We start from the raw sequence: 57,671 nt of genomic DNA on the forward strand, positions 1-57,671 counted from the left end.
GCCGATGGCGAAAGGGTTTGTGGAGTTGTTGACGCGTAAGGCCGCTCAATAACCTGTGGCGAGGGAGCAAGCTCCCTCGCCACAGGGGGGTCAGTTTTGGGGCGAAGTATTTGCTTCATTCACGCTGTAAGTACGCAACCCCGCCAGAATATCCCGATCCAGCATGCTCACCCAGCGGTTGTAGTTGCGATGGATCTTACCGTCCTTGTAGCCCAGGTCGCGGCTGTCGCGGTAGGTGATGGCGTAGCTGTTGCGGGTGTAGCGGATGTCGATGGCGGCGTAGAACTGGCCGCGCACGGTGATCTCGGCCTGCACCAGTTGTGGGCTCAGGCGTTGTACCGTCCACTCGCGTTTTTGCAGGGCGGCGACGATCACTTGCTTCATTTTTTCTTCGCTGACCTGGCTTGTGGCCGGTAACTCATGCTGGGTGTTGAGCACGGGTTTGCTGGTGCAGCCAGCCGTGGTCAGCAGGGCCAGGGTGATCAGGGCAGCGCGTAGCAGGGAAGACATTCCGTTTTCTCCAATCGATTAAAAAGTCAGGCCCAGCGACGGAAGATCAACGAGGTGTTGACCCCGCCGAAGGCAAAGTTGTTGTTCATCACGTAGTCGTTGTGCATCTGGCGAAAGCCACCTTGCAGGTAGTCCAGCTCGCCGCATTGCGGGTCGACCGCGTCCAGGTTGAAGGTGTGCACGTACTGGTCGCGGTTCATCATCTCGATGCTGAACCACGATTCCAACGCCCCGCACGCGCCCAAGGTGTGCCCCAGGAAACTTTTCTGCGAACTGATCGGCATACGGCTGCCAAACAGGCTGCTGGTGGCCAGGGTTTCGGCGATGTCGCCCTGATCGGTAGCCGTGCCATGGCCGTTCACGTAGCCGATGGCGGACGGTTCAAGACCTGCGTCTTCCAGGGCCAGCTCCATGGCGCGGCGCATGGTTTTCTGTTCCGGGCGGGTGGTGTGCTGGCCGTCGGCGTTGCTGCCGAAGCCGACCAGCTCCGCATGAATATGCGCGCCTCGCGCGAGTGCGTGTTCCAACTCTTCGAGCACCAACATGCCGCCACCTTCACCGATCACTAGGCCGTCGCGGCCGCTGTCGTAGGGACGAGGGCTGGTTTGCGGCGCATCGTTTTTCAGGCTGGTGGCGTACAGCGCATCGAACACCATGGCTTCGGTGGGGCACAGTTCTTCTGCGCCGCCCGCAAGCATCAACGGCAGGCGCCCGAACTTGATTGCCTCATAGGCGTAGCCGATGCCCTGGCTGCCGCTGGTGCAGGCGCTGGAGGTAGGAATCAGCCGGCCCGTGAGGCCAAAGAAGATGCTGATATTTGCCGCCGTGGTGTGCGGCATCATGCGCACATAGGAGTTGGCATTGAGCCCCTCGGCCACCGAGTTGAGCAGCATATTGCCGAACGCCTTGATCTCATCGGTGCTGCCGGTGGACGAGCCACAGGCCACGCCCATGCGCCCGTCCTTGATCGACTCGTCACCCAGCAAGCCGGCGTCCCGCAACGCCTGCTCCGCCGCCCACACCGCCAGGCGCGAGACGCGGCCCATGCTGCGCAGTTGTTTGCGCGTCCAGTGAGCGGGCACGACGAAATCGTCGATAGGGCCGGCCAGGCGGGTGTTCAGTTCGGTGAAACGGTCCCACTCATCCATGCGCCGAATGCCGCTGCGGTTGGCGCGAAAGTTCGCGGCGATGGTGTCCCAGTCGCTGCCCAGGGAGGTCACGCCGGCCATGCCGGTGACGACAACGCGCTTCATCAGCACAGGCCCCCGTTCACGGCCAGCACCTGGCGCGTGATGTAGCCGGCTTCGGCCGACATCAGGAAGTTCACGGCGCCAGCGACTTCTTCCGGCGTGCCCATGCGTTGGGCCGGGATCATTTTCATCAGTTCTTCTACCGGCACGTTTTCATCCAGCATCGCGGTGTCGATCAGGCCCGGCGCCACGCAGTTGACGGTGATCTTGCGCTTGCCCAATTCAATGGCCAGCGCCTTGGTCGCACCGATCAAGCCGGCTTTGGAGGCGCTGTAGTTGACCTGGCCGCGGTTGCCGATCAGCCCGGACACCGAGGTGATACACACGATACGCCCGGCGGCGCGGCGCCGAATCATCGGCATCATCACCGGGTGCAGCACGTTGTAGAAGCCATCCAGGTTGGTGCGCATCACCACATCCCAATCGTCTTCCGACAGCGCAGGAAAGGCGCCGTCGCGGGTCAGGCCAGCATTGAGCACCACGCCGTAGTAGGCGCCATGCTGCTCCACATCGGCCTCAAGGATCTCTTTGCACGCAGCGCGATCGGCCACGTCGAACTGCAGCACGCGTGCCTCGCGCCCCAGGGCTTGGACCTCGAGCTGTACCGCGTCGGCTTCGGCACGGCCGCTGCGGCAATGCAGCACGATGTCATGGCCGGCCTGGGCCAGGCGCAGGGCAATGGCGCGGCCGATGCCACGGCTGGAGCCGGTGACCAGTACGGATTCAGTCATGGCGTTTCGTCCTTCGATTCATCTAAATAGTTGGCCGCCTGGGGCGGTCGAAATACGTTCAAGCGCGCGCTGGCCTGGATACCGTCGCCGGTGAGGTGGCATTCGAACACGCCCATGCCGTTGTCGTCTTCCAGGGAGCGCAGGCCGTGGATATTCAGCTCGAGGCCGGCCGGAAAGTGCTCCACGTTGCACTCGAACTTACGTGTGCCCAACAGGAAACCGAGTTCCACGGCCTTGCCTTGCTGGCGTGCATGGCAACCGGCATAGGCGGCGACGCTTTGCGCCATCAGCTCGATGCCGACCCAGGCGGGCAGGCTACCGTCAGCACGGTTGAACAGGCCGCCGGGCTTGACGGTGACGCGGGTGTGGATCTGCTCTTCATCGAACGACAGCACCTGGTCGATCAGGATCATGTCACCCGCATGGGGCAGCAGTTCGGCAAGTGGCCAATCGATCATGGGGCCTCTGCGATTATCAGGCTGACATTGTTACCGCCGAAGGCAAACGAGTTGCTCATCAGGCAGGGTTTTTTCAAGCTGTCGCCGCTGCGCGCCCATTGCAACGCGGGCAGCGCCGGGTCGGGGTGGCCGTCCCATACGTGGGGTGGCAGCAGGCGATGGGTCAGGCTCAGCCAGCAGAACGCGGCTTCCAGTGCCCCGGCAGCGCCGAGGGTGTGGCCGGTCATGGGCTTGGTCGATGAGCAGGCGACGCCGCCTGGAAACAGGCTGGCGACCGCCAGGCTTTCCATGGCGTCGTTGTGTTGGGTTGCGGTGCCGTGCAGGTTCAGGTAGCCGATCTGCTCGGGCGAAAGCTTTGCACTGGCCAGGGCCTTGCGCATGGCCAGCAACGCGCCCTTGCCGCTGGGCTCGGGCGCAGAGATATGGTGCGCGTCGCAACTGGCGCCGCTGCCCAGCAAGGCGATAGGGGCCGGCTCGCGGCTCATCAGGAACAGCACCGCCGCTTCACCGATATTGATGCCGTTGCGGTTCACCGAGAACGGATTACAGCGCTCGGCAGACACTGCTTCCAGCGCGGTAAACCCGTTCAGCGTCAGCTTGCACAGGCTGTCCACGCCGCCGCAGATCACCGCATCGCACACCCCCAGGTCCAACAGGCGCTGGGCGCTCATCAATGCTCGGGCGCTGGAGGTGCAGGCGGTGGAAATCACATAGGCCGGGCCGCTCACGTTCAACCAGTCGGCGAGGAAGTTGGCCGGGGCGCTGAGTTCCTGTTGCTGGTAATCGTAGTCGGCGGGGAACTGCGTGTTCTGCAGGTAATGGGCAATGCCACGGCTGGCTTCGTCAATGCCCGAGGTGCTGGTGCCGAGCACAACCCCGACCCGGGCAGGGCCGTAGATTTGGATGGCCTGACGAATCTGATCTTCAATTTGCAGCGCCGCTTCCAACAGCAACTGGTTATTGCGACTGCTTTGCTTGGCCAGTTCCGGGGGCAGGCTCGCCAGTTCGCCGTGTACGGCGGCCACCGGCACTACGCGTTCCGGCACCCAGCCGCTTTCGGCACGCATGCCCGAACAGTCGCCGGCAAACAGCTTGCGGCTGACTTGCGCCTGGCCACGGCCAAGGGCGCAGATCACGCCAAGGGCATTGAGGTAGGCGGTCATCGGCTCATACCCAGCGGGGTGATGCGGTAACTCAATGGCGGGTCGGCCATGTTCACGCTGAACACCTCCGAAGACTGGTAGACGATCTGCCAGTGGCCCGGCAGCGTGCGCGTCAGGTCCATGGCCTGCGCAGTGGGATACAACGCCGGTACGTCACCGGGCGCGGTCAGGGCAAACAGCAGCGCGGCAAATAGCGTGCGCGCCTGGGGGTTGGGCGGCAGCAAGCCGTCTGCCTGCCACTGCCCATCAAGCAGTTTTTGCCGGGCCAGGGGAATGCCCAGCGGGTCCATCATCGACCAGCGAATCGCGCGGCCTTCGCGCTGGATCACCAGCAGCCAGTCCTGACTCTGGCCGTCTGCCAGGCGCTGCACATGCAATTGCATCGGCAAGGCCAGGGCCGGGCTCTTCTCCGGCAGCGGCGCCTGGCTGGCGCAGGCACCGAGCAGCAGCAGGCAACTTATCAACAGCAGGCGCATCATGGGGCCGCGTTCTCCACAGGTTTACGGGCCACGCAGTTGACCAGGGTTTCCTCGCGCTGGCCCACGGGCGGTGCCTTGCGCAGGCCCCAGCGTTCCAGCAGGCCGAAGTCACTGGAACGGCTCCACCACAAGTAAGGGTACGAAATGTTCTGTGCAGCGAACTCAAAGCCCTGCTCGCGCAGCATCTCCAGGTATTCTTCGGCGCTCTTTTGCACATGCATCGGGTGGCGGAACAGCCAGCGAATCACCCAGGTGTCGATGTAAGCTTCGGTGGATTCGGCAAACAGCAGATAGCCGCCCGGCTTGAGCACCCGATAGAACTCCTTGAGTGCGCGATGTTGTTCCACCAGATGATGGAAGGTCTGGTGGCAGAACAGGATATCGACGCTGGCATCCGCTAGGTTGAGGGTCGCGCAGTCGCTGCCGATCAACTCCACGTCCAGGCCCAGCCGCGCGGCTTCTTCGCGGCTTAGTGCCAGGCTGTGAGGGTCCGCATCCAGGCCGATCAGGCGCGAAGGCGCAAATACCTGATGCAGCAACTGGAAGGATTTGCCTTGGCCGCAACCGGCATCCAGCAACACCGGCGCCACCGGCAGCGGCTCGCTGAACAGGCTGCGCAGGTCATTGATCGCCACGCGCAACACGTGATGCTGCCAGGTATGGCTGCGCAGGAACCAGAAACCGAACTTGGTTTCTTCGACGTAGTTTTGACTCAGGTAGTTTTTTTCGACGCCCGGGCTGCTCATACCGCTTCACTCGCACAAATATCCGACAACATCCGCAAGCGCCGTTTCGGCTCGCTGACAAACGGGTTGCGTTCATCCCAGGCGTAACCGGCCAGGATAGAGCTGATCATGCGGCGAATCTCCGGTGAACTGCCAGGATGGAAAATCACGTCCTGGAACGTGCCCGCATACCAACCCTCGACGTAGCAACGGAAGGTATCGACACCGCGCTTGAGCGGTTCGGCGAACTCGGTTTGCCAGTCCACCGTTTCGCCGCTCAATTGGCGGTGCAGCACCCCTGCGGCCATGCTCGCCGAACGCATGGCAATGGTCACGCCGGAAGAGAACACCGGGTCGAGGAATTCGGCCGCATTGCCCAGTAGCGCAAAGCCTGGGCCGTGCAGGGTTTTGACGTTGGCCGAGTAGCCGCCGATGGTGCGCGCCGGGGTGTCCCAGACGGCATTTTGCAGCACGCCGGACAGGCTTGGGGTTTGCTCGATAAAGTCGCGCAGGCAGGCGTCGAGGTCGCTGTCGGCACCCTCGAAATGCTCCTTGGCCGCAACCACGCCCACCGAACAACGGCCATTACTGAACGGGATGGTCCAGAACCAGATGTCGCGCTGGGTCGGGTGAGTGGTCACCAGGATTTTGCTGCGGTCAAAGCCTGGGTGTTCGATACGGTCTTCGACGTGGGTGAATACGGCCTGGCGCAGCGGGAAATTCGACGGTGCTTCCAGGTCCAGCAGGCGTGGCAACACGCGGCCATAGCCGCTGGCATCGAGCACGAACCTGGCCTTGAGGTGGTACTCGCTGCCATTCTGGCGGCGCACATGCAAATACCGGCTCTCGGCAGAAAAATCCACGCCGACAATGGTTTGGCCATAGCGGATTTCCACGCCTTGCAGTGCCGCCTGGTCGGCCAGCAATTTGTCGAACTCGCCGCGCTGCACCTGGAAGGTGGTGGGCTTGCCGTTGCTGAAGGTGTCGCTGAAATCAAAGGCACTGTAGCGCTCGCCCCAGGCGAAGGCCGCGCCGGTTTTTACCTGGAAGCCTGCAGCTTGCACAGCGTCGAGCATGCCGGCTTCTTCGATAAAGTCGATGCAGTGCGACAGCAGGCTTTCGCCAATCGAGAAACGCGGGAAATGCTCGCGCTCGATGATTAATACATCATGCCCTTTGCGCTTTAACAGCGCGGCCGCGATGGCACCGGAAGGCCCGGCACCGATCACCACCACCTGGCGACGTTCCATTTCAACTGTGGGCACGAGGGCTCCTTGCCGCATAGGCGCTAATCACATTCATAAGGCGTGTTTCTGCCGGCCGGCCCAGGGCGCCAGCATAAAGCTGAACGTCAGGCCCAGGCTGACCGACAAGCCGAAATTACTCACGGCCGGTGTACTGGAGACCGCCAGCAGGCCGAACGACAACCAAGTCGTCAGCGCTGCCAGCAGTGTTCCCAAGAGGCTGACGGCAGGGCCGCCGATCTGCTCGCGCATCAAAATCGCATAGTCGACGCTGATGGCCGTGACCAGCAGCAGGCCAAACAGGCTGAACAAAGTCAGCGGCTGGCCCAGCCAACCGAGGCTGGCCAGGCTGCACAACGCGGCCAGCAGCGGCAGGGCGACGATACGCAAGGCGCCGCCAACGCCGAAGGGCGCAATCAGCAATAGCACGATCAGCACGCAAGACAGCAACTTCAATTCGGCAGCGCTGATCTGCGTGTCGGCAAATACGCGGTTCAAGTCGCCCAGGCGGTCGACCAGTTGCACGCCGGGCAAGTCCAGCGCCTGCACCCGCAGCAGCGCCGGGTTGTTCAAGCCTTGCAGGCTGACCATGGCCGCCACGCCACCGTCCACCGGGCCGAGCCACAGCGTGCGCCACGGCTCGGCCAGCGGGCCTTGCAGTGCGGCGTCGATGTCTGCGGTAGGCAGCGCCTGCAATTGCGCCACTTCGGCTTGCAGGGCACTGAGGGGCACGCCGAGGTCCAGTAGCGGTTGCCAGTGTGGCGCCAGGTTGTTCAGCGCCTCGCGCAACTGTTGTTGTTCTGCGGGGAGGTTGACCAGTTGATTGAGCGCCAGGTAGCCCTGAAGCTTGTCCATCTGCACCAACTGGTCCAAGCGTTTGCCCAGGGCGGCCTGGCGTTCCAGCAACTGCTGCTGATTGTCCGCCCGCACCAGGAAAAACTGGCTGGTGGGCTGGAACCCGGTGATGCGCGCCACGGCCTGGGCTTCCTGCAGCAACTGCGGCGGCGCACCGATCCATTGGCGGATATCGTTTTTAGTGTTCAGTTGCCACAGGCCCGCCGCGCAGAACAGCAGCACCCACACCAGCAGTACCGAACTGGGCACGCGTTTGAGCAAGGCCGTGCGCAGCTGCCATAGGCTTTGGGCGACACGCAGCGGCCATTGCGCCGGGCGCAGTTCCACGCCCTTGAGCAGCGCGGGCAACAGGCACACGGCACACAAATAGGCACCGACCAAACCGGCAGCCGAAAACACCGCAATCTGGGTCAGCGCCGGGAACGGCGTCCAGGCCAGCGCCAGGTAGCCGATAGCGCTGGTGGCCAGGCTCAGGCTCAGCCCTGGCAGGGTCAGGCGCAACGCCGGCCAACTGCGCCACGGCTGCAGGCTCCAGCTTTTGGACAGGTAGTGCAGTGGGTAATCCACCGCCACGCCGATCAGGCTGGAACCCAGCACCAGGGTCATCACATGCATATGCCCAAACAGCGCCACACATGCCACCGCGCCAAACAGCATGCCCACCAGTACCGGCACGAACGCCAGCAGCACCCGCCAGCGTCGGAACGCCAGCAGCAGCAATAACAGGATGCCCAGGGTGGCGCCGCCGCCGACCCAGGTCATTTCCCGCGTGGCCTGCTGCTGCCCGTTGGCCGCATAGAGCAAACCGCTGGCGGCGAGCAGTTGCGCGCCGTGTGCGCTGGCTTGCTCGCGGCTGGCCTTCAGCAAGTCCGCCACTTGCAGCGGCAGCTTCATGTCGAAGGCGTTGCCGGTAGTGCGGGCTCGCAGTAGCACCCAACTCTTGCCGTCGGCATCGGCGATCAAGGCGCCGCTGCCGATGTCCATTTGCACCGCACCGTGTTGCGGCTGGCTGTTCTGGATGCGCCCGGTGAGGCCGAGCCAATCGTCCTGGCTTGGCACCAGGCTGAAACCGGTGAAGGGGTCGAACAGCGATTGCACGCGTTGCTGGATGAACGCCTCAGGCTGCTGGATCAGTTGTTCGCGGTCCTTGGACGAGAGCATCGACAAACGCCCACGCAGCAGTTGTTCGCGCAACGCTGGCAAGTCGGCTTGCAGGTTCCACTGCACCTTTTCAAACAGGCCGCTGGCCTGCCAACGCTCACCCAGTTGCTGCGCCACGGCCACCGCTTGCTGGCGGTCGGCATGCCCCACCAGTACCAGCATTTCGCGGTTGAGCGGCTCTTGCATGCGCTGTTCGGCTTGCAGTTCCAAGGCGTCCGGCGTGCTGCCGGGCACCAGTTCCATCAGGTTGGCCGACAACGGCGCGCCATCACGCCACTGCCAGCCTGCCAGGGCCAGCACGGCCACCAGCAAGGTCAGGAACAGGCGCGGCAGCAGGCGCTCACTGGGCAAAGTCGTGTTGCTCCGCATTGCTCAACGGCTGGTCGGCGGTACTGTCCTGCATGCGCAACAGCGTGCTGTCGCCTTGGGTTTCCAGCAGTTCAATGGTGCGCACCAGTGCGCCGCCGTCGATATTGATCTGGGTGAAGACTTGCTTGAGCAGCAGTGAGCGTGGGGTCAGCGTGAGCTTCCATTGTTGGGCCTCGCCTTGCAGTTGCAGGTCGAAGTCGCGCTGCAGGCCACTGCTGTCGCCCTGCAGTACTGCCAGGAACAAACGATTCTGTTCGGCGCCGGCACTCTTGTTTGGCAGTAGTTGCCAGCCATTGGCGTCACGGCGGGCAATGCCCTGGGCTGTAATGCGGTAGTCCTGTTGCAGCGGGGTTTTCAACAGCCACAGCAGGCCGTGATCCTTGGCGAGCACGAAGGTGCCTTTGCTCACCAGTGGCTGGGGCAGGGCACGCAGGTGTTTTTCCTGGATGAAGTTGCCGTGGATCACGGAGGGTTTGGCAAGCTGATCGCTCAACTGCTGGAGGTCGAAGGCGTGGGCGCTGAAGCTCAGCAACAACGCAGCCGCTGTAGGAGCGAGCTTGCTCGCGAAAAACCTGAGGGCCCCACGGGGTGTCAGGCGCCCCGCGTTATCGTTGGCGATCTTCGCGAGCAAGCTCGCTCCTACAGGGGGTCTCATTCCAGGGCTCTCTCTACGGCATCGGTGAAGACTTTGGGCGAGGCCAGCTGCATTTCGCGGCTGGCGATTTCCACCGCTACTTGCACGGTGCTGGCGCGGGTCAAGCGCTCGCCGCTGGCCAGGTCGGTAATCAGGTAGTTCACCTTCAAACGGTTCTCCCATTCCACCAGGCTGGCGCGCACATTGATGGTCTGGCCGAAGGTCGCGCCGCGTACATAGCGTAGCTGCATGTCGATCACTGGCCAGGCGTAGCCGGCTTCGAGCATCGCCGTGTAGTTATGGCCGATCTTGTCCAGCAACGCACAGCGCGCCACTTCAAGGTACTTCACGTAATGCCCGTGCCACACCACGTTCATGGTGTCGATGTCGAAAAACGGCACGAGGATTTCAGTGTCGCTGTGCAACACGCCGGGGCTACGCATGCAGCCTCCAGTGTTGCGCGGCGATGCGTTGCAGGCACAGGCGCAGTTCGCCTTCCAGGGCGCGGTCTTCGATGACCGGCGCAAAATCCTGGGCCAGTTCCGCGTGCATCGCGGCCAGTGCCGGTGGCAGTGGGCGGGCACCCTCGGCCTGGGCGCGCAGCCACACGCCCTGGTTGGCGGCGAGCAGGGTCGCGGCGGCCACCTGTTCGGTCAACTCCAGCACGCGGATCGCATCGCGGGCTGCGATGGTGCCCATGCTCACCTTGTCCTGGTTGTGGCACTCGGTAGAGCGTGAGAACACGCTGGCCGGCATGGTGTTTTTCAGCGCTTCGGCGGTCCAGGCGCTGGTGCCGATCTGCACGGCCTTGAAGCCATGGTTGATCATTGCACGATCAGCCGGGGCGCCCGACAGGTTGCTCGGCAGGCCATGGTTGTAGCGCACATCCACCAACAGTGCGAGCTGGCGGTCGAGCAGGTCGGCAACGTTGGCGACCAAGGTCTTGAGGCTGTCCATGGCGAAGGCGATATGCCCACCGTAGAAGTGCCCGCCATGCAGCACGCGTTCTTCTTCGGCATCGATGATCGGGTTGTCGTTGGCGCTGTTCAGTTCGATCTCGATGAACGCGCGCAGCCAGTTCAGGCTGTCCGCCAATACGCCGAGCACGTGGGGCGCGCAGCGCAACGAATAACGGTCTTGCAGGCGATGCAGGGGGGCGGTGGGCGCGTCGATGGCCAGGTCCTTGCGCAGCCACGCGGCCACTTGCATCTGCCCAGGGTGTGGCTTGGCGGCGAACAGGCGCTCGTCGAAGTGTTCCGGGTTGCCTTGCAGGGCCACCACATTGAGCGCGGTGATGCGCGTGGCCAGTTGCAACAGATAGTCGGCGCGGGCAAAGGCCAGGCAGGCCAGGCCGGTCATCACCGCGGTGCCGTTCATCAGTGCCAGGGCTTCCTTGGGGCGCAGGACCAACGGCTCCCAGCCCAGCTCACGGTGCACGTCGGCCGCCAGACGGCGTTCGCCACGGAATAGCACCTCGCGCTCGCCGGACAAGGTCGCGGCCACGTAGGACAGCGGCGTCAGATCACCACTGGCACCCACCGAGCCTTCTTCCGGGATCAGTGGCAGCACATCGTGTTCGAGGAAGGCGTGCAAGCGCTCCAGCAGCTCCACGCGTACGCCCGATACGCCATGGCACAGCGACTGCAAACGCGCCGCCAGCACGGCACGGGTGGCTTGGGCGTCGAGCAACTTGCCCAGGCCGCAACCGTGAAAGGTGTACAGATGACGCGGCAAGGCTTCGACGTGCTCCAGCGGCACCGCCACTACGCAGGAGTCGCCGTAGCCGGTGGTCACGCCGTAGATCACGCCTTCCTTGTCCAGCAGCGAGTCGAGGAACTGCGCGCCCTTGGCGATGCGTTGGCGGTACGCGGCATCGTCCTGCAGGCGAGTGGGTACCTGGCGGTTGGCCAGGGCCAGCACGTCTTCGATGCGCAGGGGGCGTTCACCAAAGGTGATGGGCTCAAGAGGCGTCGTCATCGGTCTTCCAGAAAGGGTAAAAGTTGAACCATTGTTGGGGCGCTTGCAGGCAGAACTGGCCCAAGCGTGCGGCGTAGCGGGCGGTCCACAGGGCGATGACCTGCTCGCGGGTACTGCGCTTCCACTCGATCAAATCGGCAAAGGGCTCGATAGTCAGGCGATAGCGGCCCTGGTGCTTAAGACACATCAGCAGATTGACCGGGCATTTGAGCAAGCCCGCCAGCAGCCATGGGCCTTGGGGAAATGCCGCCGTATGGCCGAGGAAGTCCACGCGCACCGTACGCCCGCCGTGCAGCGGGATGCGGTCGCCGGCAATCGCCAGCCACTCGCCATCGTCCAGGCGCTGGCTGAGCAGCAGCATGGTGGCCGGGTCCAGTTCGCTCACCTGAATCAGGCGCAAATGGGTCGCGCCGGCCTCGCCCAGCAGGCGGTTGAAACGCTCGGCGTGCTTGGTGTGCACCAGCACGTTCATGGTGACCTGTTCACCCATTTCCGCCAGGGCGCGGCACACTTCCAGGTTACCCAGGTGCGCACCCACCAGCATCTGCCCGCGCTCGCCACGCAGTTGGCTGCGCAACTGCGCCGGGTCGTTGATCTCGATTTGCTCCAGGCGCAGCTTGCCGTTCCACACGTCCAGCTTGTCCAGCAGCGAATCGGCGAAGGCCATGAACTGGGCAAAGACGGTGCGGTGGCTCGGCAGCAAGTCATCGCGCCCGCTCCATTGCGCCAGCCGCTGCTGGTATTGCCACGCGCTGTGGCGTGCGGTGCGGCCGAACAGGAAGAAGTAAAAGACGATGCTGTAGAGCAACGGGCTCAATAGGCGACGGCCGAGGACTTTGACCGCGACCGCGGTGAATTTCATCAGCCAGAAGCTGCCGCGTTCCTCGCGGTCGGCCCAATGTTTGGTGCTGTCGTTCATGCTTGCCACCGTCGCCACAGGATCATCGGCGCGCGCACGAGCATGCCGAAGAACAACCGCGTGTGCATGGCGCTGATGCGCAGGTTGTCACGCAACAAGCGAAAGTGCGACAGGCCGTCGGCGGGGTAGTGCACCTGGGTGGGCAGCCAGCGCATAGGCTGGTTGCGCCAGGCCAGGCGTACCAGGATGTCCGAGTCGAAATCCATGTGCGTGCCGATGTAGGCCGAGTCCATCAGCGCCAGGGTCGGCGCCAGCGGGTACACGCGAAAGCCGCACATCGAGTCGCGAATCTCAAGCGACAGGGTGTTGATCCACACCCAAACGTGGGTCAGGTAACGTGCGTACAGGCGACCCTTGGGCACGCTGTCGTCGTATTCGGGGTAGCCGCAGATGACGGCGTCGGGGTGCTGGCGTGAGGTGTGGATAAAGGTCTCGACTTCGCGCAGGTCGTGCTGACCATCGGCGTCCACTTGCAGGGCGTGGGTGTAGCCCAGGCGCGCTGCCTCGCGAAAACCGGCCATCACGGCGCCGCCCTTGCCCTGGTTGCTGGGCAGGGTCAGCAGGGTGACGTTGTCCAGCGTCGCCAGGTGCGCCAGCACGGCTGCGCAGGCGGCGCTGCTGCCATCGTCCACCAAGAGGCAGGGCAGGCCGCTTTTCAGCACACTGTGGACCACGGCCGGCACGGCGGCTTCGTGGTTGTACACCGGGATTAAAGCGCAGGGGTTATGCATGATGGGGGGCAACCGATACACCGCGCCGCCTGCATCGCAGGCAAGCCAGCTCCCACATTGGATTTGCTGTGCACACAAGATTGTTGGCCGACACTGATCCAGTGTGGGAGCGGGCTTGCCCGCGATTGAGCACGAAGTGCTCACCCGGCTTATGCATGCGCGGCCTCCAGCACGATCCGCCCGCTTGAGCACGCCGCAACCCCATTGCGATAGGCGAAGTACAGTTTGCTACGCTCCCGATCAAAGCGCAGGTGCAGTTCGATGTGATCGCCCGGGCGCACCAGTTGCTGGAACTTGAGCACTTCCATGCCGGCGAACCGGGCTGGCAGGTCGAGCAATTGCTGGCCCAGGTTGAACGCCCATTCCACCTGCACCACCCCCGGCAATACTGGGGTGACCGGGAAGTGCCCGCTGAAATAGGCCAGGTCCGGTGGGATGCTCAGTTGCAAGGTCCATTCACCTTCGGTTTCGACTTGCGCCAACACCTCGGGCCCCTTGGGGCGAGGCGCCAGCAACAAGGCTTCGACACCGGCCTGAGGCAGCTTGCCCTGGCTGTTCAGCGGCAGTTGGCGCAGCAAGCGCCAGCGGCGCGGCAAGGCCAGGGCCTCGCAATGTTGGCTCAAGTGCTGGCGCAAGGTTTGGGTGAGCGTGCGGCGGCCCTGGTTGCGCAGGGCATGCAAGCCATCGCTGCTGAGCACCACCAGCGCGCCGAGGGAGGCGCGGTTTTCCTGCACCACGCCCAAGCGGGTTTCGGCGACCCACGGGTGGGTCATCAACGCCTGTTCGAGCATCGGCAGGGAGATGCGTTTCTCTTCCAGCTTGACGATACGGTCCAGGCGGCCCAGCAACTCAAAACGGCCATCGGCATGGATGCGTGCAGCGTCGGCAGTCTGTTCGATGTGCCCTTCGGGCAGGTATTTTGATGCGATACGCAGAGCACCGTCGGCATCCTGGCTCAGTTGCACATCGGCAAACGGCTGCCAGGGTTGCGCGCCCTGGCGCCAGGCGATGCCGCCGGTTTCCGAGCTGCCGAGGATTTCTATGGGCCATTGCTGTAAACGGTCGTAAAGGCTGCCGGCAGCTTCAATCGGCAATGCACCGCCGGAGGAAAACACTCGCGCAACCTGGCTCAGTGCCGGCCAGTCGAGGTTGTCGCCCATGCGCTTGAGCAACGCCGGGCTGGCCACCCAGGCAAATTGCGGGTGCTCACGGCTGGCGCGCTGCATGTCTTCGGGGAACGCCAGTTGCTTGCGCACAAAGGTGCGGCCGGCACACAGCGGCCACAACACGCGAAACAGCAAGCCGTAGATATGCTGGGTGGCGACACTGCCGATGATGCAGGCGTCCTTGAGGTCTTTGCCCCACAGGGCCTCCAGCGCCTCTACTTCATTGGCCAACTGGCGCAGGGACTTGTCGATGCGCTTGGGCTCGCCGCTGGAGCCGGAGGTGCACAGGCTCAGTTGGCAAGTGTCCAGGTCGAGGGCGGCGGCGCTCAAGGGCACTTGATACAGCGCGTCCAGGTCGCTGGCTTCGACCAGCCAGGCATCCACGGCGTCGGTCCAGCGTTGGCGCGTCTGGGGTTGCAGGTCGGCGGGCAGCAGCACGCTCGCACCGGCGCGCCAGGCGCCCAGCAGCGCAATCGCCAGCAGCCCGGCGTCTTCCAGGTGCACGGCCAGGCGCCGGATACCCCGGGCTTGCAGGCCCGCCGCCAGGCTCAGCGACTGCTCCCACAGTTGCGCGTGGTTCATCTCGGGCTCAGTGGTTACCCAACGATTTTGCAGCGGCTCAAGCAGCAAGTGCTCAAGTTTCAACCCATTCATACGCGGCCTCGAACCCTTTGTCGTACCAGCCATTCCACGGCAAACAACAGCCCCATCAGCCCGTAGGCGATCAGGCCGTTGTACAACGTCCACCAGCTCAGCGGTGCCCACAGGGTGAGCGCGGCGGCGAGCAGGCCATTACAGAGAAAAAACACACTCCACACCAGGGTGACCCGGCGGGTATACACCACCGCGTGGGGCGGCAGGTGCGGGTCGGTCATGCGCGCCAGGCGCTCGACCATCGGCGGGCCGTATTTCAGGCTCAGGCCGAACAGCGCCAGCATGAATCCGCTGACCAGGCTCGGGTACCAGCGCAGCCACTGCGGGTTATCGAACCAGGCCAGCGCCAGGCAAAACACGATCACCACCACCGCCATCCAACGGCTGCCCGGGCGCTGCGCAGCGGTGAGCGCGCGCAACAGCCACAAGCTGCCCAGCAGCAAGCCGAACTGCCAGGGTGCAAAGTGCTCGGTGCCGTAATACACGGCGAAGGGGTACAGCAGCCCCGCCAATAACAGGCCAAGGCCGATCAGCCGGCTCATGCGGCGGGCTGGACCAGACGGTACACCGCCTCTACCACGTCGTTCACCGTGCGTACCGCCTTGAACTCTTCGGCGGCGATTTTCTTGCCGGTCTGGCGCTTGATGTGGTCGATCAGGTCCACGGCGTCGATGCTGTCGATTTCCAGGTCCTGGTACAGGTTGGCGTCGAGGGTGACGCGTTCCGGGGGCAGTTCAAACAGTTCCACCAAGGCGTCGCGCAGGGTGTTGAAGATATCGTCACGAGTTTGCATGGTACGGTCTCAAGCTGCCTGTCGGGCCGTGACGAATGCCGCAAGGCTGGCCACGTTGGTGAAGTGATTGCGGGTGTCCTTGGCGTCGGCATCGATTTTGATGCCGTATTTTTTCTGAATCACCAAGCCCAATTCCAGGGCGTCGACCGAATCCAGGCCCAGGCCTTCGCCAAACAGCGTCTGCTCGCTGCCAATGTCGTCGACGCTGATGTCTTCCAGGCCCAGGGCCTCGATGATCAGCGTCTTTATGTCGTGCTCAAGGCGGTGTTGGTCGCTCATCTTCGGCGAGCTCCTTAATGAAATAGTGATGCAGGTGATCGTTGAGCTTGCGTGAAGCCTGGGGCGCGGCGCCGAGCGCGGCGAACGCCTGTGGTTCTATATCGGCCCCCACGCGCAAACTGAAGTGAAATCGACGGTGGGGAATGCGATACCAGGGTTCGGCCTTGGTCAGCGTGGTGGGGCTGACCTTGATCACCACTGGCGTGATGATTGTCGCACCACGCAGCGCAATGGCCGCACCGCCGCGATGAAAGGCCGGCGCCGCGCCCGGCGTGGTGCGGGTGCCTTCGGGAAAGATGATCAGCGTCTGGCCGGCGCGCAGGGCGTCGGCTGCGGCATCGAGCATGTCGGCACTGCCGTCGTTGCTGATATAGCCGGCATCGCGCACCGGGCTGCGGGTGAACGGGTTCTGGAACAGGCTCTGCTTGACCACGCAGTTGGTCTGGCGCATCAGGCCGATCAGGAACACCACGTCGATCAGCGACGGGTGGTTGGCGACGATCATCTGGCCAGGGCGGCCAAGCTTTTCGGCACCCTCGACGCTGTACGTGAGAATGCCCAGGCCCTTCATCAGGCGAATGAAAAACCAGAACAGGCAACTGATGGTGTGGCGTGCGCGCCGTTGGTGCTGGCTGGCGTCGCCCGGCAGGCAACTGAGCAACGGAAATACCAGCAAACGCAGGCACAGCCCGCCGATGCCAAACAGGCAAAAGCTGAGGGCTGTGGCGAACAGGCGCCAATAATAGGCCTGCCGTGGCTTGTGGGTCAGGGCTTGCGTTGCCAGTTCCATACTCGGTTCTTCCAGGCATGTTGGCAGGCGCCCTGTTCGGTCAGCAGGGTGCGCAGCAGGTTCAGGGCGTGGGGCCACTGGGTTTGAGTGAGTTGGACAGTGCCGGTGGTGAGTTCCAGTTGCCACTCGTCGCCCGGCGTGAGCAACAGGCCGAGGGCGTAGGGGAAGGGCACATCCCTAATCCAGCTGGCGTAGGCGTGGGGCGGTTGTTCTTCGGTGATCACCAGCAATACGGCGGCGGCGCCTTCGTTGAGCAACGCGGCGGCTTCGAGCAGGCCGTGTTCGAGGCCATCGCCGGCGGCGGCGAGGGCGGTCATCTCGCTGGTTTCATTGCGCAGGATCGACCACAGGCCAATCACCGCGTTATGCACCGACAGGCTGAACTGAGTGGGCGACAGCGGCTGCTCGTTGGCCAGGTCACTGAGGATGTCCAGGGTGCGCGGGGTTTCGCCGTGGCGGGAAATAAACACCAGCGGCAGGTCTTCAAGGCCCTCGGCCAGCGGCCAGCCGACGCTGAACGCCATGCGCGCCAGCCGGCTCAGACGGCGGCGCTGCATGGCTGGCAAAAATGACACATCGGGGGACGCTTCGCTGACAGGCGGCAACACCGGGTCCCGGCACCAGGCGTACCAGTCGTCCGCACTCGCAAGGCCAGGAGCCCAGGCGCGCCATTGGGCGATGTTGAAGTTGATCACTGAGAAGTTATCCCGCCCCTGCGGGCTTCCATGTGCGGCCAATGGCCCCGGATTCCGGGACAGGGAGCAATGGCCGTATGGCGCGCATTATCCCGGTGCCGTGGGGTTCTAGCAAATAGTGGTGAAAGTTTGTTCACTATTGATCACAAATAAGTTGGAAGAATTTGCAGATTATCGGCGATCAAAGGCCGGACTCGATCGTTACGCGGTTTCCATTCATTTGTGAGCCAGACAGCGCGCAAGGATGAACGAGGTAGCTAACCGGCGCTTTTGCGCTCTACACTCGGGGGATTCATTGATACACGGAGGTTTTTCCATGCGGCGCGTGGTGTTCAATCAAAAAGGCGGTGTGGGCAAGTCCAGCATCGCCTGCAACCTGGCGGCGGTCAGCGCCAGCGAAGGTTATCGAACCCTGTTGGTGGACCTCGATGCACAGGCCAACTCAACCCAGTACCTCACCGGGCTGACGGGTGACGACATCCCCATGGGGATCGCGGATTTTTTCAAGCAGACGCTGTCTTCCGGGCCGTTTTCGAAGAAGAACAAGGTAGATATCTACGAAACGCCGTTCGACAACCTGCACGTGATCACCGCCACCGCCGAGCTGGCAGACCTGCAGCCCAAGCTCGAAGCCAAGCACAAAATCAACAAGCTGCGAAAACTGCTGGATGAGCTGAGCGAGGATTACGACCGCATTTACCTGGATACGCCTCCGGCCTTGAACTTCTATGCGGTTTCGGCGCTGATTGCCGCTGATCGGGTGCTGATCCCCTTCGACTGCGACAGCTTCTCGCGCCAGGCGTTGTATGGCCTGCTAGCAGAGATCGAAGAATTGAAGGACGACCATAACGAAGGCCTGGAAGTGGAAGGCATCGTGGTTAACCAGTTCCAGGCCCGGGCGAGCCTGCCGCAGCAGATTCTCGATGAGTTGATTGCCGAAGGGCTGCCGGTACTGCCGGTGTACCTGGCCAGCTCCGTGCGTATGCGCGAGTCGCACCAGGAGAGCAAGCCGCTGATTCATCTGGACCCACGGCATAAGCTGACGCAGCAGTTTGTGGAGCTGCATAACTTGCTGGAAAACGCCTGACTCCACAGGCAACACCGAACACTGTGGGGGCCGGGCTTGCCCGCGATGAGGGCGGCACATTGAGTCAATGTGTCGCTTGGAACACCGTTATCGCAGGCAAGCCAGCTCCCACAGTTTGGATTGCATGCCGGCAGGTGAGTTGGATTTGTCCCACAAAGTATGTAGGAAGGGTCTGGCAATGGGGCTTGTGCCTTGTAACCTTGCCTACAGCTACGCCAGAATCCGCCGGCTTGTGCGTCTGGATGGGCGTCTCTAAGGTTTGCCGGTCGCTGAATGTTCAGTGATCGGGTTTAGTAGCCCGTGGTGAGATGTACGGCATATCGTCGATCAGGATCTTCCTGAATTCTATGGTGGCTGTACGGAGGGCGTTTTCGAGCGCGCCGGTTGCGTCTCCCCGGTCTACTAACCTGCGTACAGCTGCCACCCTCCGTTTAGTAGCGGGCTGGTTGCGGCTTCCCAACCCGGAGACGATCCATGGCTAACCTCTATACCGTGTCACCCAACCTCCCCACCGAAACCCTCGTACTCAACAGCTACGAAACCTTCTCCTCGGTGCGCACCTTGCTGCTCAACCTGTCCAACGACCTCACCGGCGAACACCGCGACGTAGCGCTGGCCATCCACCAGTTAAGCGAACTGGGCGTCATGCTGGTCAGCCAGATGATGGACCGCGAAGCCCCGCTGACCTAACGCATGAAATGCATCTAATGTGGGAGCTGGCCTTGCCTGCGATGGCATCACCTCGGTGTACCAGGCAGACCGAGTCGCCTGCATCGCAGGCAAGCCAGCTCCCACATTGACCGAGTTGATGGAGGGGGATGTTTACACCCCCTGGCTACGCAACCAACTCATCAACTGCGGCAACGGAAACGCCCCACTCTGGCGCGCCACTTCGCGGCCGTTCTTGAACAGAATCAAACTGGGAATCGAGCGAATCCCCAGCTGAGCCGACAGCTGCTGGTTAGCCTCACTGTCCAGCTTCGCCAGCCGGCACTTGCCTTCCAACTGCCCGGCTGCCTGTTCGAATACCGGCGCAAACGACTTGCACGGCCCGCACCAGTCGGCCCACACATCGACCAGCAGCGGCAGGTCGCCCTTGATCTGGTTGGCATAGTCACCCTGTTTCAAATCAAAGGGTTTGTTCAGCAACACCGACTGCTTGCAGCGCCCGCACTTGGGCGCATCACCCAGGCGTTCGCCGGGGATGCGGTTGAGGCCGTTGCAATGAGGGCAGGGGATTACAAGAGATTCGGACATCGGGGGCTCCTTGGGGGCGGCTATTGGCTTCAATCTGGTGTCGGCGACGCGGTTTATCAACACGCGAAAAAAGGACAAAGCATGAACCACGCTCTAAAACTGGCCATTGAACATTGGCCTTACGTTGCAACGCTGCTGCGCAAACCCCAAACCGAGGATGATTATGGCGTCCTGGTCGAGGCGATTGATGAGCTGCTCGATATCACAGGAGAAGATGAAGACCATCCAATGAGTGGGCTACTTGACATCATTTCTGACTGGGTGGAGGCCTATGATCTGGAGCATCAGCGTATGCCTCAGATCTGATGAGCCTACTCACCGCAGAATAATCCGACCGTCTTTAGGACTTACGACGAACAACTAATCTCCAAATGCTTGCCCCAATCCGGCGGTCGTTGCGCGTACTGCTCCATCCCCGCTTGTTCCTCAAACGGTCTGGTCAGCACGTCATGCAGCCGCCGCACTTCGCTGTAGTCGCCTGATTCGGCGGCGGCGATGGCGTTTTGGGCCAGGTAGTTGCGCAGGATATATAGCGGGTTGACCGCGTGCATGCGCTCACGGCGCTGCTCCTGGGTGTAATCCCCGTCCCGCGCCACGCGGGCCTTGTACTGCTCGGCCCAGGCGTCGAACCCGGCCAGGTCGACAAAGTCATCACGTAGCCGCGCCACGGCCAGAGCAGCGGGTTCATCGCCCAGGTGGCGCAAGAACAGCGTGTAGTCAACGCCGCTGTTCTGCATCAGCTTGAGCAAGCGCTCCACCAACTGCTGGTCGGCGTCTTCGGCGGTGGTCAGGCCCAGGCGGCGGCGCATCAAGTCCAGGTAGTGCGCCTGGTACAGCGGCAGGTACAGGCCGAGTGCTTCTTTGAGTGCGTCAACGCTGATAAACGGCGTGAGCGCCTGGGCCAAGGCGCTGAGGTTCCACTGCCCGATCGGCACCTGGTTGCTGAAGGAGTAGCGCCCTTCATGATCGGAATGGTTGCAGATGAAGTGCGCGTCAAAATCATCGAGAAACGCGAAGGGCCCGAAGTCGAAGGTAATGCCCAGGATCGACATGTTGTCGGTGTTCATCACGCCGTGGCAAAAACCATAAGCCTGCCACTTGGCGATCATTTCGGCGTTGCGCTCGACGATCTCGCGGAACATCGCCAGGTAAGGCTCGGGTTGCTCGCGGCATTCGGGGTAGTGCAGGTTCAGCACGTGCTCGGCCAGTTCGGCCTGTTGCTCAGGCTTCTTGGTGTAATAGAAATATTCGAAGTGCCCGAAGCGAATATGGCTGTGGGCCAGGCGTAAAACCATCGCCCCGCGTTCCTGTTTCTCCCGCCATACCGGCGTGCTGGAGCCGATCACGCACAGGGCGCGGCTGGTGGGGATGCCCAGCGCATGCAGGGCTTCGGAGGCGAGGAATTCACGAATCGAAGAGCGCAACACCGCCCGCCCGTCGCCCATGCGCGAGTAAGGCGTCATCCCGGCGCCCTTGAGGTGCAAATCCCAATGCTCGCCGGCCTCGTTATAGACCTCGCCCAGCAGCAACCCGCGGCCATCGCCCAGTTGCGGCGTGTAGCCGCCGAATTGATGCCCGGAATACACCATCGCCCGTGGCTCGGCTTCGGCCCACAGTTTGTGGCCGCCAAACAGTTCGGCAAACACGGAGGTTTCGGCCGCGGCCGGGTCGAGGTCGAGCAGCGCCATGGCGGCCTTGCTCGCCACCACCAGGCGCGGTTCGTCCAGGGGTTCGGGCAGAACGTGGGTTGAGAACGCATCGCCCAGGCGTGCGAAGCGATTGTCGAAGGTCAGTTCGTCGAGGGCTTTCACCGGCCATCTCCAGCAGAATGTCCGAGCATTCTGCTGGGGATAGGGCATTTAGTCGAGTTTGCTGGGTGGCGGCTCCGGCGCATCCACCACTTTGCCCGCAGGTGGCTCTGGGGCGTCGGGCTGGTCGACGGGCTGCACAATGGTCTTGCGCTCATCCTCGGCCGGCACCAGTTTGTATTCCTGGCCGTGGAGGTTTTTCAGGTAGATCTCCATCTGCCGGAACGAGATGTTGATGTGCTGTTTCTTGAACTCGCGGTTGATAAAGCGGTTGACCTCGTCGAGCACCGGGTTGCGGTCGCCCAGGTCGCGCACGTGCATGCGCAGCTCGTGGTCCAGTGTGCTTTCGCCGAAGTTGAGGAAGTACACATGGGGTTCCGGTTCTTTCAGGACCCGAGGGTTTTCCCGAGCGGCTTTCAGTAACAGTTCCTTCACCAGATCGAGGTCGGAGCCGTAGTCCACGCCGAGTTTGAGGGTCACCCGAGTGATGGTGTCGGTCAGCGACCAGTTGATCAACTGCCCGGTAATGAAGGTCTTGTTGGGGACAATGATGTCTTTATTGTCGAAGTCGGTAATGGTGGTGGCACGAATACGGATCTTGCTCACCGTACCCGACAGGTTGCCGATGGTAATGGTGTCGCCGATGCGCACCGGGCGTTCGAACAAAATCATGATGCCGGAGATGAAGTTGGCGAAGATCTCCTGCATGCCGAAACCCAGGCCCACCGACAGCGCGGCCACCAGCCATTGCAGCTTGTCCCAACTCACACCGAGGGTGGAAAGGGTGGTGACAAAGCCCACGCCGGCAATGATGTAGGACAGCAAGGTGGTGGTGGCGTAGGCGCTGCCTTGGGCCAGGTCGAGCTTGGACAGCACCAGCACTTCCAGCAGGCCGGGCAGGTTGCGCGCCAGGGCGAAGGTGATACCGATGATAATCGACGCGCCCAGCAGGTCGCCGATGCTGATGGGCACCATGCTGATATTCGCACCGGTACCGCTGGTGTATTCGTACAGCGTGACGTTGTCCAGATAGGAAAATACCGAGATCAGGTCCGACCACACCCAATACAACGCCGCGATAAAGCCGCCGAGCAGGGCCAGGCGGATCAGGCGCATGGACTGTTCGTTGACCTGCTCGATGTCCAGGGTCGGCTCTTCGATCACCGCTTCGCCGTCACCGGCCTCCTTGGCTGCCTGGCGTTTGGCCAGGGCGCGGGCGTAGGCCAGGCGCCGTGCGGCAACCCCCAGGCCGCGCACGAAGGTGGCTTCGATCACCAGCCAGAACATCAGCAGGTACAGGGTGTTGATCAGCCGGTCACTGAGTTTCAGCGCGGTGTAGTAATAGCCAAAGCACACGGCAATAAACAGCGCGATGGGCAGGGCGGTGAACACCACCCCGATCGCTTTGCGAAACAATGAGGCCTTTTCGTGGGTTGGGCTGTTCAGCAGCAGGCGGCCCAGCAGCCAGGCCATCAGCCCGTAACAGGTCAGTACCACGGCGATACCCAACACGTCGTCAGCCAGCGCGGCCGGTTGATGTTCGGCAATTGCGACCACGGCCACCAACGCCAGTACCACCAGCCCGAGCTTGCGTATCCAGCCTTGCAGGAATTCGACCTGCGGCCTCTCCCAGCGAAAGTGCAGCTCCGCCACGCCGCCCGGCGCGAGGATGCGGTAGGCGGTGTAGAACACCAGCCAGGCTTGGGCGATCTGCAGCAAGGCCGCGCCCAGGTTGGCGTTTTGCCCGCGGGCGTCGATCTGCAACGCGTAGCCGCACAGCGCCAGGCCCAGGGCCACGGGCATCGCCAGCAGGATGTTGATCAGGATGGCCTGCGGCGTATGCCACTGGCTGTCGCGCTTGAAGTGGCCGATGTCCTGGTGAACCTTTTTCAGGCGCACATACAGCGCATTGCGCCGCCACAGCAGCGCGCCGATCAGCAACAGCAACGGCAGGAACAGCAGCGGGCGTTGGGTCAGGCCGTCATACAGCTCGCTGACGCTGGACGCCCAGGGCAGGGTGGTGACCTGCTTGCTCAGGTGCGCCGGTACGGTTTCCAGCCATTCGGTGTCCAGCGGCTTGTTGCTGGGGATCCAGAACATTTGCTCGTCGAGCGTGGCGCGCAGGGTGCTGGCGGTGCTGAGCAGTTGTTTCTGGTTCAGTTGCAGGGTGATGGATTCGTTGAGCAGTGCGCTCAGTTCGCGGCTCAGGCGTTCCAGCAGGTCGCTGCGGGTGATCGCCACTTCCAGCAGGGTGCGGCGCAGTTGCGGGGTGACTTCATCTGGCGGCTGGTTGGCCAGCAGGTTGTCCACATAGGCGCTGGGGGAGGTGATCAGCTCTCGCTGTTGGTTGACCTCGAACTGGTACAGGCGAATGTTGGCGATGTCGTCGGCCAGGTCTTTGTCCACGGTCAGACGCGGCAGGGCCTGCTTTTGTTTATAGAGAATCTTGGACAGCAGCAGGCTGCCCTTGAGCACGTTGATCTGCTCGTCCAGGGCCGAATCGCTTTGGGTCACGGTGTCCAGTTGCTGCTTGGTCTGCAGGTTTTTCTGGGTCAGGTCGTTGAGGCGGTCGGTGCTTTTGAGCAGGTAGTCGGACAGCTTCAGGTTGTCTGCGCTTTCCTTGGCCAGGATGCTGCTGCCGCCGGCTTTCTGCGCTTCGATGGACTGTTGGGTCACCGTCTGCTGGGACTGGGCCAGGCGTTTCTGGTTGATCAGGGTTTGCAGGTCCTGGATTTCCTGCTCCAGGCGTGCGGTTTTTTCCTGGATCAGGTCATGCTGGCTGTTGCCCAAATCTTGCAGCTGGCTGTTGCCGGCCAATTCCTGGCGGCGCAGGGGAATCAAGGCATTCAGGGCCGCCAGTTCGGCGTTGAGCTGGTTGCGCTGGTCGCTGCTGAGGGGCTTGCCGTTGTCTTTGCCAAGCTTGAGCGTCGCGTTGATTTGCTGGATGCGCGTCTGGCTGCTGCTGATTTCGGTCTGGGCGCGCTCGGGGCGGGTCTGGGCGGCGATGGTCAGGCTGTTGGCGTCGGCCAGTTCTTTTTGCAGGTCGCCTTGCTGGGTGCTGCGTTGCACCAATAACTGCTCAAGCTGCGGCACCGGCAGGCTGGCGTAGCGTTGGGCCACCGGAATGATTTTGGTGGCCTTGAGGCGCGCCAGCTCACGCTGGTTCTCATTGGTCTGGCGCGGGGCCTCTTCCAGCTGGCGCTTGAGGTCGGCCAGACGCTGCTCGTAGTCCTGCTGATTGCCCAGGTAGGTCAGGGTCTGTTGCAGGGTCGCCTGCAGCGCCTTCATGTCGGCGTCAGGCAGCTTGCGGTCGGGCAGTTTATCCAGGCTTTGCTGGACGGCTTCGGCGCTGGGCGGGTCGGCGGCGTATACGCTGCCAACACAAAGGGTCAGGCCCAGCAGGGCAGTGGCGAGAAAAGTACGCAGGGTTGGCATAGAGACCGGTCTTGCAAAGTGAAGAATCGGGGCGTCGTTGTCCCGCAGTTTAGAGGAAGAGTCCGGGGCCCGGGCGACTTCCTTCGGGGAATCTGACGCCGACTTTGCCAATCTTGTTCCCGTCCATGACCGCGACGGTCCAGATGGTGTTGTTCCACTCCACCTGGTCGCCGACTACCGGTGCACCGCCCACCTTCTGGGTGATGAAACGGCTCAGCGGCATGTCCGGGTCGATACCCTCAAGCTTGAGCCCGTACAAGGCGGAAACCGCGCCCAGCTGGGCGTCGCCTTCGAGGACGAAGTCGCCGAAGAAGCGCAAATCGAGGCCCCGTTGCGGTGCCTGGCTGAACAGTTTGCCCAGAGCCGGCAGGTTGTGTTCGTGGCCGATCACACAGAGCAAATCGTCGACTTCCAGCACCGTACTACCCGACGGATGGAGCAGTTGTTGGCCCCGAAACAGCGCGGCGATGCGCGTGCCTTCGGGCATTTTCAGCTCGCGCAGGGCCGCGCCGATGCACCATTTTTCAGCGCCCAGGCGGTAGACGAACAACTCCCACTCGCTGGTAACGTGCACTTCCAAGGCCGCGCGGGAGATCGGCGCCGGGTCTGGCGGTACGGTGACTTTAAGCAACTTGGCCACCCACGGCAGGCTGGTGCCCTGCACCAACAGCGAGACCAGCACGATAAAGAACGCCAGGTTGAAGTACAGCTGTGCATGGGGCAGACCGGCCATCAGCGGGAACACCGCGAGGATGATCGGTACCGCGCCGCGCAGGCCGACCCAGGCGATAAAGGCCTTTTCGCGCCCGTGGAACGCTTTGAATGGCAGCAGGCCAACCATCACCGACAGCGGCCGGGCAAACAGGATCATCCACAGCGCCAGGCCCAGGGCGGGCAGGGCGATGGGCAGCAAATCGTGAGGCGTGACCAGCAGGCCCAGCACCAAGAACATCCCGATCTGCGCCAGCCAGGCCATGCCGTCGAGCATGTGCAAAATGCCATGGCGGCTGCGCACCGGGCGGTTGCCGATCACCAGCCCGCACAGGTACACGGCGAGGAAGCCGCTGCCGTGCAGGGCGTTGGTCAGGGCAAACACGAACAGGCCGCCGGCGATCACCAGGATCGGGTACAGGCCGTTGGCCAGGTTGATGCGGTTGACCAGTTGCAACATCAGCCAGCCGCCACCCAGGCCTACCAGGCCACCGATGCCGAATTCGCGGATCAGGTGCGTGAGCAGGCTCCAGTGCAGGCCGGTCTGGCCGCTGGCGAGCATGTCGATCAGGGTGACGGTGAGGAACACCGCCATCGGATCGTTACTGCCCGATTCGATTTCCAGGCTGGCGCTGACCCGCTCGTTGAGGCCCTTGCCGCCCAGCAGTGAGAACACCGCCGCGGCGTCCGTGGAGCCGACAATGGCGCCAATCAGCAGGCCCTGGATGATATTGAGGTCGAATAGCCAGGCCGCGGCCATGCCGGTGAGGCCGGTGGTAATCAACACCCCCACCGTGGCCAGGGACAAGGCCGGCCACAGCGCCACGCGGAAACTCGCCACCCGGGTGCGCAAACCGCCGTCGAGCAGGATCACGGCGAGGGCGAGGTTGCCCACCAGGTAGGCGGTCGGGTAGTTATCGAAAATGATGCCACCGCCATCGACCCCGGCGGTCATGCCCACGGCCAGGATAATCACCAGGATGGGGATCCCCAGGCGTGACGAAAGCGAACTCACCAGAATGCTCGCAGTCACCAGCAACGCGCCGATCAAGAACAGGCTGTTGATGGTCGTCGCATTCAAAGGCAGTACTCCAGGGCAGGGGAAGACAGGACGCAAACTGACCATGCAGTCTGCGTGCCAGGGATTCTAACCTGTTGAATTGCTGCGCTGTCAAAAAGCTTTTGTGGCTGCGCATCGATCAAATGTGGGAGCTGGCTTGCCTGCGATTGCGGTGTGCCAGGCGCCAGGGGCGTTAGCTGATAGATTGCTATCGCAGGCAAGCCAGCTCCCACAGGGTATGCGGTGTGAGCAAAGGCTTATTTCAGAGGCGGAACCTTCCGACCATCCCGTTCAGGTCCACCGCCAACCGCGACAATTCGCCGCTCGCCGCACTGGTCTGGCTGGCGCCGGTGGCCGATTGCACCGACAGGTCACGGATATTCACCAGGTTGCGGTCCACTTCCCGCGCCACCTGGGCCTGTTCTTCCGCCGCGCTGGCGATCACCAGGTTGCGCTCGTTGATCTCCACAATCGCCGTGTTGATGGTGTCCAGCGACAGGCCCGCGCCTCGTGCGATGTTAAGTGTCGATTCGGCGCGCTCGGTGCTGTTGCGCATCGAATCCACTGCATGTTCGGTACCCGTCTGGATACTGCCGATCATGCGTTCGATCTCGCTGGTGGACTGCTGGGTGCGATGGGCCAGCGCCCGCACTTCATCGGCCACCACGGCGAAACCACGCCCGGCTTCCCCGGCTCGAGCTGCTTCAATCGCTGCGTTCAGGGCCAGCAGGTTGGTCTGGTCAGCCAAGCCACGGATCACGTCCAGCACTTTACCGATATCCCTCGATTCATTGGCCAGGTCGCCAATCAGGGAAGCGGTGGCCTGTACGTCGGTACTCATGCGTTCGATAGCGCTAACGGTTTCCTGCACCAGGTCGCGGCCGTCACCGGCAGAGGTGGTGGCATTGCGCGAGGCTTCGGAGGTGCTCACCGCGTTGCGTGCGACTTCTTCCACCGCGCTGGTCATCTCGTTGACGGCAGTGGCGGCCTGTTCGATTTCGTTGTTCTGCTGGGTCAGGCCACGGGCGCTTTCGTCGGTGACCGCATTCAGCTCTTCAGCGGCAGACGCTAGCTGGGTAGCGGAGCCGGCGATACGTTGCAGGGTGTCGCGCAGTTTGTGTTGCATCTTGGCCATGGCCGCGAGCAGGCGTCCGGCTTCGTCGTTGCCGTCCACGGTGATCGGGCGCGTCAGGTTGCCTTCGGCCACTTCTTCGGCGGCTTCTAGCGCCTGTGCGATGGGCAGGGTGATGCTGCGGGTCAGCAGCCAGGCGAACAGCAAGGTCAGCGCCGTGGCAACCACCAGCAGGCCTACCACCAGGTCAAAGGCCATGTCGTATTGGTCTTTGGCGCGCTGGTTGGTGGCGTTGGCGTCGTCGTTATTGATATCCAGCAAGCGGGTCAAGACCGCATTGACCTGCTCGGAGTTGTCCAGCAACTCGGTGTTGAGCAGGCTGCGCAGCTCGTTGACCTGATTGGCGCGAGACAGGCTCTTCATGCGCTCTTCAATCTGGCGGTACTGACCCAGCAAGCGCACGTACTCGTTGTAAGCGTTGCGCTCTTCGGTGCTGGTGATCAGTTTTTCGTAGATGTCCTGGGCTGTGCGAATCTGCTGATTGCGCAGTTCGAAGGCTTCCAGGGTCTTTTGCTGTACATCTGGCTCGCGGTTGGTCAGCAAGCGGTACGACAGCACGCGCAGGCGCAGGGTCAGTTGGGTGAATTCATCCAGGGCGCGAATGCTGGGCACGCTGGCCGAGGTGATGTCTTCGGTGGCTGCACGAATTTTGCTCATCTGGTTCAGGGCGAACACACCGAGCAACAACATCAAGGCGCCAATAAACGCGAAGCCAAGGAAGGCCCTCGGGGCGATATTCATATTACGAAGAGACATGCTGGAGTCCTGGGGGAGGCGCTATCCATGCGGCCATGAGACGAGGTGTGCCCGCCTTATCGGCCCTGCGACTAAAGTCTTAAGGGGGCGCGCGCTTTTGTCGCATCGGACCAGGGGTTGTGTGAGTTCAGGAACCAGATCGGGTAAATGCAGTCACTAAGGCTCGAAAGTGCGGCCCGGCCTTGCAACATCGGGCTGCGCGGCCGGGGATAATCCTGGCATCCGAGGTGAATTTTCTTTATCGTCACCGCCCTTTTTAAACGCCCGAGAAATCAAAATGTTAGAAGCATCCCTCAGCCAATTGGAACAACTGGTCAGCGACCTCGTACAGCAGAATCAAGAACTGCTGGGCAGCAACGAATCCCTCAAGGCCGAGCTGGCCCGCGCCAAGGACGAAAACGACAGCCTGCAACTGAACCTGATGGAACAGGAAGAAAAGCACGGCGCCACCGCCGCCCGCATCCAGGCGCTGGTTGAGCGTGTAAGTGCAGGGCCTGTCAGCGCATGAGTGAGGGCATAAAGGTCGTTTCGATTCTCGGAGAGGATTACTCGATCAAGGCACCGGCCGGCGAAGATCAGACCCTGATGCATGCCGTGACCATGCTCAAGGCCTCCCTGGCGGTTACCAAGAAAAAGTACCCGACCCTGATCGGTGACAAGCTATTGGTACTGGCCGCGCTGAACCTGTGCGCCGAGCAGATTGAAATGCAACAGGCGCACCAGCAGGAACTCGACCGTTACCAAGAGCAAGTCAGCGCCACGGTCGATGTGATCTCTAAGGTGATCGGTCAGCCCTGAGGGCTAGAACCATTCCTCTTGCATGCCCAGGCACGTATCGTCGCGTGCCTCCAGAATCGCCAGTTCATGATGGCAGCTCGGTACTTCCCAGGTCAGGAAGTACCGGGCGGCCTGGAGCTTGCCCTTATAAAAGGCCGCGTCAGCCGCTTCCCCTTTGGCCAGCCCTTCTTCGGCGCGGATCGCCTGTTCCAGCCAGCGCCAGCCAATCACCGTGTGCCCGAACACTTTCAAGTACAGCGCCGAGTTCGCCAGGCTGCTGTTGACCTTGCCTTGGGCGAGATCGGTCAGCAGGCCAATCGTGACGCTTTGCAGCCGGTTTACCAGTTGCTCCAGAGGCTCTCGCAGTGCCGTGAGTGAAGGGTGCTTTTGCGCCCGGGCTCCGGTTTCGGCGATCAGGCGAATCAACTGCTTTAAACCGGCGCCGCCGTTCTGCGCCAATTTGCGCCCGAGCAGGTCCAGGGACTGGATGCCGTGGGTGCCTTCATGGATGGGGTTCAGGCGGTTGTCGCGGTAGTACTGCTCCACCGGGTATTCGCGGGTGTAGCCGTGGCCGCCGAGAATCTGGATCGCCAGCTCGTTGGCCTTGAGGCAGAACTCCGACGGCCAGGATTTGACGATGGGCGTGAGCAGGTCGAGCAGTTCGTGGGCTTGCTTGCGCTCGGTGTCGGTTTGCAGGGTGGTGGTGTCGTCGAATAGCCGCGCCGCGTAGAGGCCGAGGTCAAAGGCGCCTTCCACATAGGCTTTCTGGGTCAGTAGCATGCGCTTGATGTCGGCGTGCTGGATGATCGCCACCGGTGCGGTGCTCGGGTCTTTACTATCAGGCAGGCGCCCCTGGGGCCGTTCGCGGGCGTAGTCCAGGGAGTAGAGGTAGCCGGCGTAACCGAGCATCACCGCGCCCATGCCCACGCCGATGCGTGCCTCGTTCATCATCTGGAACATGCAGCTCAGCCCCTGGTGCGGCTTGCCCACCAGATAGCCGACACAGTTGCCGTTATCGCCAAAGTTAAGCGCCGTGGACGTGGTGCCGCGCCAGCCCATCTTGTGGAACAGCCCTGCCAGCAGCACATCGTTGCGAGCGCCCAGGCTGCCGTCCTCGTTGACCAGGAACTTGGGCACGATAAACAGCGAAATGCCCTTCACGCCTGCGGGAGCGTCCGGCAATTTTGCCAGCACCATATGCACGATGTTTTCCGACAGCGAATGGTCGCCACCGGAGATAAAGATCTTGTTGCCCTTGAGCCGATAACTGCCGTCAGCCGCGGGTTCTGCACGGGTACGAATGTCCGACAGGGAAGAACCTGCATGGGGCTCGGTCAGGGCCATGGTGCCGAAGAAGCGCCCGTCGATCATTGGCTGCAGGAAGCGTTGTTTCTGCTCCTCGGTGCCGAAGCTTTCGATCAGGTTGGCGGCGCCCATGGTCAGGAACGGGTAGGACGTCGAGGCGGCGTTGGCCGATTGGAAGTGCGCGAAACAGGCCTGGGACAACAGGGTCGGCAGTTGCATGCCACCTGCTTCAAAGCTACGTGCTGCGTTGAGGAAACCGGCCTCCAGGAAGGCGTCTACGGCGGGTTTGACTTCCGGGATCAGGATCGCTTGGCCGTTCTCATAACGCGGTTCGTTTTCGTCGTTCTTGCGGTTGTGGGGGGCGAAGTACTTTTCGGCGATGCTGCGCGCCGTGCTGATTGCAGCGTCGAAAGTTTCGCGGTTGTGCTCGGCAAACCGCTCGCGCTGGGTCAGGCCCTCGGCATCGAGGACTTCATACAGCTCGAAAGCCAGATTGCGGGAACTGAGCAGCGTCTCGGACATGGCGGCGTACCTTTGAAGGAATTGGCCTGAGTCTAAGTGCGCGAATGTAGGGTGGCTAGCAAGATTGATTTAAGTGATAGAAGGGCAGAACGCTGGCGAGGCATCGAGATCGTTCCCACGCTCTGCGTGGGAACGCCTCTTTTGACGCTCCGCGTCACGCTTCTGGACGCAGAGCGTCCTTAAGCTGCATTCCCACGCGGAGCGTGGGAACGATCAGCCGCGGTGTGTCAGTTAGCCGATGGTCATCAGGCTGGCGTTACCACCCGCCGCGGCGGTGTTTACGCTCAACGCTCGCTCGATCACCAGGCGCTCCAGGGCAATCGCGGTCTCACCTTGAGACATGCCATGCACCCCGACAATCGCCCCACCGCGCTGCGCCACTTGCTGGCACACCGCACGCAGTTGGTCGGAATCACCGTGATGCAGCACGGCGTCAAACACCACGTCGTCCTTGGTCCAGTCAGCCACGCGCTTGATCTTCGCCTGAATCTCTTTAGGCAGGCGTGGGAACAAGGCCTTGGTCAGCTCGGTTTCCGGCCATACCGCCGAACCACCGACGGCCAATACCGCCGCCAGTTGGGTCAGCAGGTCGCCTTCCACTTCGGCCAGGCACAGTACGTGCTCGCGCGGCAGGATGGCGTAGCTGTTGCGCTCGCCGGTCGGGCCGGCCAGTTGGCGGGTGATACCGCTTTGCGACTGGGCGGCGAACTGCGTGCACAGGGCGCTCAGTTCACTGAACTTATTGCCGTCGGCCCAGGTTTTCAGGGCGGTCAGCGATTGGCTCATGGCATCACGCAGGCGCACATCCGGCGCGGCCAACTTGTCGCCGCGTACGAAGGATTGCTCGATTGCATCGGTAGGACGAGTCGACAACAAGCGGTACAGGTACAGCGGGCCACCGGCTTTCGGGCCAGTGCCCGACAGGCCTTCGCCGCCGAACGGCTGCACGCCGACCACGGCGCCAACAATGTTGCGGTTGACGTAGACGTTACCGGCATTGACGTTGTCGATCACCTTGGCGATGGTCTCGTCGATGCGCGTGTGCACGCCCAGGGTCAGGCCGTAGCCGGAAGCGTTGATCTGGCCGATGAGCTGGTCGATCTCTTTGCGCTTGTAGCGCACTACGTGCAGCACCGGGCCGAAGATCTCGCGTTGCAGTTCGTCGAAGCTTTCCAGCTCGATCAGGGTCGGCATCACGAAGGTGCCGCGCTTGATCTCTTCACCGTCGGCAATCGCCACCTGGTAAACGTTGCGGCCTTTGTCACGCATGGCCTGGATGTGTTTCTCGATACCGGCCTTGGCTTCGGCGTCGATCACCGGGCCGATGTCGACCGACAGGCGTTCCGGGTTACCCAGGCGGCATTCAGCCATGGCGCCCTTGAGCATTTCGACCACACGGTCTGCCGAATCTTCCTGCAGGCACAGTACGCGCAGTGCCGAGCAACGTTGACCGGCGCTGTCGAAGGCCGACGACACGACGTCGATCACCACTTGTTCGGTCAGCGCCGAGGAATCGACGATCATCGCATTCTGGCCACCGGTTTCGGCGATCAGTGGAATCGGGCGACCCTGGGCATCCAGGCGACCGGCGACATTGCGTTGCAGCAGGCGCGCCACTTCGGTGGAACCGGTGAACATCACGCCTTTGACGCGATCATCACCCACCAGACGGGCACCGACGCTTTCGCCCTGGCCTGGCAGCAATTGCAGCACACCTTCCGGAATACCGGCTTCAAGCAGAATACGTACGGCCTGGGCAGCCACCAGCGGCGTCTGCTCGGCAGGCTTGGCCAGCACCGGGTTACCGGCAGCCAGCGCTGCAGCTACCTGACCGCTGAAGATGGCGAGGGGGAAGTTCCACGGGCTGATGCACACCACCGGGCCCAATGGGCGGTGGGCGTCATTGGTAAAGTCGTTGCGCGCCTGCACCGCGTAGTAACGCAGGAAGTCCACGGCTTCACGCACTTCGGCGATGGCGTTGGCGAAGGTCTTGCCGGCTTCACGGGCCAGCAGGCCCATCAGCGGCTGGATCTCGCCTTCCATCAGGTCGGCGGCGCGCTCCAGGATGGCAGCACGTTCGGCGGGCGGGGTGGCCTGCCAGATCGGCGCGGCGCTGATGGCGCACTGGATGGCGTTGTCGACGTCTTCGACGGTGGCTTCCTGTACCTGGCCGACCACATCACGCAGGTCAGATGGGTTCAGAACCGGTTGTGCCGCTTCATTGCTGGCAGCGCAACCGAGCATCGGTGCGGCTTTCCAGTTGTTGTGAGCAGTGGCCAGCAGGGCGCAGGACAACGAGGCCAGGCGATGTTCGTTGGCCAGGTCGATACCGGCCGAGTTGGCGCGGTCGCTGCCGTACAGGTCACGCGGCAAAGGGATGCGCGGGTGTGGCAGGCCGAAACCGCCTTCCTGGGTTGCCATTTGCTCGATGCTGGCCACCGGGTCGGCTACCAGTTCCTGGATCGAGATGGACTGGTCAGCGATGCGGTTGACGAACGAGGTGTTGGCGCCGTTTTCCAGCAGGCGGCGTACCAGATAGGCCAGCAGCGTTTCGTGGGTACCGACCGGCGCGTACACACGGCACGGACGGTTCAACTTACCTTCGGAAACCTTGCCTACAACCTGTTCGTACAGCGGTTCACCCATGCCGTGCAGGCACTGGAACTCGTACTGGCCGGGGTAATAGTTCTGACCGGCGATGTGGTAGATAGCCGACAGGGTGTGGGCGTTGTGCGTGGCGAACTGCGGGTAGATGACTTCCGGCACCGACAGCAGTTTGCGCGCGCAGGCAATGTAGGAAACGTCGGTGTACACCTTACGGGTGTACACCGGGTAGCCTTCCAGGCCTTCGACCTGGGCGCGCTTGATTTCGCTGTCCCAGTACGCGCCTTTTACCAGGCGGATCATCAGGCGATGGCGGCTGCGGCGGGCCAGGTCGATGACGTAGTCGATCACATACGGGCAACGCTTCTGGTACGCCTGGATCACAAAGCCGATGCCGTTCCAGCCAGTCAATTGCGGCTCGAAGCACAGGCGTTCGAGCAGGTCCAGGGACAGCTCCAGGCGGTCGGCTTCTTCGGCGTCGATGTTCAGGCCGATGTCGTACTGCTTGGCCAGCAAGGTCAGCGACAGCAGGCGCGGGTACAACTCGTCCATCACCCGCTCGTACTGCGCACGGCTGTAGCGCGGGTGCAGGGCGGAGAGCTTGATGGAGATGCCCGGGCCTTCATAGATCCCACGGCCATGGGAGGCTTTGCCGATGGAATGAATGGCTTGTTCGTACGAGGCCAGGTACTTCTGGGCGTCGTGTTCGGTGAGGGCGGCTTCACCGAGCATGTCGTAGGAATAGCGGAAGCCCTTGGCTTCGAACTTGCTCGCATTGGCCAGGGCTTCGGCGATGGTTTCGCCGGTGACGAACTGCTCGCCCATCAGGCGCATAGCCATGTCGACGCCCTTGCGGATCATCGGCTCGCCGCTCTTGCCGATGATGCGGCTCAGGGACGAGGTCAGGCCCGCTTCGTTGTGGGTCGACACCAGCTTGCCAGTCAGCAGCAGGCCCCAGGTGGCGGCGTTGACGAACAGCGAAGGGCTGTTGCCCAGGTGTGGCTGCCAGTTGCCGGTGCTGATCTTGTCGCGGATCAGCGCATCGCGGGTGCCTTTGTCCGGGATACGCAGCAGCGCTTCGGCCAGGCACATCAGCGCCACGCCTTCCTGGGACGACAGGGAGAATTCTTGCAGCAGGCCCTGAACAATACCGGCACGGCCGCCGGCACTCTTCTGATTGCGCAGTTTTTCGGCAATGCTCGCGGCCAGCTTGTTGGTGGCTTCGGCCATCGGCGCCGGCAGGCGCGCCTGTTCGATCAGCATCGGCACCACTTCCGGCTCGGGGCGACGGTAAGCGGCGGTGATTGCGGCACGCAATACCGATTGCGGCAGGATGCTCTCGGCGAACTCAAGGAAGCACTGGTGGGCGTGGTCGGCCTGGACCTCGCCGGCATCATCGGCCTCCTTGCTGCTCAAGCCATTGAGCTCGGACAGGGTTGCACCACCCTCGAGTTTCTCCAGGTAATTGAAAATCGCCTGCTTGATCAGCCAGTGCGGCGTACGATCAATGGAGGTCGCGGCGGCCTTCAGGCGTTCGCGGGTCGGGTCGTCGAGTTTGACCCCAAGGGTGGTCGTTGCCATTTTTTTATCCTCATGGGTGCCACTACCGAGTGGCATCTGCTGGCGGCAAGATTAGCTTTGCCCATCCCGAGGTGCAACCGGGTGCAACCCTTTTGTTGGTTAAATGTTCGACGCTTGATCGGAAAAAAATAAACAGGCGACCGAATCCGCTCCGCGCTGGTGCATTTGCTTCTGAGATCGGCTGTTCTTGCTCCGAAAAGGAGCAAAAAAAGCGCGTTTGTCCTAAAACATACTTGGGTGCAACTTAATCGGCAGAAACTGGTTGCACCTTATTTGCTTTGTTGAATAGCATTCGCGCACCAAGGTGCAACCAACCCTCAGGGTGGGTTCATCGGCTGGCGGCTTTCCTGGGGAAACGCCAGTCATAAATGCGCGGCATGCAGGTTCGTCTATCCGGTTATCCACGGGTGGCCGTCCCCATGACCGTCGCTACATAAAAACAAAGCCAGGGCGTCACTCCTATGAGCGTTAGCAATCCAACCCTGATCACGTTCGTGATCTACATCGCAGCAATGGTGCTGATCGGCCTGATGGCCTATCGCTCCACCAACAACCTTTCCGATTACATCCTGGGCGGTCGCAGCCTCGGTAGCGTGGTGACAGCCTTGTCCGCCGGTGCTTCCGACATGAGTGGCTGGCTGTTGATGGGCTTGCCGGGCGCGATCTACATGTCCGGTCTGTCGGAAAGCTGGATTGCCATCGGCCTGATCGTCGGTGCTTACCTCAACTGGTTGTTCGTGGCCGGCCGCCTGCGGGTGCAGACCGAACACAACGGCGACGCCCTGACCCTGCCGGATTACTTCTCCAGCCGCTTCGAAGATAAGAGCGGCCTGCTGCGGATCATCTCCGCCGTGGTGATCCTGGTGTTCTTCACCATCTACTGCGCCTCCGGCATCGTCGCCGGCGCCCGCCTGTTCGAAAGCACCTTCGGCATGTCCTACGAGACCGCGCTGTGGGCCGGTGCTGCAGCGACCATTGCCTACACCTTCATCGGTGGTTTCCTGGCAGTCAGTTGGACCGACACCGTACAAGCCACGCTGATGATCTTCGCGCTGATCCTTACGCCGATCATCGTGCTGCTGGCCACCGGCGGCGTAGACACCACCTTCCTGGCCATTGAAGCCAAGGACCCGACCAGCTTCGACATGCTGAAAAACACCACCTTCATCGGCGTTATTTCGCTGATGGGCTGGGGCCTGGGCTACTTCGGCCAACCGCACATCCTTGCGCGTTTCATGGCGGCGGACTCGGTGAAATCGATCGCCAAGGCGCGTCGTATTTCCATGACCTGGATGATCCTGTGCCTGGGCGGCACCGTGGCAGTGGGCTTCTTCGGTATCGCTTACTTCTCGGCACACCCGGAAGTAGCAGGCCCGGTGACTGAAAACCCAGAGCGTGTGTTTATCGAACTGGCCAAAATCCTGTTCAACCCATGGGTTGCCGGTGTGTTGCTGTCGGCCATTCTGGCGGCTGTGATGAGCACCCTGAGCTGCCAATTGCTGGTGTGCTCCAGCGCCCTGACCGAAGACTTCTACAAGGCGTTCCTGCGCAAGGGCGCGTCCCAGCTTGAGCTGGTATGGGTCGGTCGCATCATGGTGCTGGTAGTGGCCTTGATCGCCATCGCCATGGCAGCCAACCCGGAAAACCGCGTACTGGGCCTGGTCAGCTACGCCTGGGCCGGTTTCGGTGCAGCCTTCGGCCCTGTGGTACTGATCTCGGTAATCTGGAAACACATGACCCGCAACGGCGCGCTGGCCGGCATCCTGGTCGGCGCAATCACCGTGATCGTGTGGAAGCACTTCGAATTGCTGGGCCTGTACGAAATCATCCCAGGCTTCATCTTCGCCAGCCTGGCGATCTACTTCGTGAGCAAGATGGGCGCACCGACGGTGGGTATGGTCGAGCGTTTTGACGCGGCGGAAAAAGATTACAACTTGAACAAGTAATTCGCTGGGCGTTTAACGCCTGCTGAGCGAACAAGAAAGGCCCACGTCCGAAGGACGCTGGGCCTTTTTTGGGTGGGCTGATTGGTGCAATAGCCGCCGATGCCCGTGGATTCCAGCGGTGCTCACGTAGGACCTTACTTATTTGCCGAGGCAGCGCTCGGCCAGGCGAACGGCTGGTGCAGAATCGGTCGCCCACCCTTCGCAGAGAAACACCGGATGTTCGCTCCTGCCAACCAACCCGCATTTACCCTGGCCCTGGATGGGGCGCCCAGTGACTTCAAGGTGTTCGCGTTCAACGGCACCGAGGCCATCAGCCAGCCTTACCGGTTTGAACTTGAGCTGGTCTGCGAGCAGCCGGATATCGATCTGGAGGGCTTGCTGCATCGCCAGGTGTACTTGGGCTTCGATGATCAGGGGCATGGCGTTCATGGCCTGGTGTATCGGTTAGCCCAGGGCGACTCGGGCCGGCGCTTGACGCGTTACCAACTCAGTCTTGCGCCGCATCTGGCGTACCTGGCGCACAGTAGCCATCAGCGTATTTTTCAGCATAAGACGGTGCCGCAGATTGTTACTCAGGTGCTGGCCGGGCAGGGGATTCACAGTGATCGCTTTGAGTTCCGGTTGAGCGGTGATTACCCGGAGCGTGAATATTGCGTGCAGTTCGGCGAGAGCGACCTGGCGTTCATTCAGCGCCTGTGTGCCGAACTGGGGATTCACTATCACTTCCAGCATTCCCCCGAAGGGCATCTGCTGGTGTTTGGCGATGACCAGACGGTGTTTGCCCAGATGGATCAGCCCACGCCTTACCGGCCAGGTTCGGGAATGGTGGCCGATACCCCTGGGATCAAGCGCTTCACCTTGCAATTGGCGACCCGGACCACGGCGTTGAACCTGCGCGATTACGACTTTCGCAAACCCCATGTCGAGCTGGAAAGCGCAGCCGTCGATGAGTCTTTGCCCAAGCTTGAAGCGCAGCACTACCCCGGCAATTTTTCCGACCGAGCCCATGGCCGATACCTCGCCCAGCGTGGCTTGGAGCGGCACCGCAGCGACTACCGCAGTGCCCATGGCCAGGGCGATGAGCCGGCATTGGCCAGTGGCCGGTTTTTGCAGTTGCGCGAGCACCCCCGCGAGGACTGGAATGATTTGTGGCTGGTGACGCAGGTGCGCCATGAAGGCAAACAGCCTCAGGTGCTGGAGGAGGCGGTTACCGAGGAAGAAGGTGGGGAGCTGCGCCAGGGGTATCGCAACGCATTTGTGGCCGCGCCATGGGAGGCGGTGTTTCGTCCGCCCTTGCCAGAGCAGCCGCGCCCGACGGTGTCGGGGTATCAAAGCGCGGTGGTTACCGGCCCGGTTGACAGTGAGGTCCACTGTGACGAGTACGGCCGGGTCAAGGTGCAACTGGCCTGGGATCGTGTCGGTGAGCACAACGACCATTCCAGTTGCTGGCTGCGGGTAGCCAGCGGCTGGGCCCATGACCGTTATGGCGTGGTGCTGATCCCCCGGGTCGGTATGGAGGTGCTGGTGGGGTTCGTCAATGGCGACATGGACATGCCGCTGGTGGTGGGGTGCCTGCCCAACGCCGCCACGCCAGTGCCCCTCGACCTGCCCGCAGACAAGACCCGCAGTCTCTGGCGTAGCCAGAGCAGCCCTGGCGGTGGTGGCTACAACGAACTGCGTATCGAGGACCGCAAGGGCGCTGAGGAAATCTACCTGCGCGCCCAGCGGGACTGGACCCAGCATGTGTTGCACGACCAGCAGGTACAGGTCGATAACCAGCGTCGCGTGCAGGTGGGCGGCGAGTCGCGCCATGAGCTGCGGGGCGAAGAGCAGCGCATCACCCACGGCAACCGTTTGACGCAGCTCAAGCAGGATGACCATCTGGTGGTTGGCGGTTCGCAGCACATGCGTGCCGGGCAGACCATTGCGTTGGGGGCCGGGCAAAACATCATCATTGATGCGGGTGCCAGCGTGACGATCCAGGCGGGTGGGCAGTCGATCACGTTGTCAGCGGGCGGGATATTCAGCAGTGTGCCGATCCAGCTCGGCAGCGCGCCTGCTCCGACACCTGCACCGTTGATGCCTGGATTGAACGAGACTTTATTGACCGTGGTTCCCGCGCCGTTAAGCCGCGCACAAGTGGTCAGCCTGAAACGCAGCGCGCCGTTCTGCGAAGAATGCGAGCGCTGCAAGAACGGCCAGTGTGACATCGGCGCCCATGCACGGAGTGCGTCCTGATGCCCGCGCCCTTGACGCCCAATGCCTGGCTGGCGCACTACCCGTTGCAGCCAGATGAACAGCTGTACGCCGTGCTGGGCAATGCCAGCGACGCCAAGCCGCTCGCCACCTGGCAAGGCACGGCTGCGGGGAAGATGCCGCGACCGATCTGGGTGGGCACGGCCTACGCTGACTGGGAGGAGGTCATGCCCTACGTTGGCGTCGTTGAGCCGAGCAGTGCTTTTCTCGATTGGATAGCCACCACCCAAGCGTCGGACTGGGGCTGGCTGGCGGTCTCATCCAGCCCGCTGGAGGTGGTGATCGCGCATTTGAAGGGGTTGACCCAGGTGTACTTGCCGGAAAGCCAGCCGGTGTTTTTGCGCTTCTGGGACGGCGCGCACCTTTTGCCGATGTTGCAGTCATTAGGCGACGAGGCGGCGCGCGTGTTGCCGGTGTTCCAGCGCTACCTGGTCAACGGCCAACCGCTGTCGGTGGCGCCCAAATCAGTCACTGCGGCCCCAACCAGCCCGTGGTGGCAGGTACCGGCATCGTTGCTGATGCATATGGCCCAGCAGTCACCGCAGGTGCTGGTCGACAACCTGTTGCAATGGCTCCAGGAACAGCGCCCTGACCTCTACACCGCGTTTACGCCAGCGACCTTGCAGCACAAGGTCGCCTACTTCGTACGCAGCCCGCAAGTCAGCCATGGCGCATTGGCTGATTACCTTGCCTCGCAACTCAGTTGAGCCCCTGGCAATAGCGTGACATCCGTGCCGCCTGCCGTGCGGCCCTGCACCTTTGCGTCGGTAGGAGGTAAACTTCGCCCCCTGCGCAGGAGCAACCATGAATTATCGTCACGCCTTTCACGCCGGCAACCACGCCGATGTCTTCAAACACCTGACCTTGACCCGCCTCATCGCCCTGATGTCGCGCAAGGAACAGCCGTTCGCCTACCTCGACACTCACGCAGGCATTGGCTTGTACGACTTGCAGGGCGACCAGGCCAACCGCACCGGTGAGTACCTGGAAGGCATCGCCCGCCTGTGGGGCGCAAGCGACCTGCCTCCGCTCACCGCCGACTACATGCGCGTGCTGCACGAGATGAACCCGGATGGCCAGTTGCGCTACTACCCGGGCTCGCCGGAACTGGCGCGCCGCCTCACACGGCCCCAGGACCGTGTGCTGCTCAATGAGAAGCACCCGGAAGATGGCGTGCTGCTCAAGGACAACATGAAGGGTGATCGCCGCGTCAAAGTGCATCTGGGCGAGGGCTGGCATGTGCCACGGGCCTTGCTGCCGGTGCCGGAAAAGCGCGGGCTGATGCTGATCGACCCGCCGTTTGAAAAACTCGACGAAATGCAGCGTTGCGCGGCGTCCCTCAAGGAAGCCGTCAGCCGTATGCGCCAGACGGTCGCGGCGATCTGGTACCCGGTGAAAGACCAGCGCATGTTGCGCCGTTTCTACCAGGACCTGGCCGGTACCGGTGCGCCGAAGCTGCTGCGTGTGGAGTTGCTGGTGCATCCGCTGGACACGCCCAACACCCTCACCGGCTCGGGCCTGGCGATTGCCAACCCGCCGTGGGGTCTGGAAGAGGAATTGCGTGAGTTGCTGCCATGGTTGTCCAAGCAACTGGGCCAGACCCAGGGTGGCTGGCAGATGGATTGGCTCATCGCCGAATAACCGATCTCAATCCAAACGCAGGACCCAATGTGGGAGCGGGCTTGCTCGCGAAAGCGGAGTGTCAGTCACTGAATTTGCTGACTGATATACCGCTTTCGCGAGCAAGCCCGCTCCCACATTTTGGTTTGTGTAGCTTCCTAGATCGGGCACGTCACGCCAGTGCCGCCGATCCCACAGTAACCCTGGGGATTCTTCGCCAGGTACTGCTGGTGATACGCCTCGGCGAAGTACACCGTCGGGGCCTCTTCGATTTCCGTGGTGATTTCACCCAGGCCGGCCTTGCTCAGCTCTTGCTGATAAGCCTCGGCACTGGCTTTGGCCGCCGCCAATTGCTCCGGCGTGGTGGCGTAGATCACCGAGCGGTACTGGCTGCCGATGTCGTTGCCCTGGCGCATGCCCTGGGTCGGGTTGTGCAGTTCCCAGAACATCTTCAGCAGGTCTTCGTATTTCACCTTGGCCTGGTCATACACCACCAGCACCACTTCGCTGTGGCCGGTCAGGCCCGAGCAGACTTCTTCGTAAGTCGGGTTAGGCGTGAAGCCGCCGGCGTAGCCGACCACGGTGCTGACCACGCCGTCGCGCTGCCAGAACTTGCGTTCTGCGCCCCAGAAGCAGCCCAGGCCGAAGATCGCAAAGCCGACGTCATCCAGGAACGGGCCCAGCAGTGGGTTGCCGTTGACGAAGTGCGTTTCCGGTAACTTCATCGGGGTTTCACGACCAGGCAACGCTTGTTCTTGAGTAGGCAGCACGTTTTTGTTCACCAGAATTTCCGAGCGCAAGACCATGATCAGTCCTCTCGTCAGGTTGAGTAACAGTAAATTGTCAGACAGCCAGTGTGCCCGAGTGTTACAGCGCTGTCAGGCGATTGGCCCGCGCGGGTAGCGTTTAAGCCTCTGCATCAGCTCGGCACCCGGGATCGGGCGGTCGAACAGGTAGCCCTGGCCCACGTCGCAACGGTGCCGGCGCAGGAACGCCAACTGCTCAGCGGTTTCGATGCCTTCGGCCACGACCTTGAGTTTGAGGTTGTGGGCCATGGCGATCACCGCCGAGGTGATTTCCATGTCGTCCTGGTTGTCCGGGATTTCATGGATAAAGCTGCGATCAATCTTAATGATGTCGATGGGGAATTTTTTCAAGTAGCTCAGCGACGAGTAACCGGTACCGAAGTCGTCCATCGCCAGGGTCAGGCCAAAGCTCTTGAGCTGGTCCAGTTGCAGGCGCGTATCTTCGGTGGCTTCCAGCAGCAAGCCTTCGGTCAGCTCCAGCTCCAGCAGGTTGGCCGGCAGCTGTTCCTCCTTGAGGATGGTGGCAATCGAGGCCACCAGGTCCGGGTCGGAGAATTGCTTGGGCGACAGGTTGATGGCCACCTGCAAGTTGCCCAGGCCTGCGGCCGTCAATTGGCGGCTCATGCGGCAGGCCTGGCGCGCGATCCATTTACCGATGGGGATGATCAGCCCGGTTTCTTCAGCCACGCTGATGAACTGGTCGGGGCGGATCATGCCTTTTTCCGGGTGGTTCCAGCGCAACAGTGCTTCCATGCCCAGCAGGCGACCGCTGCGCAGGCATAGCTTGGGCTGGTAGAACACGTCCAGCTCGTTCTGGGTCAGGGCACGGCGCAGATTGTTTTCCACGAACAGCTTGTAGCTGGCCTCGGCATTCAGGGCTTCGGTGAACACCTGCACCTGGTGTTTACCGTTGGCCTTGGCCTTGTGCAGGGCCAGGCCGGCGTTGCGCATCAAGGTCTGTGGGTCGCGACCATGCAGCGGCGCACAGGCCAGGCCCACGGAGCCGGTGACGCTGATCAATTGGTTGTCGACGAACATCGGCTTGTCGAGGGTGGTCAGCAACTGGCTGGCCACCTGCTGGCCGGTCTCAAGGTCGGCGTCGTCCAACAGCACCGCGAATTCGTTGCTGGCAAAACGCGCCAGGCTGCCGCCGCTGCTCAAGCTGTTGCGCAGGCGGCGCGCCAGGCTGATCAGCAACTTGTCGCCGGTCTGGTGGCCGAGGCTGTCGTTGATGCGCTTGAAGTTGTCGATGTCCACCAACAGCAGGCTGATCGGGCTGTCGCTGTCGCGGGCAAAGCGCTCGTCGAGGTTGCGAATGAACGCGGGGCGATTGCCCAGGTTGGTCAGGTTGTCGGTGTAGGCCAGGCGTTCGATGCGCTGCTGCGCCAGCTTGGTCTGGGTGATGTCTTCGTAGATGCCGATGTAGTGGGTCAACTCGCGGTTGTCGCCATACACTTTGGAAATCGACAGCTGGCCCCAGTAGGGTTCCAGGTTCTTGCGGCGGCTCTTGAACTCGCCTTGCCAGCTGTTGCTTTTGGCCAGGGCCGAGGGCGCGTCGAACAGCAATTCGCTGAGGTTCTCCAGGGCTGGCAGTTGGGCCAGGCGATGGCCGTGGACTTCTTCGGCGCTGTACTGGGTGATCGCGGTGAAGCTGGGGTTGACGTACTCCACCACGCCGTCGCAATTGACCAGCAAGAACGCGTTGGCGCTTTGCTCTACAGCGCGCTGGAACAGGTGCAAGGCGCTGGTGGCAGTGCGGCGGTTGTGGTTGTTGATGACCTGGGCGAACTGGTCTGCCAACTCGCCGGCGAACGCGATTTCATCGGACTGCCAGGCGCGCGGGCTGCCACCTTGTTCCAGGCACAGCACGCCGACCACCTGGCCGTCGACACGGATGCTGGCGTCGAGCATCGCGTGGATGTCCTTGGCGCGCAGGCTTTCAGCCATTTCCCGGGTGCGTGGGTCGCGCATGGCGTGGGTGGCGTCGATGGCGCGGCTGGAGTGCAGGGCTTCCAGGTAATCCGGGAAGCCGCTGGCATCGATGGCTTCAGGCAGGTGGTGTTGTTGATCGGCGCGGTGATAGGCGGAGATCGGTACCAAGTGATGGCCTTCGAGGTTCCAGATGCTGGCGCAGTCGATCTGGTAAATGTCGCAGGCGCTGCGCGTGATCAGTTCAGCGGCTTCTTGCAGGGAATTTGGCGTGGTGTAGCGTTGGCGCGCCAGCAGCAGGATCAGTTCTTGCTGGGCGCGCACTCGCTCCAGATGCTGCAACTGTTCCTGCTGCGCTCGCTGATTGAGCTCCAGGGCAATTTGCAGGCGGCTGTTCTGGTTTTCCAGGTCGACCGTCGGGGCGGGTGCGCTGTTCTCGCTGAACAGCCCCTCGACCACCATCAGGTAGCCGCGCACCAGGTGGCGGTTGTGTTGTTTGTAGGCCTCGCCCATTTCCAGCACGCTCAGCGGGCCGTCATGGGTGTGCAGGGTATAGCGCACCAGATAATGGGGGCTGTGGGCCAGTTGTTGCTGGATCGCATCGTGCAACTGGTAGCGCGCCTGGGGTTCCATCAGGCTGGCGTAGGGCGTGCCGATCAAGGCGCAGAGTTCAACCGCCGGCAGGCCGAACTGGCGTTCGCAATTGGGATCGAGGTAGAGCAGGGCCCAGCTTGCCTCATTAAGCCGCTCGAAACGCAGCATACCGAGGCGCGAAGGCACCGGTAATTGCGTCACTACCTCGGCCGCCATACGGGCGACATCGGGTTGGCTTTTCATGGGGAAACTCGCTTGGGAAAATGCGCACTGCGCTGGGCTCACGCCCTCTTGACTGTCGACTGCGGCAAGGTTGCATCATGCAGGACGCAGTGACAAGAGAGGATGAAGGCTAAGTGCTATAAGCCTGTTATCGGCCGCGCGAGGGATTTCTGTAATTGAGGTGATCGATGGTTCACGCCTGTTCTCTGTAGGAGCGAGGGGGACGCCTAGTTCTTGCTCGCGAAAAACGCCAGGGCACCGCGTTTATCCAGAAGCCCCGCGTCATCGTTGACGATCTTCGCGAGCAAGCTCGCGTCTACAAAAACACAGGCAAAAAAAGCCCCGCCAAGTGGCGGGGTTGAGGTACGAGCGTGGCGCTCGGAAATCGGTGTGGCAAGGACCTTCCCGGTAACAGGAAGGCCCTGCGACTTACAGCAGGATGGTGCGGATGTCGTTCAGCAACTGGCTCAGGCGCTGGGTGAAGCGCGCAGCCGCGGCGCCGTTGATCACGCGGTGATCGTAGGACAGCGACAGTGGCAGCATCAGCTTGGGTTGGAACGCTTTACCGTCCCACACAGGCTGGATGGTGGCCTTGGACACACCCAGGATCGCCACTTCCGGCGCGTTGACGATTGGCGTGAAGCCAGTACCGCCAATGTGGCCGAGGCTGGAGATGGTGAAGCAGGCGCCCTGCATGTCGTCCGGGGTGAGCTTCTTGTCGCGGGCCTTGGCAGCCAGCGCAGCCGCTTCGCCAGCGAGCTGCAGCAGGCTCTTCTGGTCGACGTTCTTGATGACCGGTACCAGCAGGCCATCCGGGGTGTCGACCGCAAAGCCGATGTGCACGTACTTCTTGCGAATGATCGCCTTGCCGCTTGGCGCCAGCGAGCTGTTGAAGTCCGGCAGTTCCTTGAGCAGGTGTGCACAGGCCTTGAGCAGCAGTGGCAGTACGGTCAGCTTCACGCCGGCCTTCTCGGCCACGGCTTTCTGCGCAACGCGGAACGCTTCCAGGTCGGTGATATCGGCCTGGTCGAATTGGGTCACGTGCGGGATGTTCAACCAGCTGGCATGCAGGCCTGCCGCGCCGATTTGCATCAGGCGGGTCATCGGCACTTCTTCGGTTTCGCCGAAGCGGCTGAAGTCCACGGTGCGGATCGGCGGAATGCCCGAACCACCGGTAGCGCCGCCGGCAGCCGGAGCTTCCTTGGCTTTTTGCATCATGGTTTTGACGTAAACCTGCACGTCTTCCTTCAGCACACGGCCGTGCGGGCCGCTGGCTGCAACAGCGCTCAGCTCGACGCCGAATTCACGGGCCAACTGACGCACGGCTGGGCCGGCGTGAACCTTGGCACCGCTTGGCGCAGGTGCAGCCGCCGCAGGGGCTGGCGCAGCTTCGGCTTTTGCGGCCGGCGCAGGGGCAGCAGCGGCAGGTGCCGCTTCAGCCTTGGCCGCCGGAGCAGCAGCCGGTGCTGGTGCGGCGGCTGGCGCAGCACCTTGTACTTTGAGCTTGAGGATGAAGTCACCGGTGCCGACTTCGTCTTCCAGCTTGACCGCGATGCTTTCCACTACGCCGGCAGCCGGCGATGGGATCTCCATGGAGGCCTTGTCGGACTCCAGGGTGATCAGCGACTGGTCGGCTTCGACGGTGTCGCCGACCTTGACCAGCAGCTCGATGATCTTGGCCTTGCCCGACGAGCCGATGTCCGGGACGTGAATGTCCTGGACGGTGGCGGCGGCAGGTGCGGCGGCCGGGGCTGGAGCAGCCTCGGCAGCGGCAGGCTTTTCAGCAGCAGGTGCAGGTGCAGCGGCGGCCGGAGCCGCGGCCGCAGGGGCTGCATCAGCAGCGCCTTCGATTTCCAGTTCCAGCAGTTCGTCGCCTTCTTTCAGGCGGTCGCCCAGCTTCACTTTCAGGCTCTTGACCACGCCGGCCTTGGGAGCAGGGATTTCCATGCTCGCTTTGTCCGACTCCAGGGTCAGGATGCTCTGGTCGGCTTCGACGGTGTCGCCGACCTTCACAAACAGCTCGATTACTTCACCTTCACCGCTGCCGATGTCAGGTACGCGAATGAGTTCGCTCACAGAAAATCTCCTCAGCAGTCCAGTGGGTTGCGTTTTTCCGGGTTGATCCCGAACTTGACGATAGCGTCAGCCACCACCTTAGGTTCGATCTCACCACGGTCAGCCAAGGCTTCCAGGGCTGCCAACACCACGAAGTGACGGTCGACTTCGAAGAAGTGACGCAGCTTCTTGCGGCTGTCACTGCGGCCGAAACCATCGGTGCCCAGGACTTTGAATTCCTTGGACGGGACCCACTGGCGAATTTGTTCAGCAAACAGCTTCATGTAGTCGGTAGAGGCAATGACTGGACCCTTACGGCCGGCCAGGCACTCTTCGACGTAACTCTTGGCTGGCTTCTGGCCAGGGTGCAGACGGTTGCTGCGCTCCACGGCCAGGCCGTCGCGGCGCAGCTCGTTGAAGCTGGTGACGCTCCATACGTCGGCACCGACGTTGAACTCGTCGCGCAGGATCTTCGCCGCTTCACGCACTTCACGCAGGATGGTGCCGGAGCCCATCAGCTGTACGTGGTGCGCCGCTTCCTTGGTGTCTTCTTCGAGCAGGTACATGCCCTTGATGATGCCTTCTTCCACACCGGCCGGCATGGCTGGCTGCTGGTAGGACTCGTTCATCACGGTGATGTAGTAGAAAACGTCCTGCTGCTCTTCGGTCATCTTCTTCATGCCGTCCTGGATGATCACCGCCAGCTCATAGCCGTAGGTTGGATCAAAGGTGCGGCAGTTCGGGATGGTGGCAGCCAGGATGTGGCTGTGACCGTCTTCGTGTTGCAGGCCTTCGCCGTTCAGCGTGGTACGGCCGGCGGTACCGCCGATCAGGAAACCACGGGTGCGGCTGTCGCCAGCGGCCCATGCCAGGTCGCCGATACGCTGGAAGCCGAACATCGAGTAGAAGATGTAGAACGGCAGCATTGGCTGGTTATGGCTGGAGTACGAAGTACCGGCAGCGATGAAGGAGCTCATGGCGCCTGCTTCGTTGATGCCTTCTTCGAGGATCTGGCCCTTCTTGTCTTCCTTGTAGAACATCACCTGGTCTTTATCGACTGGCTCGTAGAGCTGGCCGACGGAGGAGTAGATGCCCAACTGACGGAACATGCCTTCCATACCGAAGGTACGGGCTTCGTCCGGGATGATCGGGACGATGCGCGGGCCGATGTCCTTGTCCTTGACCAGCTGCGCCAGAATACGCACGAAGGCCATGGTGGTGGAGATTTCACGGTCGCCCGAGCCGTCAAGGATAGCCTTGAGGGTGCTCAGGTCTGGCGTCGGTACGCTGAAGCTGTTGGCGCGGCGCTGTGGCACGAAACCGCCCAGTGCACTGCGACGCTCGCTCAGGTAGCGGGCTTCGGCGCTGTTTGGCTCTGGCTTGAAGAACGGCAGGTTCTCCAGCTCTTCGTCCTTGACCGGGATGTCGAAGCGGTCGCGGAACAACTTCAGGCTGTCGACATCGACTTTCTTGGTGTTGTGCGCGGTGTTCTTCGCTTCGCCGGCACCGGTGCCATAACCCTTGATGGTCTTGGCCAGGATGACGGTCGGTTGTTCTTTGTGGTTGACCGCTTCGTGGTACGCCGCGTAGACCTTGTACGGGTCGTGGCCGCCACGGTTGAGCTTCCAGATCTCGTCGTCGGACAGGTCGGCAACCATCGCCTTGAGTTCAGGCGTGTTGAAGAAATGCTCGCGAACGAACGCGCCGTCTTTGGCTTTGTAGTTCTGGTACTCGCCGTCGATGACTTCGTCCATGCGACGCTGCAGGATACCGTCGACGTCCTTGGCCAGCAGTGGGTCCCAGAAGCGGCCCCAGATGACTTTGGTCACGTTCCACTGAGCACCGCGGAACACGCCTTCGAGTTCCTGGATGATCTTGCCATTGCCGCGAACCGGGCCGTCGAGGCGCTGCAGGTTGCAGTTGATGACGAAGATCAGGTTGTCGAGCTTCTCGCGGCCGGCCAGGGAAATGGCACCCAGGGATTCCGGCTCGTCGCACTCGCCGTCGCCGAGGAAGCACCAGACTTTCTGCTTGCCTTCGGGGATGAAACCACGGGCTTCCAGGTACTTCATGAAGCGTGCCTGGTAGATCGCCTGGATTGGGCCCAGACCCATGGAAACGGTCGGGAACTGCCAGAAATCAGGCATCAGCCAAGGGTGCGGGTAGGACGACAGGCCCTGACCGTCGACTTCCTGGCGGAAGTTGTTCATTTGTTCTTCGCTGATGCGACCTTCCATGAACGCACGGGCGTAGACGCCTGGCGAGGTGTGGCCCTGGAAGTAGATCAGGTCGCCGCCGTGTTCGTCGGTCGGGGCCTGGAAGAAGTAGTTGAAGCCGATGTCATACAGGGTTGCGCTGGAAGCGAAGCTGGAGATGTGACCGCCCAGGTCCGAATCTTTCAAGTTCGTGCGCATTACCATCGCCATGGCGTTCCAACGTACCAGCGAGCGAATGCGGCGTTCCATGAACAGGTCGCCAGGCATGCGTGCTTCGTGGGTAACGGGGATGGTGTTGCGGTATGGCGTAGTGATGGCGTAAGGCAGTTGCGAGCCGCTGCGGGTCGCGAGTTCGCCCATACGGGTCATCAGGTAGTGAGCACGGTCTTCGCCTTCTTTGTCGAGAACCGATTCCAGGGCGTCCAGCCATTCCTGGGTTTCGACGGGATCGAGGTCTTGCATGGCTTGCTCCAGGGCGGAAAGGCTACCAGAATCGGTTGCCTGAAGTTTGCGACTGGCCTTGTGGGCAGACGACATAAATTCTTGGATGGCCGAAGGTTGCTTCGGCGTCCTGTAGTTTTACTACAAATCGTCGGCCATTTCAGCCTTTCGAATGTATATACGAGTAGTAAAACTACACAAGACTGAGCGTATGGCTCGGTCTTGCTGGTGAGCATAATCGTTATTGTTGGTCTATTGCGAACAAGAAAAGGTGAAACTTTGATGTTGCCTGCCAAGATTAATTTAATTTCAGCTATTTCTAACCTTTGTTCGACAGTCCTTCACCGAGTATGGCTCTTGCCTTCACAACTACACGCCATTTACACGCCGATCAAGGATAGACCATGAGCCTTCCAACGCTGGCCGAACTGCCGGCCATTCTGTTGCCTTACGCCAACCGGGCCGAGCAGTCATTTCGTGACGCAGTGGCCGCGCTGGATGACGATCATGGCCTTTCTGCGTGGACGCCGCAACGGTGGGCCGACTTCGCCCGCGTGTGCGCCGCCAGTGATTTCGTCATTGAACAGAGTGTTCGTGACCCTTTGATGTTGCTGGAGCTGGCGGCCTGGGGCGAGCTGGACCGCGGCTTTGCGCCCGGCGAGCTGTGCAGCCAGATAGCCGGTGCCGTGCAACAGGCCGAAACAGAAGATGAACTGGGCCGTGCGCTACGCCGCCAACGCACGCGCCAGCAGGTGCGCATCATCTGGCGCGACCTCACACGCCAGGCCGACCTGGTGCAAACCTGTCGCGATCTGTCCGACATGGCCGACGCCTGCATCGACCAGGCCTATCAATGGCTGTACCAGCGCCACTGCGCCCAGTTCGGCACGCCGACCGGCGCACGCAGTGGCGAGGCGCAGCACATGGTCATCCTCGGCATGGGCAAGCTCGGTGCGGTGGAGCTGAACCTGTCGTCGGATATCGACCTGATCTTCGCCTACCCCGAAGGCGGCGAGACGGTGGGCGTGAAGCGCGCCCTGGATAATCAGGAGTTCTTTATTCGCCTGGGTCAAAAACTGATCAAGGCCCTGGACCCGATGACCGTCGACGGTTTTGTCTTCCGCGTCGACATGCGCCTGCGTCCCTACGGTTCGGCCGGCGCCCTGGTGCTCAGCTTCAACGCGCTGGAGCAGTACTACCAGGACCAGGGCCGGGACTGGGAGCGCTACGCCATGATCAAGGCGCGGGTGGTGGCCGGCGACCAGGCGGCTGGCGCGCAACTGCTCGACATGCTGCGCCCGTTTGTCTATCGCCGTTATCTGGACTTCTCGGCCATCGAAGCGCTGCGCACCATGAAGCAACTGATCCAGCAGGAAGTGCGGCGCAAGGGCATGGCCGACAATATCAAGCTGGGCGCGGGCGGCATTCGTGAGGTGGAATTTATCGCCCAGGCATTCCAGCTGATCCATGGCGGCCGCGACCTCAGCCTGCAGCAACGCCCGCTGTTGAACGTGCTGGGCACGCTGGAAGGCCAGGGTTATTTGCCCGCGGCGGTGATCAGCGAGCTGCGCAGCGGTTACGAGTTCCTGCGCTACACCGAACATGCGATCCAGGCGATTGCCGACCGCCAGACGCAAATGCTGCCGGACAGCCCCGAAGACCAGGCACGCATTGCCTTTATGCTGGGCTTTAGTGACTGGGCCGCGTTCCATGAGCGCCTGATGTACTGGCGTGGCCGTGTGGACTGGCACTTTCGCCAAGTGATTGCCGACCCTGATGAAGAAGAGGGCGAAGAAAGCGAATTGGTGGTCGGCGGTGAATGGTTGCCACTGTGGGAGGAATCCCAGGATGACGATGCCGCGTGCCGCCAACTGAGTGAAGGCGGTTTCACCGATGCCCCCAAGGCCCTCAAGGCCTTGGCCAGCCTGCGCGCCAGCCCGCAGTTGCGCGCCATGCAGCGCCTGGGGCGTGAGCGCCTGGATGCGTTCATCCCGCGCCTGCTGGCCCAGGCCGTTGAACATGCCAACCCAGACCTGGTGCTGGAGCGCGTGTTGCCGCTGGTGGAAGCCGTGGCCCGGCGTTCGGCCTACCTGGTGCTGCTGACGGAGAACCCCGACGCCTTGCGCCGCCTGTTGACCTTGTGCGCAGCCAGCCCGTGGATCGCCGAACAGATCACCCGTTTCCCGCTGTTGCTCGATGAATTGCTCAACGAAGGCCGCTTGTTCAAGCCGCCGCTGGCGCCGGAGCTGGCCGCTGAGTTGCGCGAGCGCCTCACGCGCATTCCCGAAGATGACCTTGAGCAGCAGATGGAAGCCTTGCGCCATTTCAAACTGGCGCACCGCCTGCGGGTGGCCGCTTCCGAAATCGCTGGCAGCCTGCCGTTGATGAAGGTCAGCGACTACCTCACCTGGCTGGCCGAAGCCATTCTTGAACAAGTGCTGGCCCTGGCCTGGCGCCAGACCGTCGCCCGCCACGGCTCGCCGCAGCGCCTGGACGGCACCCTGTGCGATCCTGGGTTCATCATTGTCGGTTATGGGAAAGTCGGCGGCATCGAACTGGGGCATGGTTCGGACCTGGACCTGGTGTTTATCCATGACGGCGACCCCCAGGCCGAGACGGACGGTGCCAAGCCGATCGATGGCGCGCAATTCTTTACACGCCTGGGCCAGCGCATCATTCACCTGCTGACCACCCAGACCAACTCTGGGCAGCTGTATGAAGTAGACATGCGCCTGCGACCTTCCGGCGCATCCGGCTTGTTGGTGAGTTCCCTGGGTGCATTTGATCGCTATCAACAAAATGAAGCCTGGACCTGGGAACATCAGGCCCTGATCCGTGCGCGGGTACTGGTGGGCAGCCAGGATGTGGGCCAGGCGTTCGAGCAGGTACGGGCTAACGTGTTGGGGCGTGAGCGGGACTTGGAGAAGCTGCGCCAGGAGGTCAGCGAGATGCGTGCCAAGATGCGTGACAACCTGGGCACCAAGGCCACGACTGCCGGCAGGGGCGCCAATGCCTTCGAGGCCACGGCGCTGTTCGACCTCAAGCAGGACGCCGGAGGTATCGTCGATATTGAATTTATGGTGCAATACGCGGCTTTGGCGTGGTCTGCGCAACATCCATCGTTGCTGCGCTACACCGACAATATCCGCATTTTGGAGGGCCTGGAGCAGGTCGGGCTGATGCCCGCCGCCGATGCCCATTTGCTGCGTGAAGTGTACAAGGCTTATCGCTCAGCCGCGCACCGCCAGGCTTTGCAGAACGAGGCCGGTACGGTAGCCGGGGACCAGTTCGCCGACGAGCGGCGACAGGTGATGCGAATCTGGCAGGCGCTGGGCTTAAATTGAAACTCGACTGATTGGCGACGCCAATTTTTATATGGGATGCGGATTAATGTGGGAGCCGGGCTTGCCCGCGATGCAGGCGCCTCGGTTTATCAGGGATACCGAGGTGATGCGATCGCAGGCAAGCCAGCTCCCACATAAAGATGCTCCCTGGCGCACCGCGATCTACAGTTATTATCGAGGCGGGGAGGCATAGGCCTCCCCGCATCGTTTGTGGAAACTACATGAATATTCTGATCGTTGGGCCCAGTTGGGTCGGTGACATGGTGATGGCACAGACACTGTTTCAGTGCCTGCGCCTGCGCTATCCAGACTGCCAGATCGACGTGCTCGCCCCTGAGTGGAGCCGGCCGATCCTCGAGCGCATGCCAGAGGTGCGTAAGGCCTTGAGCTTCCCGCTCGGCCACGGCGCCCTTGAGTTGGCGACCCGCCGACGTATCGGCAAGTCCATGGCGGGCCAGTACGACCAGGCGATCCTGCTGCCTAACTCGCTGAAATCGGCGCTGGTGCCGTACTTTGCCGGTATCCCCAAGCGCACCGGCTGGCGCGGTGAGTTTCGCTATGTGCTGCTCAATGACGTGCGCACCCTGGATAAAGCCCGTTACCCGTTGATGATCGAACGCTTTATGGCTTTGGCCTACGAGCCGGGCGCTGAACTGCCCAAGCCGTATCCGCGCCCCAGCTTGCAGATCGACCCGGTGACCCGCGACGCGGCGCTGGCCAAGTTCGGCCTGACCCTGGATCGGCCCGTATTGGCCTTGTGCCCGGGCGCCGAATTTGGCGAGTCCAAGCGTTGGCCGTCGGAGCATTACGCCAAAGTCGCCGAAACCAAGATCCGCGAAGGCTGGCAGGTGTGGTTGTTCGGCTCCAAGAACGATCATTCGGTGGGTGAAGACATTCGTCAGCGCTTGATCCCCGGCCTGCGTGAAGAGGCGGTGAACCTCAGTGGCGACACGTCCCTGGCCGAGGCCATCGACCTGTTGTCGTGCGCCGACTCGGTGGTGTCCAACGACTCCGGCCTGATGCATGTGGCGGCGGCGCTGAATCGTCCGCTGGTGGCCGTGTACGGCTCCACATCCCCAGGCTTCACTCCGCCGTTAGCCGACAAGGTCGAAGTGGTGCGCCTGGGCCTGGATTGCAGCCCGTGCTTTGACCGTACTTGCCGCTTCGGCCACTACAACTGCCTGCGCCAGTTGCTGCCCCAGCCGGTAACCGATGCCCTGCAGCGTTTGCAGGGCGACGTGGTCGAGGTTCATTGAGTTGCGGGTTCTGGTAATCAAGACCTCATCCCTGGGCGACGTGATCCATGCCTTGCCGGCCCTCACCGACGCAGCGCGGGCGATTCCCGGCATTCGGTTCGACTGGGTGGTGGAAGAAGGCTTTGCCGAAATCCCCACCTGGCACCCGGCGGTCGACAAGGTGATTCCGGTGGCGATTCGCCGCTGGCGCAAGAACCTCTGGCAAACCATCAAGAGCGGTGAATGGCGGCGCTTCAAGCAGGCGGTGCAGTCGACTAAATACGACCTGGTGATCGACGCCCAGGGCTTGCTCAAAAGCGCCTGGCTGACGCGCTATGTGCGGGCGCCCATCGCTGGCTTCGACAAAGATTCTGCGCGTGAACCCCTGGCTGCGCGCTTTTATTCCCGGCGCCTGGCCGTGGCCCGTGGGCAGCATGCGGTGGAGCGCTTGCGCCAGCTGTTTGCCGTGGCCCTGGGCTACGACCTGCCGCAGCGTCTGGGCGACTACGGCCTGAGCGTCGAAAAACTGCTCGGCCTGCCGCCGAAAAAACCGTTCGTATTGCTGTTGCATGGCACCACCTGGGACACCAAGCACTGGCCCGAAGCCTATTGGCGCGAGCTGGCCGAACGCATGGGCCGCCTGGGCGTGGACGTAAAGCTGCCGTGGGGCAACGCCGCCGAAAAGGCGCGGGCCGAACGCTTGGCCCTGGGCCTGCCCAACGCCGAAGTGTTGCCCAAGCTCAACCTGGCGGGCGTGGCCGGTATATTGGCGAGCGCCCGTGCCTGCGTGGCCGTGGACACCGGCCTTGGTCACTTGGCGGCGGCATTGGACGTGCCGACCATTTCCCTGTTCGGCCCCACCAACCCAGGCCTCACCGGCGCCTACGGCAAGGGCCAGATTCACTTGGCCAGCGACTGGCCGTGTGCGCCTTGCCTGCAAAAACAGTGCACTTATCAACCCACTGCCGACGACCTGCGGCGGTTCGACATCGCCCGCGAGTCGCCCCTGTGCTTCACGCGCTTGAACCCTGAGCGTGTTGCAAGCCGGCTGAGCACGTTGTTACTGGCCGAGGAGCAGCACTGATGCAACTGGCTTTTGTTCTGTACAAGTACTTCCCTTTCGGTGGCCTGCAGCGCGACTTCATGCGCATCGCCCTGGAATGCCAGCAGCGCGGCCACGCCATTCGGGTGTACACCCTGATCTGGGAAGGTGATATCCCGCCAGGCTTTGAAGTGCTGGTGGCGCCGGTCAAGGCCTTGGTCAACCACCGTCGCAACGAAAAGCTCTACGCCTGGATCCAGGCCGACCTGGCCAAGCGCCCAGTGGACCGCGTGGTGGGCTTCAACAAGATGCCGGGGCTGGATCTGTACTTTGCCGCCGACGGTGTGTTCGAGGACAAGGCCCAGACCCTGCGCAACCCGATGTATCGCTGGTTCGGGCGCTACAAGCACTTTGCCGAATACGAGCGCGCCGTGTTCGATAAAAACGCCAAGACGCAGATCATGGTGTTGTCTGAGCACCAGCAGCAGCTGTTTACCCAGTATTACGGCACCCAGGCCGAGCGTTTTCACCTGTTGCCACCGGGTATTGCCCGCGACCGCCGCGCCCCGCCGAACGCCGCCGAAATCCGCGCCGAGTTCCGCGCTGAATTCGGCTTGGCCGAGGATGATCTGCTGTTGGTGCAGATCGGTTCGGGGTTCAAGACCAAGGGCGTCGACCGCAGCCTCAAGGCGCTGGCTGCTCTGCCTTCGCGGCTGAAGAAACGCACCCGGCTATTTGTAATCGGCCAGGACGACCCCAAAGTATTCCAATTGCAGAGCGCGGCGCTGGGCCTGGGCGATCAGGTGCAGTTCTTCAAGGGCCGCAATGATATTCCGCGTTTCCTGCTGGGGGCGGACCTGTTGATTCACCCTGCGTACAACGAGGCGGCCGGCATGGTGCTGGTCGAAGCGGTGGTCGCCGGCCTCCCTGTACTGGTGAGCCAGGTGTGCGGCTACGCGTTCTACATCGACAAGGCCCAGAGCGGCCGGGTGTTGGACGAGCCGTTCGAGCAATCCCAGCTCAACCAGTATTTGGTCGATATGCTCGACGACCCACAAGCGCGTGCGACCTGGAGTCGCAATGGTCTGGCCTTCGCCGAGACGGCCGACCTCTTTAGCATGCCGCAGTACGCTGCGGACCTGATTCTGGCGGAGCCAAACCGATGAAGTTGATTCTAGCCGAACCCTTCAAGACCCTCTGGGCCGGACGCGATGCGTTCGCCGAGGTCGAGAAGCTGGAAGGCCAGGTGTTCCGCGAGCTGGCCGCTCGCCGTACGTTGCGTACGGTGGTCGAGGGCCAGCCTTATTTTGTGAAGATCCACCGTGGGATCGGCTGGGGCGAAATCCTCAAGAACCTGGTCACCGCCAAATTACCGGTGTTGGGCGCGGGCCAGGAGTGGGTGGCGATCCAGCGCTTGCAGGCGCTTGGCGTACCGACCATGACCGCCGTGGCGTTCGGTGAAAAAGGCAGCAACCCGGCCGACCAGCATTCGTTCATCATCACCCAGGAACTGACCCCCATCATCAGCCTGGAAGACCTGACCCTGGACTGGGTCAAGCAACCGCCCGTGCCGGCCATCAAGCATGCCTTGACCCTTGAGCTGGCGCGTACCGTGGGCGCGATGCACCGCGGCGGCGTCAACCACCGTGACTGCTACCTGTGCCATTTCCTGCTGCACACCGACCGGCCTATCAGCGTCGACAACCTCAAGCTGTCGGTGATCGACCTGCACCGTGCCCAGGTACGTGCGACGATCCCCGTGCGTTGGCGCAACAAAGACCTGGCCGGCCTGTATTACTCCGCGTTGGAGATCGGCTTGACCCAGCGCGACAAGCTGCGTTTTCTCAAGGCCTACTTCCAGCAGCCGCTGCGCCAGATCCTGGCAGAGCAAACCGCGCTGTTGTCTGCGCTGGAACGCATGGCAGCAAAGCTGTATGCGCGTAAACAGCGATACGGGGATGCGATCTGATGGCGGGTTGGAATCTGGAACCTGCCTACGCCGCCCTGGCGGATGACTTTGGAAGCCTGGACGCGGTGTTCGCCCTGCAAGGCGAGCGGCTGACCCGCGACCCGTTGTCGGAAGTGATCCGGGTGGAGCGTGGCGGGGTCAATTATTACGTCAAGCGCTACGTAGGTGCCGGCAAGGGCCTGCGTCGTTACCTGGGCAGGCCGCGGGTGAAGTCCGAATGGCAGAACCTCAAGCGCTTCGCCAAGTGGGGCATCCCTACCGCCGACGTGGTGGCCTGGGGCCTGGACCGCAAGGGCCTGGCCTATAACCGTGGCGCCATGATCACCCGCGAACTGCCCAAGACCGAAGATCTGTCGGTGCTGGCCGAGCGTCACGATG

At 62.2% G+C, this 57,671-nt stretch carries 47 protein-coding genes and 1 pseudogene (2 of these 48 only partly in view); 16 read left to right on the top strand and 32 right to left on the bottom strand.

Translation table 11 applies throughout. The features are described from left to right. Positions 1–52, top strand: partial view of a LysR family transcriptional regulator gene (locus BMH52_RS04170; protein WP_073842983.1) — the 3' end only. Its footprint begins 842 nt before the window's first position; the window shows 52 of its 894 coding nt (coding positions 843–894); the start codon falls outside the window, past its left edge; its stop codon occupies positions 50–52. Positions 53–90: 38 nt separating this feature from the next. Here the strand turns inward: BMH52_RS04170 and BMH52_RS04175 are convergent, their stop codons facing one another. The 20 genes from BMH52_RS04175 to BMH52_RS04270 all read right to left on the bottom strand — a co-directional run bounded on the left by BMH52_RS04175 (position 91) and on the right by BMH52_RS04270 (position 17,583). Beyond that, positions 91–510: a hypothetical protein gene (locus BMH52_RS04175; protein WP_020301670.1), complete on the bottom strand. Its 420-nt coding sequence runs from the start codon at positions 508–510 to the stop codon at positions 91–93. 26 nt (positions 511–536) lie between these two features. Then, positions 537–1,763, bottom strand: coding sequence for a beta-ketoacyl-ACP synthase (locus BMH52_RS04180; RefSeq protein WP_014716588.1), 1,227 nt, complete (start codon positions 1,761–1,763; stop codon positions 537–539). Beyond that, on the bottom strand, positions 1,763–2,491 hold the full coding sequence (locus tag BMH52_RS04185; protein ID WP_073842985.1) for a 3-ketoacyl-ACP reductase FabG2: 729 nt from the start codon (positions 2,489–2,491) through the stop codon (positions 1,763–1,765). The genes BMH52_RS04180 and BMH52_RS04185 overlap by 1 nt, the downstream gene beginning before the upstream one ends. Beyond that, a complete protein-coding gene (locus tag BMH52_RS04190) occupies positions 2,488–2,949 on the bottom strand; it encodes a hotdog family protein (protein WP_032904086.1) in 462 nt (153 codons plus the stop codon). Before BMH52_RS04190 ends, BMH52_RS04185 begins: the two co-directional genes overlap by 4 nt. Beyond that, positions 2,946–4,112, bottom strand: a complete 1,167-nt coding sequence (locus BMH52_RS04195) for a beta-ketoacyl-[acyl-carrier-protein] synthase family protein (protein WP_072434809.1) — start codon at positions 4,110–4,112, stop codon at positions 2,946–2,948. The genes BMH52_RS04190 and BMH52_RS04195 overlap by 4 nt, the downstream gene beginning before the upstream one ends. Then, entirely contained in the window at positions 4,109–4,591 is a 483-nt protein-coding gene (locus BMH52_RS04200; RefSeq protein ID WP_072434811.1) for a hypothetical protein, read from the bottom strand. Before BMH52_RS04200 ends, BMH52_RS04195 begins: the two co-directional genes overlap by 4 nt. Beyond that, a complete protein-coding gene (locus BMH52_RS04205) occupies positions 4,588–5,337 on the bottom strand; it encodes a class I SAM-dependent methyltransferase (protein WP_014716593.1) in 750 nt (249 codons plus the stop codon). The genes BMH52_RS04200 and BMH52_RS04205 overlap by 4 nt, the downstream gene beginning before the upstream one ends. Next, positions 5,334–6,581: an NAD(P)/FAD-dependent oxidoreductase gene (locus tag BMH52_RS04210; protein ID WP_038448572.1), complete on the bottom strand. Its 1,248-nt coding sequence runs from the start codon at positions 6,579–6,581 to the stop codon at positions 5,334–5,336. The genes BMH52_RS04205 and BMH52_RS04210 overlap by 4 nt, the downstream gene beginning before the upstream one ends. A 33-nt stretch (positions 6,582–6,614) precedes the next feature. Beyond that, the gene (locus tag BMH52_RS04215) at positions 6,615–8,945 is read right to left on the bottom strand and encodes an MMPL family transporter (RefSeq protein WP_073842987.1); all 2,331 of its coding nucleotides are present in this window, start codon (positions 8,943–8,945) and stop codon (positions 6,615–6,617) included. Continuing rightward, a complete protein-coding gene (locus tag BMH52_RS04220) occupies positions 8,917–9,600 on the bottom strand; it encodes an outer membrane lipoprotein carrier protein LolA (RefSeq protein WP_073842989.1) in 684 nt (227 codons plus the stop codon). Before BMH52_RS04220 ends, BMH52_RS04215 begins: the two co-directional genes overlap by 29 nt. Further along, positions 9,597–10,022: a thioesterase family protein gene (locus tag BMH52_RS04225; protein ID WP_054919425.1), complete on the bottom strand. Its 426-nt coding sequence runs from the start codon at positions 10,020–10,022 to the stop codon at positions 9,597–9,599. Before BMH52_RS04225 ends, BMH52_RS04220 begins: the two co-directional genes overlap by 4 nt. Continuing rightward, the gene (gene hutH / locus BMH52_RS04230; RefSeq protein WP_072434815.1) at positions 10,015–11,556 is read right to left on the bottom strand and encodes a histidine ammonia-lyase; all 1,542 of its coding nucleotides are present in this window, start codon (positions 11,554–11,556) and stop codon (positions 10,015–10,017) included. Before hutH ends, BMH52_RS04225 begins: the two co-directional genes overlap by 8 nt. Beyond that, complete coding sequence (locus BMH52_RS04235; protein WP_038448578.1) at positions 11,540–12,475, bottom strand: glycosyl transferase; 936 nt, start codon at positions 12,473–12,475, stop codon at positions 11,540–11,542. The genes hutH and BMH52_RS04235 overlap by 17 nt, the downstream gene beginning before the upstream one ends. Beyond that, a complete protein-coding gene (locus BMH52_RS04240) occupies positions 12,472–13,206 on the bottom strand; it encodes a glycosyltransferase family 2 protein (protein WP_019818323.1) in 735 nt (244 codons plus the stop codon). The genes BMH52_RS04235 and BMH52_RS04240 overlap by 4 nt, the downstream gene beginning before the upstream one ends. A 149-nt stretch (positions 13,207–13,355) precedes the next feature. Further along, positions 13,356–15,026 (bottom strand): acyl-CoA synthetase family protein, encoded by a 1,671-nt coding sequence (locus BMH52_RS04245; RefSeq protein WP_073842991.1) that lies wholly within the window; start codon positions 15,024–15,026, stop codon positions 13,356–13,358. Then, positions 15,023–15,568, bottom strand: a complete 546-nt coding sequence (locus BMH52_RS04250) for a membrane protein (protein ID WP_003187947.1) — start codon at positions 15,566–15,568, stop codon at positions 15,023–15,025. The genes BMH52_RS04245 and BMH52_RS04250 overlap by 4 nt, the downstream gene beginning before the upstream one ends. Further along, positions 15,565–15,819, bottom strand: a complete 255-nt coding sequence (locus BMH52_RS04255; RefSeq protein WP_003187949.1) for an acyl carrier protein — start codon at positions 15,817–15,819, stop codon at positions 15,565–15,567. Before BMH52_RS04255 ends, BMH52_RS04250 begins: the two co-directional genes overlap by 4 nt. A gap of 9 nt (positions 15,820–15,828) precedes the next feature. Then, entirely contained in the window at positions 15,829–16,098 is a 270-nt protein-coding gene (locus BMH52_RS04260; protein WP_073842993.1) for a phosphopantetheine-binding protein, read from the bottom strand. After that, entirely contained in the window at positions 16,076–16,888 is an 813-nt protein-coding gene (locus BMH52_RS04265; RefSeq protein ID WP_032904076.1) for a 1-acyl-sn-glycerol-3-phosphate acyltransferase, read from the bottom strand. Before BMH52_RS04265 ends, BMH52_RS04260 begins: the two co-directional genes overlap by 23 nt. Then, complete coding sequence (locus tag BMH52_RS04270) at positions 16,864–17,583, bottom strand: beta-ketoacyl synthase chain length factor (protein WP_014716605.1); 720 nt, start codon at positions 17,581–17,583, stop codon at positions 16,864–16,866. The genes BMH52_RS04265 and BMH52_RS04270 overlap by 25 nt, the downstream gene beginning before the upstream one ends. Positions 17,584–17,899: 316 nt before the next feature. Between BMH52_RS04270 and BMH52_RS04275 the strand changes: the two genes are divergently transcribed. After that, entirely contained in the window at positions 17,900–18,670 is a 771-nt protein-coding gene (locus tag BMH52_RS04275; RefSeq protein WP_020301660.1) for a ParA family protein, read from the top strand. A 474-nt stretch (positions 18,671–19,144) separates the two neighbouring features. Next, complete coding sequence (locus tag BMH52_RS04280) at positions 19,145–19,360, top strand: DUF6124 family protein (protein WP_047712416.1); 216 nt, start codon at positions 19,145–19,147, stop codon at positions 19,358–19,360. A 132-nt stretch (positions 19,361–19,492) separates the two neighbouring features. Here BMH52_RS04280 and trxC read toward each other — a convergent pair whose 3' ends face one another. Continuing rightward, positions 19,493–19,927 (bottom strand): thioredoxin TrxC, encoded by a 435-nt coding sequence (trxC, locus tag BMH52_RS04285; protein WP_032904075.1) that lies wholly within the window; start codon positions 19,925–19,927, stop codon positions 19,493–19,495. An 81-nt stretch (positions 19,928–20,008) separates the two neighbouring features. On the opposite strand from trxC, the gene BMH52_RS04290 reads away from it, so the two are divergent. Continuing rightward, a complete protein-coding gene (locus tag BMH52_RS04290; RefSeq protein WP_032904074.1) occupies positions 20,009–20,233 on the top strand; it encodes a hypothetical protein in 225 nt (74 codons plus the stop codon). A 41-nt stretch (positions 20,234–20,274) separates the two neighbouring features. On the opposite strand, the gene selO is transcribed toward BMH52_RS04290, so the two are convergent. The 5 genes and pseudogenes from selO to BMH52_RS29920 form a co-directional block, all read right to left on the bottom strand. Further along, positions 20,275–21,738, bottom strand: a complete 1,464-nt coding sequence (gene selO / locus BMH52_RS04295; protein WP_073842995.1) for a protein adenylyltransferase SelO — start codon at positions 21,736–21,738, stop codon at positions 20,275–20,277. Positions 21,739–21,786: 48 nt separating this feature from the next. Then, a complete protein-coding gene (gene mscK / locus BMH52_RS04300) occupies positions 21,787–25,170 on the bottom strand; it encodes a mechanosensitive channel MscK (protein ID WP_014716611.1) in 3,384 nt (1,127 codons plus the stop codon). A 49-nt stretch (positions 25,171–25,219) separates the two neighbouring features. Further along, positions 25,220–26,962 (bottom strand): potassium/proton antiporter, encoded by a 1,743-nt coding sequence (locus tag BMH52_RS04305; protein ID WP_014716612.1) that lies wholly within the window; start codon positions 26,960–26,962, stop codon positions 25,220–25,222. 241 nt (positions 26,963–27,203) lie between these two features. Next, positions 27,204–28,076 (bottom strand): methyl-accepting chemotaxis protein, encoded by an 873-nt coding sequence (locus tag BMH52_RS29915; protein WP_370694794.1) that lies wholly within the window; start codon positions 28,074–28,076, stop codon positions 27,204–27,206. Further along, positions 28,059–28,829: pseudogene (locus tag BMH52_RS29920) on the bottom strand (MCP four helix bundle domain-containing protein); the annotation flags it as partial. The pseudogene BMH52_RS29920 and the gene BMH52_RS29915, both read right to left, overlap by 18 nt. Positions 28,830–29,106: 277 nt before the next feature. Between BMH52_RS29920 and BMH52_RS04315 the strand changes: the two are divergent. Then, positions 29,107–29,337 (top strand): hypothetical protein, encoded by a 231-nt coding sequence (locus BMH52_RS04315; protein ID WP_003187970.1) that lies wholly within the window; start codon positions 29,107–29,109, stop codon positions 29,335–29,337. After that, entirely contained in the window at positions 29,334–29,627 is a 294-nt protein-coding gene (locus BMH52_RS04320; RefSeq protein ID WP_003187971.1) for a cell division protein ZapA, read from the top strand. Before BMH52_RS04315 ends, BMH52_RS04320 begins: the two co-directional genes overlap by 4 nt. Before the next feature lie 3 nt (positions 29,628–29,630). Here BMH52_RS04320 and BMH52_RS04325 read toward each other — a convergent pair whose 3' ends face one another. Beyond that, complete coding sequence (locus BMH52_RS04325; RefSeq protein ID WP_072434831.1) at positions 29,631–31,433, bottom strand: acyl-CoA dehydrogenase; 1,803 nt, start codon at positions 31,431–31,433, stop codon at positions 29,631–29,633. A gap of 231 nt (positions 31,434–31,664) precedes the next feature. Beyond that, positions 31,665–35,618: a trifunctional transcriptional regulator/proline dehydrogenase/L-glutamate gamma-semialdehyde dehydrogenase gene (putA, locus tag BMH52_RS04330; protein WP_032893907.1), complete on the bottom strand. Its 3,954-nt coding sequence runs from the start codon at positions 35,616–35,618 to the stop codon at positions 31,665–31,667. Positions 35,619–36,079: 461 nt separating this feature from the next. Here putA and putP point away from each other — a divergent pair, with 461 nt between their 5' ends. The 4 genes from putP to BMH52_RS04355 all read left to right on the top strand — a co-directional run bounded on the left by putP (position 36,080) and on the right by BMH52_RS04355 (position 41,461). Continuing rightward, a complete protein-coding gene (putP, locus tag BMH52_RS04340) occupies positions 36,080–37,564 on the top strand; it encodes a sodium/proline symporter PutP (protein ID WP_034125609.1) in 1,485 nt (494 codons plus the stop codon). 216 nt (positions 37,565–37,780) lie between these two features. Next, positions 37,781–39,802 (top strand): type VI secretion system tip protein TssI/VgrG, encoded by a 2,022-nt coding sequence (gene tssI / locus BMH52_RS04345; protein ID WP_073842997.1) that lies wholly within the window; start codon positions 37,781–37,783, stop codon positions 39,800–39,802. After that, positions 39,802–40,527 (top strand): DUF4123 domain-containing protein, encoded by a 726-nt coding sequence (locus BMH52_RS04350; RefSeq protein WP_073842999.1) that lies wholly within the window; start codon positions 39,802–39,804, stop codon positions 40,525–40,527. Before tssI ends, BMH52_RS04350 begins: the two co-directional genes overlap by 1 nt. Before the next feature lie 97 nt (positions 40,528–40,624). Further along, positions 40,625–41,461 (top strand): 23S rRNA (adenine(2030)-N(6))-methyltransferase RlmJ, encoded by an 837-nt coding sequence (locus BMH52_RS04355; RefSeq protein WP_014716619.1) that lies wholly within the window; start codon positions 40,625–40,627, stop codon positions 41,459–41,461. 137 nt (positions 41,462–41,598) lie between these two features. Here the strand turns inward: BMH52_RS04355 and msrA are convergent, their stop codons facing one another. From msrA to aceE, 4 genes are all read right to left on the bottom strand, one after another. Beyond that, on the bottom strand, positions 41,599–42,246 hold the full coding sequence (gene msrA / locus BMH52_RS04360) for a peptide-methionine (S)-S-oxide reductase MsrA (protein WP_014716620.1): 648 nt from the start codon (positions 42,244–42,246) through the stop codon (positions 41,599–41,601). A gap of 72 nt (positions 42,247–42,318) precedes the next feature. After that, positions 42,319–45,012, bottom strand: a complete 2,694-nt coding sequence (locus BMH52_RS04365; RefSeq protein ID WP_020301653.1) for a bifunctional diguanylate cyclase/phosphodiesterase — start codon at positions 45,010–45,012, stop codon at positions 42,319–42,321. 408 nt (positions 45,013–45,420) lie between these two features. Further along, positions 45,421–47,067: a dihydrolipoyllysine-residue acetyltransferase gene (gene aceF, locus BMH52_RS04370; protein ID WP_014716622.1), complete on the bottom strand. Its 1,647-nt coding sequence runs from the start codon at positions 47,065–47,067 to the stop codon at positions 45,421–45,423. Between the two features lie 11 nt (positions 47,068–47,078). Beyond that, on the bottom strand, positions 47,079–49,724 hold the full coding sequence (aceE, locus tag BMH52_RS04375) for a pyruvate dehydrogenase (acetyl-transferring), homodimeric type (RefSeq protein WP_003187985.1): 2,646 nt from the start codon (positions 49,722–49,724) through the stop codon (positions 47,079–47,081). Positions 49,725–50,107: 383 nt separating this feature from the next. Here aceE and glnE point away from each other — a divergent pair, with 383 nt between their 5' ends. The 6 genes from glnE to BMH52_RS04405 form a co-directional block, all read left to right on the top strand. Next, on the top strand, positions 50,108–53,047 hold the full coding sequence (glnE, locus tag BMH52_RS04380; RefSeq protein ID WP_072434837.1) for a bifunctional [glutamate--ammonia ligase]-adenylyl-L-tyrosine phosphorylase/[glutamate--ammonia-ligase] adenylyltransferase: 2,940 nt from the start codon (positions 50,108–50,110) through the stop codon (positions 53,045–53,047). A 221-nt stretch (positions 53,048–53,268) separates the two neighbouring features. Beyond that, positions 53,269–54,303, top strand: a complete 1,035-nt coding sequence (gene waaF / locus BMH52_RS04385; protein WP_060764898.1) for a lipopolysaccharide heptosyltransferase II — start codon at positions 53,269–53,271, stop codon at positions 54,301–54,303. 1 nt (position 54,304) lies between these two features. Continuing rightward, positions 54,305–55,366, top strand: coding sequence for a lipopolysaccharide heptosyltransferase I (gene waaC / locus BMH52_RS04390; protein WP_072434839.1), 1,062 nt, complete (start codon positions 54,305–54,307; stop codon positions 55,364–55,366). After that, positions 55,366–56,490 carry a glycosyltransferase family 4 protein gene (locus BMH52_RS04395; RefSeq protein ID WP_073843001.1) on the top strand — a complete coding sequence of 375 codons (1,125 nt, stop codon included), beginning with the start codon at positions 55,366–55,368 and terminating at the stop codon, positions 56,488–56,490. The genes waaC and BMH52_RS04395 overlap by 1 nt, the downstream gene beginning before the upstream one ends. After that, on the top strand, positions 56,487–57,293 hold the full coding sequence (rfaP, locus tag BMH52_RS04400) for a lipopolysaccharide core heptose(I) kinase RfaP (RefSeq protein ID WP_014716628.1): 807 nt from the start codon (positions 56,487–56,489) through the stop codon (positions 57,291–57,293). Before BMH52_RS04395 ends, rfaP begins: the two co-directional genes overlap by 4 nt. Continuing rightward, on the top strand, positions 57,293–57,671 hold the 5' portion of the coding sequence (locus BMH52_RS04405; RefSeq protein WP_003187993.1) for a lipopolysaccharide kinase InaA family protein. 356 nt of this gene lie beyond the right edge of the window; 379 of the gene's 735 nt are visible here — the first part of the coding sequence; it begins with the start codon at positions 57,293–57,295; its stop codon lies beyond the right edge, outside the window. Before rfaP ends, BMH52_RS04405 begins: the two co-directional genes overlap by 1 nt.

Origin of the sequence: Pseudomonas sp. BTN1 (assembly GCF_001907715.1) — a bacterium.
In the GTDB taxonomy this organism is placed as follows: domain Bacteria; phylum Pseudomonadota; class Gammaproteobacteria; order Pseudomonadales; family Pseudomonadaceae; genus Aquipseudomonas; species Aquipseudomonas paracarnis.

Coding starts and splice junctions, on each gene's coding strand:
- BMH52_RS04355 (WP_014716619.1), top strand. CDS start 40,625: ATGAATTATCGTCACGCCTTTCACGCCGGCAACCACGCCGATGTCTTC.
- BMH52_RS04190 (WP_032904086.1), bottom strand. CDS start 2,949: ATGATCGATTGGCCACTTGCCGAACTGCTGCCCCATGCGGGTGACATG.
- hutH (WP_072434815.1), bottom strand. CDS start 11,556: ATGACGACGCCTCTTGAGCCCATCACCTTTGGTGAACGCCCCCTGCGC.
- BMH52_RS04185 (WP_073842985.1), bottom strand. CDS start 2,491: ATGACTGAATCCGTACTGGTCACCGGCTCCAGCCGTGGCATCGGCCGC.
- BMH52_RS04180 (WP_014716588.1), bottom strand. CDS start 1,763: ATGAAGCGCGTTGTCGTCACCGGCATGGCCGGCGTGACCTCCCTGGGC.
- BMH52_RS04350 (WP_073842999.1), top strand. CDS start 39,802: ATGCCCGCGCCCTTGACGCCCAATGCCTGGCTGGCGCACTACCCGTTG.
- BMH52_RS04280 (WP_047712416.1), top strand. CDS start 19,145: ATGGCTAACCTCTATACCGTGTCACCCAACCTCCCCACCGAAACCCTC.
- BMH52_RS04250 (WP_003187947.1), bottom strand. CDS start 15,568: ATGAGCCGGCTGATCGGCCTTGGCCTGTTATTGGCGGGGCTGCTGTAC.
- waaF (WP_060764898.1), top strand. CDS start 53,269: ATGAATATTCTGATCGTTGGGCCCAGTTGGGTCGGTGACATGGTGATG.
- rfaP (WP_014716628.1), top strand. CDS start 56,487: ATGAAGTTGATTCTAGCCGAACCCTTCAAGACCCTCTGGGCCGGACGC.
- BMH52_RS04225 (WP_054919425.1), bottom strand. CDS start 10,022: ATGCGTAGCCCCGGCGTGTTGCACAGCGACACTGAAATCCTCGTGCCG.
- trxC (WP_032904075.1), bottom strand. CDS start 19,927: ATGTCCGAATCTCTTGTAATCCCCTGCCCTCATTGCAACGGCCTCAAC.
- BMH52_RS04315 (WP_003187970.1), top strand. CDS start 29,107: ATGTTAGAAGCATCCCTCAGCCAATTGGAACAACTGGTCAGCGACCTC.
- BMH52_RS04215 (WP_073842987.1), bottom strand. CDS start 8,945: ATGCGGAGCAACACGACTTTGCCCAGTGAGCGCCTGCTGCCGCGCCTG.
- BMH52_RS04205 (WP_014716593.1), bottom strand. CDS start 5,337: ATGAGCAGCCCGGGCGTCGAAAAAAACTACCTGAGTCAAAACTACGTC.
- BMH52_RS04290 (WP_032904074.1), top strand. CDS start 20,009: ATGAACCACGCTCTAAAACTGGCCATTGAACATTGGCCTTACGTTGCA.
- BMH52_RS04175 (WP_020301670.1), bottom strand. CDS start 510: ATGTCTTCCCTGCTACGCGCTGCCCTGATCACCCTGGCCCTGCTGACC.
- BMH52_RS04195 (WP_072434809.1), bottom strand. CDS start 4,112: ATGACCGCCTACCTCAATGCCCTTGGCGTGATCTGCGCCCTTGGCCGT.
- BMH52_RS04240 (WP_019818323.1), bottom strand. CDS start 13,206: ATGCATAACCCCTGCGCTTTAATCCCGGTGTACAACCACGAAGCCGCC.
- msrA (WP_014716620.1), bottom strand. CDS start 42,246: ATGGTCTTGCGCTCGGAAATTCTGGTGAACAAAAACGTGCTGCCTACT.
- BMH52_RS04320 (WP_003187971.1), top strand. CDS start 29,334: ATGAGTGAGGGCATAAAGGTCGTTTCGATTCTCGGAGAGGATTACTCG.
- putP (WP_034125609.1), top strand. CDS start 36,080: ATGAGCGTTAGCAATCCAACCCTGATCACGTTCGTGATCTACATCGCA.
- BMH52_RS04235 (WP_038448578.1), bottom strand. CDS start 12,475: ATGAACGACAGCACCAAACATTGGGCCGACCGCGAGGAACGCGGCAGC.
- BMH52_RS04255 (WP_003187949.1), bottom strand. CDS start 15,819: ATGCAAACTCGTGACGATATCTTCAACACCCTGCGCGACGCCTTGGTG.
- BMH52_RS04275 (WP_020301660.1), top strand. CDS start 17,900: ATGCGGCGCGTGGTGTTCAATCAAAAAGGCGGTGTGGGCAAGTCCAGC.
- BMH52_RS04365 (WP_020301653.1), bottom strand. CDS start 45,012: ATGAAAAGCCAACCCGATGTCGCCCGTATGGCGGCCGAGGTAGTGACG.
- BMH52_RS29915 (WP_370694794.1), bottom strand. CDS start 28,076: ATGGCCAAGATGCAACACAAACTGCGCGACACCCTGCAACGTATCGCC.
- BMH52_RS04265 (WP_032904076.1), bottom strand. CDS start 16,888: ATGGAACTGGCAACGCAAGCCCTGACCCACAAGCCACGGCAGGCCTAT.
- BMH52_RS04220 (WP_073842989.1), bottom strand. CDS start 9,600: ATGAGACCCCCTGTAGGAGCGAGCTTGCTCGCGAAGATCGCCAACGAT.
- BMH52_RS04395 (WP_073843001.1), top strand. CDS start 55,366: ATGCAACTGGCTTTTGTTCTGTACAAGTACTTCCCTTTCGGTGGCCTG.
- BMH52_RS04245 (WP_073842991.1), bottom strand. CDS start 15,026: ATGAATGGGTTGAAACTTGAGCACTTGCTGCTTGAGCCGCTGCAAAAT.
- mscK (WP_014716611.1), bottom strand. CDS start 25,170: ATGCCAACCCTGCGTACTTTTCTCGCCACTGCCCTGCTGGGCCTGACC.
- BMH52_RS04325 (WP_072434831.1), bottom strand. CDS start 31,433: ATGTCCGAGACGCTGCTCAGTTCCCGCAATCTGGCTTTCGAGCTGTAT.
- BMH52_RS04260 (WP_073842993.1), bottom strand. CDS start 16,098: ATGAGCGACCAACACCGCCTTGAGCACGACATAAAGACGCTGATCATC.
- glnE (WP_072434837.1), top strand. CDS start 50,108: ATGAGCCTTCCAACGCTGGCCGAACTGCCGGCCATTCTGTTGCCTTAC.
- BMH52_RS04200 (WP_072434811.1), bottom strand. CDS start 4,591: ATGATGCGCCTGCTGTTGATAAGTTGCCTGCTGCTGCTCGGTGCCTGC.
- aceE (WP_003187985.1), bottom strand. CDS start 49,724: ATGCAAGACCTCGATCCCGTCGAAACCCAGGAATGGCTGGACGCCCTG.
- tssI (WP_073842997.1), top strand. CDS start 37,781: ATGTTCGCTCCTGCCAACCAACCCGCATTTACCCTGGCCCTGGATGGG.
- putA (WP_032893907.1), bottom strand. CDS start 35,618: ATGGCAACGACCACCCTTGGGGTCAAACTCGACGACCCGACCCGCGAA.